45 protein-coding genes and 1 pseudogene are annotated in these 45078 nt (G+C 69.8%); 25 read left to right on the plus strand and 21 right to left on the minus strand.

What is annotated here, in order from left to right:
* Nucleotides 1–490 (plus strand): MarR family transcriptional regulator (locus tag ACFO0C_RS17100; protein ID WP_378067623.1); only part of this gene is annotated, 490 nt, incomplete at its 5' end.
* Nucleotides 491–613: 123 nt separating this feature from the next.
* Here ACFO0C_RS17100 and ACFO0C_RS17105 read toward each other — a convergent pair.
* The 3 genes from ACFO0C_RS17105 to ACFO0C_RS17115 all read right to left on the minus strand — a co-directional run bounded on the left by ACFO0C_RS17105 (nt 614) and on the right by ACFO0C_RS17115 (nt 2551).
* Nucleotides 614–1111: a 2'-5' RNA ligase family protein gene (locus ACFO0C_RS17105; RefSeq protein WP_378067624.1), complete on the minus strand. Its 498-nt coding sequence runs from the start codon at nt 1109–1111 to the stop codon at nt 614–616.
* Between the two features lie 5 nt (nt 1112–1116).
* Entirely contained in the window at nt 1117–1659 is a 543-nt protein-coding gene (locus ACFO0C_RS17110; RefSeq protein WP_378067625.1) for a histidine phosphatase family protein, read from the minus strand.
* Nucleotides 1660–1732: 73 nt separating this feature from the next.
* Complete coding sequence (locus ACFO0C_RS17115; protein ID WP_378067626.1) at nt 1733–2551, minus strand: hypothetical protein; 819 nt, start codon at nt 2549–2551, stop codon at nt 1733–1735.
* A 279-nt stretch (nt 2552–2830) separates the two neighbouring features.
* On the opposite strand from ACFO0C_RS17115, the gene ACFO0C_RS17120 reads away from it, so the two are divergent.
* From ACFO0C_RS17120 to ACFO0C_RS17155, 8 genes are all read left to right on the plus strand, one after another.
* Nucleotides 2831–4123 carry an ABC transporter substrate-binding protein gene (locus ACFO0C_RS17120; protein WP_378067627.1) on the plus strand — a complete coding sequence of 431 codons (1293 nt, stop codon included), beginning with the start codon at nt 2831–2833 and terminating at the stop codon, nt 4121–4123.
* Nucleotides 4120–5028: a carbohydrate ABC transporter permease gene (locus ACFO0C_RS17125; RefSeq protein WP_378067628.1), complete on the plus strand. Its 909-nt coding sequence runs from the start codon at nt 4120–4122 to the stop codon at nt 5026–5028. The genes ACFO0C_RS17120 and ACFO0C_RS17125 overlap by 4 nt, the downstream gene beginning before the upstream one ends.
* 3 nt (nt 5029–5031) lie before the next feature.
* Nucleotides 5032–5838 carry a carbohydrate ABC transporter permease gene (locus ACFO0C_RS17130; RefSeq protein WP_378067629.1) on the plus strand — a complete coding sequence of 269 codons (807 nt, stop codon included), beginning with the start codon at nt 5032–5034 and terminating at the stop codon, nt 5836–5838.
* 8 nt (nt 5839–5846) lie between these two features.
* Nucleotides 5847–7721 (plus strand): glycoside hydrolase family 127 protein, encoded by a 1875-nt coding sequence (locus ACFO0C_RS17135; protein WP_378067630.1) that lies wholly within the window; start codon nt 5847–5849, stop codon nt 7719–7721.
* A gap of 75 nt (nt 7722–7796) precedes the next feature.
* On the plus strand, nt 7797–10250 hold the full coding sequence (locus tag ACFO0C_RS17140) for a beta-L-arabinofuranosidase domain-containing protein (RefSeq protein ID WP_378067631.1): 2454 nt from the start codon (nt 7797–7799) through the stop codon (nt 10248–10250).
* Between the two features lie 15 nt (nt 10251–10265).
* Nucleotides 10266–10598: a hypothetical protein gene (locus tag ACFO0C_RS17145; protein WP_378067632.1), complete on the plus strand. Its 333-nt coding sequence runs from the start codon at nt 10266–10268 to the stop codon at nt 10596–10598.
* A 180-nt stretch (nt 10599–10778) separates the two neighbouring features.
* Nucleotides 10779–11318 carry a hypothetical protein gene (locus ACFO0C_RS17150; RefSeq protein ID WP_378067633.1) on the plus strand — a complete coding sequence of 180 codons (540 nt, stop codon included), beginning with the start codon at nt 10779–10781 and terminating at the stop codon, nt 11316–11318.
* An 8-nt stretch (nt 11319–11326) separates the two neighbouring features.
* On the plus strand, nt 11327–11719 hold the full coding sequence (locus ACFO0C_RS17155) for a hypothetical protein (RefSeq protein ID WP_378067634.1): 393 nt from the start codon (nt 11327–11329) through the stop codon (nt 11717–11719).
* A 28-nt stretch (nt 11720–11747) separates the two neighbouring features.
* Here the strand turns inward: ACFO0C_RS17155 and ACFO0C_RS17160 are convergent, their stop codons facing one another.
* The gene (locus ACFO0C_RS17160; protein WP_378067635.1) at nt 11748–12206 is read right to left on the minus strand and encodes a hypothetical protein; all 459 of its coding nucleotides are present in this window, start codon (nt 12204–12206) and stop codon (nt 11748–11750) included.
* Nucleotides 12207–12418: 212 nt separating this feature from the next.
* Here ACFO0C_RS17160 and ACFO0C_RS17165 point away from each other — a divergent pair, with 212 nt between their 5' ends.
* Together ACFO0C_RS17165 and ACFO0C_RS17170 are read left to right on the plus strand one after the other, a co-directional pair.
* A complete protein-coding gene (locus ACFO0C_RS17165; protein WP_378067636.1) occupies nt 12419–12856 on the plus strand; it encodes a hypothetical protein in 438 nt (145 codons plus the stop codon).
* Between the two features lie 76 nt (nt 12857–12932).
* Nucleotides 12933–13406: a hypothetical protein gene (locus ACFO0C_RS17170; protein WP_378067637.1), complete on the plus strand. Its 474-nt coding sequence runs from the start codon at nt 12933–12935 to the stop codon at nt 13404–13406.
* Between the two features lie 65 nt (nt 13407–13471).
* Here the strand turns inward: ACFO0C_RS17170 and ACFO0C_RS17175 are convergent, their stop codons facing one another.
* From ACFO0C_RS17175 to ACFO0C_RS17195, 5 genes are all read right to left on the minus strand, one after another.
* Nucleotides 13472–14233, minus strand: a complete 762-nt coding sequence (locus ACFO0C_RS17175; RefSeq protein WP_378067638.1) for a 3-hydroxyacyl-CoA dehydrogenase — start codon at nt 14231–14233, stop codon at nt 13472–13474.
* An 89-nt stretch (nt 14234–14322) separates the two neighbouring features.
* Nucleotides 14323–14925 carry a TetR/AcrR family transcriptional regulator gene (locus ACFO0C_RS17180; protein WP_378067639.1) on the minus strand — a complete coding sequence of 201 codons (603 nt, stop codon included), beginning with the start codon at nt 14923–14925 and terminating at the stop codon, nt 14323–14325.
* A gap of 31 nt (nt 14926–14956) precedes the next feature.
* Complete coding sequence (locus tag ACFO0C_RS17185; protein WP_378067640.1) at nt 14957–15790, minus strand: carbohydrate ABC transporter permease; 834 nt, start codon at nt 15788–15790, stop codon at nt 14957–14959.
* A gap of 2 nt (nt 15791–15792) precedes the next feature.
* Complete coding sequence (locus ACFO0C_RS17190) at nt 15793–16761, minus strand: carbohydrate ABC transporter permease (protein ID WP_378067674.1); 969 nt, start codon at nt 16759–16761, stop codon at nt 15793–15795.
* Nucleotides 16762–16775: 14 nt separating this feature from the next.
* Nucleotides 16776–18038: an ABC transporter substrate-binding protein gene (locus ACFO0C_RS17195; protein WP_378067641.1), complete on the minus strand. Its 1263-nt coding sequence runs from the start codon at nt 18036–18038 to the stop codon at nt 16776–16778.
* A 221-nt stretch (nt 18039–18259) separates the two neighbouring features.
* Here ACFO0C_RS17195 and ACFO0C_RS17200 point away from each other — a divergent pair, with 221 nt between their 5' ends.
* Nucleotides 18260–19807, plus strand: coding sequence for a class I SAM-dependent methyltransferase (locus tag ACFO0C_RS17200; RefSeq protein WP_378067642.1), 1548 nt, complete (start codon nt 18260–18262; stop codon nt 19805–19807).
* Here the strand turns inward: ACFO0C_RS17200 and ACFO0C_RS17205 are convergent.
* Nucleotides 19804–20187, minus strand: a complete 384-nt coding sequence (locus ACFO0C_RS17205; RefSeq protein WP_378067643.1) for an ankyrin repeat domain-containing protein — start codon at nt 20185–20187, stop codon at nt 19804–19806. The genes ACFO0C_RS17200 and ACFO0C_RS17205 overlap by 4 nt on opposite strands.
* Before the next feature lie 99 nt (nt 20188–20286).
* On the opposite strand from ACFO0C_RS17205, the gene ACFO0C_RS17210 reads away from it, so the two are divergent.
* Together ACFO0C_RS17210 and ACFO0C_RS17215 are read left to right on the plus strand one after the other, a co-directional pair.
* Nucleotides 20287–20610 (plus strand): YciI family protein, encoded by a 324-nt coding sequence (locus ACFO0C_RS17210; RefSeq protein ID WP_378067644.1) that lies wholly within the window; start codon nt 20287–20289, stop codon nt 20608–20610.
* Entirely contained in the window at nt 20607–21836 is a 1230-nt protein-coding gene (locus ACFO0C_RS17215; RefSeq protein WP_378067645.1) for an RNA polymerase sigma factor, read from the plus strand. The genes ACFO0C_RS17210 and ACFO0C_RS17215 overlap by 4 nt, the downstream gene beginning before the upstream one ends.
* Nucleotides 21837–21842: 6 nt before the next feature.
* Here the strand turns inward: ACFO0C_RS17215 and ACFO0C_RS17220 are convergent, their stop codons facing one another.
* On the minus strand, nt 21843–24119 hold the full coding sequence (locus tag ACFO0C_RS17220) for an RNA polymerase sigma factor (protein ID WP_378067646.1): 2277 nt from the start codon (nt 24117–24119) through the stop codon (nt 21843–21845).
* A gap of 224 nt (nt 24120–24343) precedes the next feature.
* Between ACFO0C_RS17220 and ACFO0C_RS17225 the strand changes: the two genes are divergently transcribed.
* The gene (locus ACFO0C_RS17225) at nt 24344–25771 is read left to right on the plus strand and encodes a hypothetical protein (RefSeq protein ID WP_378067647.1); all 1428 of its coding nucleotides are present in this window, start codon (nt 24344–24346) and stop codon (nt 25769–25771) included.
* An 86-nt stretch (nt 25772–25857) separates the two neighbouring features.
* On the opposite strand, the gene ACFO0C_RS17230 is transcribed toward ACFO0C_RS17225, so the two are convergent.
* Entirely contained in the window at nt 25858–26766 is a 909-nt protein-coding gene (locus ACFO0C_RS17230; protein WP_378067648.1) for a hypothetical protein, read from the minus strand.
* A gap of 34 nt (nt 26767–26800) precedes the next feature.
* Complete coding sequence (locus tag ACFO0C_RS17235) at nt 26801–27904, minus strand: barstar family protein (RefSeq protein ID WP_378067649.1); 1104 nt, start codon at nt 27902–27904, stop codon at nt 26801–26803.
* Nucleotides 27905–27980: 76 nt separating this feature from the next.
* Between ACFO0C_RS17235 and ACFO0C_RS17240 the strand changes: the two genes are divergently transcribed.
* Together ACFO0C_RS17240 and ACFO0C_RS17245 are read left to right on the plus strand one after the other, a co-directional pair.
* Complete coding sequence (locus tag ACFO0C_RS17240; RefSeq protein WP_378067650.1) at nt 27981–28793, plus strand: hypothetical protein; 813 nt, start codon at nt 27981–27983, stop codon at nt 28791–28793.
* Between the two features lie 99 nt (nt 28794–28892).
* Nucleotides 28893–29084: pseudogene (locus tag ACFO0C_RS17245) on the plus strand (WGR domain-containing protein); the annotation flags it as partial.
* Between the two features lie 223 nt (nt 29085–29307).
* Here ACFO0C_RS17245 and ACFO0C_RS17250 read toward each other — a convergent pair.
* From ACFO0C_RS17250 to ACFO0C_RS17265, 4 genes are all read right to left on the minus strand, one after another.
* The gene (locus tag ACFO0C_RS17250; RefSeq protein WP_378067676.1) at nt 29308–29607 is read right to left on the minus strand and encodes a hypothetical protein; all 300 of its coding nucleotides are present in this window, start codon (nt 29605–29607) and stop codon (nt 29308–29310) included.
* A gap of 179 nt (nt 29608–29786) precedes the next feature.
* A complete protein-coding gene (locus ACFO0C_RS17255; RefSeq protein ID WP_378067651.1) occupies nt 29787–30959 on the minus strand; it encodes a UDP-N-acetylglucosamine--N-acetylmuramyl-(pentapeptide) pyrophosphoryl-undecaprenol N-acetylglucosamine transferase in 1173 nt (390 codons plus the stop codon).
* A 44-nt stretch (nt 30960–31003) separates the two neighbouring features.
* A complete protein-coding gene (locus tag ACFO0C_RS17260; RefSeq protein WP_378067652.1) occupies nt 31004–31807 on the minus strand; it encodes an IclR family transcriptional regulator domain-containing protein in 804 nt (267 codons plus the stop codon).
* A gap of 13 nt (nt 31808–31820) precedes the next feature.
* Complete coding sequence (locus ACFO0C_RS17265) at nt 31821–33245, minus strand: amidohydrolase family protein (RefSeq protein WP_378067653.1); 1425 nt, start codon at nt 33243–33245, stop codon at nt 31821–31823.
* A gap of 176 nt (nt 33246–33421) precedes the next feature.
* Between ACFO0C_RS17265 and ACFO0C_RS17270 the strand changes: the two genes are divergently transcribed.
* The 5 genes from ACFO0C_RS17270 to ACFO0C_RS17290 are packed head-to-tail and all read left to right on the plus strand — an operon-like array spanning nt 33422 to nt 37434.
* Nucleotides 33422–34558 carry a CaiB/BaiF CoA transferase family protein gene (locus ACFO0C_RS17270; protein ID WP_378067654.1) on the plus strand — a complete coding sequence of 379 codons (1137 nt, stop codon included), beginning with the start codon at nt 33422–33424 and terminating at the stop codon, nt 34556–34558.
* Nucleotides 34543–35310: a citryl-CoA lyase gene (locus ACFO0C_RS17275; RefSeq protein ID WP_378067655.1), complete on the plus strand. Its 768-nt coding sequence runs from the start codon at nt 34543–34545 to the stop codon at nt 35308–35310. The genes ACFO0C_RS17270 and ACFO0C_RS17275 overlap by 16 nt, the downstream gene beginning before the upstream one ends.
* A gap of 11 nt (nt 35311–35321) precedes the next feature.
* On the plus strand, nt 35322–36185 hold the full coding sequence (locus tag ACFO0C_RS17280; RefSeq protein ID WP_378067656.1) for a DODA-type extradiol aromatic ring-opening family dioxygenase: 864 nt from the start codon (nt 35322–35324) through the stop codon (nt 36183–36185).
* On the plus strand, nt 36182–36544 hold the full coding sequence (locus ACFO0C_RS17285; protein ID WP_378067657.1) for a hypothetical protein: 363 nt from the start codon (nt 36182–36184) through the stop codon (nt 36542–36544). Before ACFO0C_RS17280 ends, ACFO0C_RS17285 begins: the two co-directional genes overlap by 4 nt.
* Nucleotides 36541–37434 carry a quinone oxidoreductase family protein gene (locus ACFO0C_RS17290; RefSeq protein WP_378067658.1) on the plus strand — a complete coding sequence of 298 codons (894 nt, stop codon included), beginning with the start codon at nt 36541–36543 and terminating at the stop codon, nt 37432–37434. Before ACFO0C_RS17285 ends, ACFO0C_RS17290 begins: the two co-directional genes overlap by 4 nt.
* Before the next feature lie 24 nt (nt 37435–37458).
* Here ACFO0C_RS17290 and ACFO0C_RS17295 read toward each other — a convergent pair whose 3' ends face one another.
* The gene (locus ACFO0C_RS17295; protein WP_378067675.1) at nt 37459–38538 is read right to left on the minus strand and encodes a hypothetical protein; all 1080 of its coding nucleotides are present in this window, start codon (nt 38536–38538) and stop codon (nt 37459–37461) included.
* A 172-nt stretch (nt 38539–38710) separates the two neighbouring features.
* Between ACFO0C_RS17295 and ACFO0C_RS17300 the strand changes: the two genes are divergently transcribed.
* The 3 genes from ACFO0C_RS17300 (at nt 38711) to ACFO0C_RS17310 (ending at nt 42465) form a co-directional block, all read left to right on the plus strand.
* On the plus strand, nt 38711–40108 hold the full coding sequence (locus ACFO0C_RS17300) for a family 43 glycosylhydrolase (RefSeq protein WP_378067659.1): 1398 nt from the start codon (nt 38711–38713) through the stop codon (nt 40106–40108).
* 102 nt (nt 40109–40210) lie between these two features.
* Nucleotides 40211–40702, plus strand: coding sequence for a hypothetical protein (locus ACFO0C_RS17305; protein WP_378067660.1), 492 nt, complete (start codon nt 40211–40213; stop codon nt 40700–40702).
* Between the two features lie 44 nt (nt 40703–40746).
* Nucleotides 40747–42465 carry a hypothetical protein gene (locus tag ACFO0C_RS17310; RefSeq protein WP_378067661.1) on the plus strand — a complete coding sequence of 573 codons (1719 nt, stop codon included), beginning with the start codon at nt 40747–40749 and terminating at the stop codon, nt 42463–42465.
* Here ACFO0C_RS17310 and ACFO0C_RS17315 read toward each other — a convergent pair.
* The 3 genes from ACFO0C_RS17315 to ACFO0C_RS17325 all read right to left on the minus strand — a co-directional run.
* Nucleotides 42459–44048: a methyl-accepting chemotaxis protein gene (locus ACFO0C_RS17315; RefSeq protein ID WP_378067662.1), complete on the minus strand. Its 1590-nt coding sequence runs from the start codon at nt 44046–44048 to the stop codon at nt 42459–42461. The two genes, ACFO0C_RS17310 and ACFO0C_RS17315, sit on opposite strands and share 7 nt — an antisense overlap.
* Before the next feature lie 156 nt (nt 44049–44204).
* Nucleotides 44205–44669: a group II truncated hemoglobin gene (locus ACFO0C_RS17320; protein ID WP_378067663.1), complete on the minus strand. Its 465-nt coding sequence runs from the start codon at nt 44667–44669 to the stop codon at nt 44205–44207.
* A 131-nt stretch (nt 44670–44800) separates the two neighbouring features.
* Nucleotides 44801–45078, minus strand: a 278-nt coding sequence (locus tag ACFO0C_RS17325; protein ID WP_378067664.1) for a non-reducing end alpha-L-arabinofuranosidase family hydrolase, incomplete at its 5' end; no start/stop codon positions are given.

The following is a 45078-nucleotide window of genomic DNA, read 5'->3' on the forward strand; positions in this document are numbered from 1 at the left end:
CCGGCCGCCGGGCCGGGACAGCGAGGCGGTCGAGGAGTATGAGGAGACGCTGACGACCGTGCTCATAGCCTCGGGTGTCTCCCGGATGAGCGCCCGCGTGCTGACCTGCCTGTTCGTCACCGACTCGGGCAGCCTCACAGCGGCCGAGCTGGCCCGGCGCATGCAGGTCAGCCCCGCCTCGGTGTCGAAGGCGATCGCGTTCCTGGAGAGTCAGAGCCTGGTCCGGCGGGAGCGCGACGAGCGCCGCCGCGACCGTTACATCGTCGACGACGAGCTCTTCTACCAGGCGACCATCGCCAGCGCCCGGGCCAACGACCAGCTCGTCGCCGTCGCCCGCCAGGGTGCGGCGGTGCTGGGCGCCGACTCGCTCGCCGCGGCCCGTCTGGAAAACGTGGCCCGCTTCCTGGATTTCATCAGCGAGAGCATCACCCGCGCCGCCGACCAGGCCCGCGCCGTCCTACGGTCCGGCCCGGACGTGTCAGGACGTTGAGCAGACCCGCCAGTCGTCCCCGATCTTCCACCACATGAACACGACGACGGCGAATATGAAGGGCGGCGGATTGGTGTCATCGCGGGAGGCCGCGGCCAGATCCTAAGAGGACCGGGCCAGGCGTCACAGCACCTCGACCAGGCGGCCCGACGCGGCCACCGCGTGAATCGGGAGGGTGAAGCCGGAGACGACGTCGATGACCACCGCCCGATCGGTCACCCCGGTCGCGAGGGTGCAGTGCGGCACCAGCGCGTCGGGCCGGTAGTACGGCCAGACACCCTCGACGATCGGCTCGATGGCCTCGTGGACCTGCCGGTGCAGGGCCAGCAGCCGCTGCGAGGGGACGACGCCGAGAAAGGCGACCGACTCGTCGGTGAGGAAGAAGCCGAGGTTCGCCAGCGGGAGGGACAGCCCGGCGACGTCGGCGAGCATCGGCCGGAGCACGTCGGAGACCGTTGAGGCATCACCGTGCTCGAAGACGGACAGCGACACATGGGGGTGGCGGCCCGATCCGGGCCGGCTGCCGAGCGAGCCGACGCCGTGCGCGTCGAGCGCCGCCCAGATATGCCTGACCAGCCGGTCGGAGTGTTCGTCGAGGAAGAGCTCGATGGCGAAGGGCATGGCGGTCAGACTTTCACGGTCCCGGTGGAGAGGTCGACGTCGATCAGATCGGGCAGGCGCAGGCGCGCCCAGAAGTACCCGGGCCGCAGCGGGAACCTGCTGGCCAGCCACAGGGTCACCGCGAGCCCGTGTGTTCCGATGACCAAGGTTTGACCTGCCGGGAAGGCAAGACCGGCATGGTGTGCGACACCCGCGTCAAACCGTGCGACAGCGTCCGCGTGACGTTCCCACCCGTCCATGGGCGCGCCTTGGACGTAGGCCTGGGCAGTCGCGCGGTAGACGTCCGGATCGGACCATTCATGCGGACGGCGTACCTCCGCGAAGGAGGAATCGGCCCGGACTGGCGACGCTGTGGTGACCTGCCGGAGGGTTTCCTGAGCCTTGGGCTCGGTGCTCGCCACCAGGTATGCGTTCGCGGGGATCCGCGGGGCCAGCCGCCGGGCCGCGGTGAGGCCCTCGGCGCCGAGATGCCAGTGCTCGGCCGGAACGTCGGGTTCGATGTGTGGCATGGCGTGCCGGACGAGGAGCAGGCGTGTTCCCGGAATCATGGATCAATGGTGACGCCCGGCCGGCGGGGAAGCCGGCCGGGACGGGTTCACCTACTTGTGGGGGACGGCGCGATCAGTAGCCGTAGCGGCTCTTGAGATGCCGCCACCAGTCGCGGAACATCCAGGCGTCGAACTCGGTGATCGACGCGCTGCTGCCCGCTCTCATGATGAAGTTGCTGACGCCGGACGGGGTCCAGTCGTAGAAGTCGTCGAGACCCCACGTGTGGCCGATCTCGTGCAGCAGGATCGTCATGTCGGCGGTGTTGATGTTGTTCATGAAGTACTCGCGGCCCATCCGCTGGCCCCAGTCGCCGCCCGCGCCGCCGCCGAAACCGTCGGTCAGCCACAGTGACTGGTCGTAGTGGCGGGCGTAGCCGCCGGGGCAGCTGGGGTACTGCCCGTTCTGGTGGAAGAACCGCCCGCACGGGGTGGAGCACTGTGGGGCGTTCTCGCGGATGTCGTTGACGTAGATGTCGACGGAGGTGTCCGTCCACTGGAGCTGTGAGCGGTTGCGGACGGCCCAGCCGACGACCTTGACCGGCACGTCGCCGTACGGCCACGCGTTGTGCCCGACGAGTTCGTCCATCCATTTCTTGTGCTGCCGGGCCAGGGCGGCGTGGATCTGGTCGCGCTGGGCGGCCGTCACCGACGCCGACGAGTCCCAGCGGACGCAGTAGTTGATGTACCCACGGTTGGCCATGATCTGGTCCCAGCCGTAGTTGCGGAACCCGTACAGGTTGCCGTTGTTGTAGGTCTGCTCCTGGTGCTGCCAGACCTGGTTGAGCGGGGTGACCAGGTTGGACGGCGGACTCCAGGTGGCCGGTGCGGCGAGGGCCGCCGAGGCCGGGGTCAGGAAGATCGCCAGCAGCACGGCGATCAATCTCCTTCGCATGGATCCCTCCTTCGAGACATAGCATCGAATCGTTTCGATGTTCGGGCCACGGTGCCTTACGAAACCGTTTTCGGCAAGATGTCCTACGCGTTACCAAATAGATCCATGTGAGCGGCCGCCACGCCGCGGACCCCTTGACAGGGCGTTTGCTGGAGTATTACGTTCCTGAAAACCTTTTCGGTCCGGCATGGACAGCAGATCTCCCAGCTGGGCTGCGTCTTCTAGGGCAGCCGCTGAAACCTTCCGAAACTTTCTGAAAGCGATTCATGGAGGTATTCCGTGCGAAGAATCCTGGTGTGGACCGCGCTGGCGGCCCTCATGGCCGGGCCACTGGTCGCCTGCTCGTCCTCCGGCAGTCGGAGCGAGGCCCAGGCGCCGACCGGTGCGGGTGTCGACGGTGTGGACGACGGGTCCGAGCTGACCCTGTGGACCCGGGCGCCGCTCGAGCTCCAGGCCAAGGCCCTGGTCGACGCCTACAACAAGTCGCACAAGAACCAGGTGAAGCTGACCATCGTCCCGAACGACGACTACGTGGCGAAGGTCGGCGCCGCGGCCGGCAGCGGTGACCTGCCGGACCTGTTCGCCGCCGACATCGTCTACGTGCCGAACTGGACCGAGGCGGGCCTGTTCTCCGACCTCACCGAGAGCATCGCCAAGCTGCCCTACGCGGACGAGATCAACCAGGGGCACCTGGCCGCCGGCACGCACGAGGGCAAGAAGTACGTGCTCCCGTTCGTCCTGGACCTGTCGGTGATCTTCTGGAACAAGGCGCTCTACAAGGAGGCCGGTCTCGACCCGGAGAAGGGTCCGACCACACTCGACGAGTTCAAGCAGCAGGCCCTGGCCGTGCAGAACCTGAAGAAGGCGGACACCTACGGCACCTACTTCGGCGGCAACTGCGGTGGCTGCAACGTCTTCACCTGGTTCCCGATGGTGTGGGCCAGCGGCGAGGACGTGATGGACTCCGACGGCAAGAAGTCGCTGCTCAACGGCACCGCTTCGCAGAAGGTCTACAGCACCTGGCGTGACCTGCAGACGGCCGGCGCCATCGCACCCGGCTCGAAGGACGAGACCGGCGCCACCTGGGTCGCCGCGTTCCAGGAGGGCAAGATCGGCGTGATGCCGTACCCGGCGACGCTGCTGCCCACCGCGTCCAAGACGGTCGACGTCGGCGTGACCGGCATCCCGGGCGTCACCGGCGGCCAGTCGACGTTCGTCGGCGGCGACGGCATCGGCATCTCCAAGGACGCCGAGAAGACCCAGCAGGCGTGGAACTTCATGGCCTGGTTGATGTCCGACAAGGCACAGGTCGACGTGCTCGCCGCCGGCAACAGCACGGTCGCCCGCACCGACCTGGCCGACAACCAGTACTCGGCCAAGGACCCGCGGGTCGCCACCATCAACAAGGTCGCCGGCCTGCCGACGAGCAAGACCCCGGTCGCGGTCAACTTCCAGCAGGCGTTCAACGCGCCGGGCAGCCCGTGGGTCACCCTTCTCCGCAACCAGGTGTACGGCGACGCGTCCACCCTGGACAAGGACAACGAGGCCGTCACCCAGGTGCTCGGCCAGTGAGCGTGGCCTCACGGATCAGCATCACCGAGCGGTCCGGCCTGGTCTCCAGGCCGGCCGCCGCCCGGAAGAGGAAGTTGACCGGCTGGGCGTACGCCGCACCCACCGCGCTGTTCGTGCTGATCTTCTTCGTCACGCCGATCCTGCTCGTCGGCCGGATGTCGGTGTCCGACTGGGGCCTGTTCGCCGGCGACCGCGGCCTGAACGCGCCGGCGAACTTCACCGACGTCGTCGAGTACCGCCTGTTCTGGCCGGCGGTCTGGTTCACCGTCAAGTACACCCTGGTCACGACGGTGATCCTGTTGGGCCTGGCCCTGCTGATGGCCCTGATCGTCCAGGAGTCCAGCCGCTGGACCGGGTTCCTGCGCACCTCGTTCCTGGTCCCGAGCGCGCTCGGCCTGGCGTCGGCGTCGCTGCTGTTCTACGCCCTCTACTCACCGCAGAGCAGCCCTTTCGGTTTCCTCGGGGTGTCCTTCCTGGGCACCCCGACGGCGGCGCTGTGGTCGACGGTCGCGCTGATCGTGTGGCGGTTCGCCGGTTTCTACATGCTGCTGCTCCTGGTCGGGTTGCAGGGCATCCCGGCCGACGTGTACGAGGCGGCCCGGCTGGACGGTGCCGGCCGCTGGCAGACGTTCCGGTACGTCACCCTGCCGCTGCTGCGGTCGTCGATCGCGCTGTGCACGATCCTCTGCGTCACCGGGTCGATGCTCGCGTTCGACCAGTTCTACCTGCTCACCAAGGGTGGGCCGGACAACAGCACCCTGACCGTCGTCCAGCTGATCTACAACTTCGCGTTCTTCGGCGGCAACGACCTGGGCCGCGCCGCCGCGCTGTCGATCATGCTGCTGGCCGCCCTGCTCATCGCCAACGTCCTGCAGTTCCGGGGACTGCGCGGGAAGGAAGGGTGACGCGTGTTCCGTACCCCTCAGAAGGTTTTGACCGGCGGTCTCGCCCTGTTGTTCCTGTTCCCGCTGCTCTGGGCGAGCGTCGCCTCGGTGAGCCCGCAGGCCGGTTCGGCCCAGATCGACGGCTGGGGTTTCGGCAACTACCGGACTCTCGCCGCCTACCAGGCGGGTGTCGGCCAGTATCTGCTGAACTCGACGGCGGTGTCGCTGATGACGGTGGCGTTCACGCTGGTCGTGTCGCTGCTCGGCGGCTACGCGTTCGCCCGGTTCCGGTTCCCCGGCCGTGACGTGCTGTTCCTGGTCACGCTGGCGATCCTGATGGTGCCCTACGCGACCCTGCTCATCCCGCTGTACGTGCTGCTCAACCAGCTCGGCCTGCAGGACTCGCTGCTCGGCCTGGCGCTGGTGCTCACCATGTTCCAGCTGCCGTTCGCGACGTTCATGATGCGGATCTCGTTCGAGTCGGTGCCGACGGACCTGTCCGAGTCGGCGCAGGTCGACGGCTGCGGCAGCCTGCGCACCCTGCTGTACGTGCTGGTCCCGGCGGTCAAGCCGGGCCTGATCACGGTCGGCCTGTTCGCCTTCCTGGCCGCCTGGAACGACTTCATCACCCCGCTCGTACTGATCAGCGACTCGGCGAAGATGCCGCTCCCGCTGGCCGTGGCGAACATGCGCCAGCAGGTGATGGGGATCGTCGACTACGGCGCGACCGAGGCCGGCGTGGTGGTGCTCGCGCTGCCCTGCGTCGTCCTGTTCCTCGCACTCCAACGGCACTACGTCCGCGGTTTCATGTCCGGCGCACTCAAGGGCTGATGATTCACATGACGATCGACGAAACACTGGCCACCGCTGTGTCCGGAACACCGGTGGCACCCACTCGTGGCCGGCTGCGGCCGCTCGGCGTGGGCGAGGTGACGCTGCGGCCCGGCTTCTGGAAACAGCGCCAGGACACCAACTCGGCCCGCACCTTGAGCCACATCGAGCACTGGCTGGAGAAGGCCGGCTGGCTCGCCAACTTCGACTTCCAGGAGCGGCGGGGGCGGGAGTTCGCCGACACCGAGGTCTACAAGTACCTGGAGGCGCTGGCCTGGGAGTACGGCCGGACCCGCGACCCGGACATCGACAACCGCTACCGGACGATCGTGCGTCGGGTCGTCGCGGCCCAGGAACCGGACGGCTATCTCAACACCAAGTACGGCCGTCCCGGCCAGCCACCCCGCTACAGCGACCTGGAATGGGGCCACGAGCTCTACTCGTTCGGCTACCTGATCCAGGCCGCGGTGGCCCGGGCCCGCACCTACGGCCCGGACGAGCTGCTCGACGCGGCGATCCGGGCCGCCGACCACGTGTGCGCCGAGTTCGGTCCGGAGGGCCGCAACGGGATCTGCGGCCACGCCGAGATCGAGCTCGCGCTGGTCGAGCTGTACCGGCTGACCGGGGTCCGCCGGTACCTCGACCAGGCCCGTCTGTTCGTGGAGCGGCACGGTCACGGGACGCTCGCCGACATCGAGTTCGGCCGGTCCTACTTCCAGGACGACATGCCGGTCCGCGACGCCGACGTGTTCCGCGGGCACGCCGTCCGGGCCACCTATCTGGCGGCCGGCGCGGTGGACGTGGCGGTCGAGACCGGTGACGGTGCGCTGCTCGACGCGGTGACCCGGCAGTGGCGCAACACCGTCGCCCGGCGTACCTACCTCACCGGCGGCATGGGTTCCCGGCACCAGGACGAGGCGTTCGGTGAGGATTTCGTGCTCCCGCCGGACCGGGCCTACAGCGAGACGTGCGCCGGTGTCGGGTCGGTGCTGCTGTCGTGGCGGCTGCTGCTGGCGCACGGCGACCCGCGGTACGCCGACCTGATCGAGCGGACCCTGTTCAACGTCATCGCCACCTCGCCCGGCGACGGCGGCGACCGCTTCTTCTACACCAACACGCTGCACCAGCGGACCCTCGGCGCCGAGCCGCCGGCCGACGTGCAGGTGCCGCGGGCCGCCTCCAACCTGCGCGCGCCGTGGTTCGACGTGTCGTGCTGCCCGACGAACCTGGCCCGCACCTTCGCGAGCCTCGCCGCCTACGTCGCGACCGTCGACGACGACGGGGTGCAGATCCACCAGTACGCCTCGGCCACCATCCGGACCGGCGCCCACCACCTGGAGATCGACACCGCCTACCCGGCCGACGGCCTGGTCACGATCCGGATCGTCGCCGGGCCGGACACCCCGTGGACGCTCAGTCTGCGCGTTCCGGCCTGGGCGTCGGGGGCCACTCTGGACGGTCTGCCGATCAGCCGCGGTCTCGTCCAGGTCCGCCGCCGTTTCACGGCGGGAGAGGTCCTGCGGTTGCGGCTTCCGGTTCAGCCGCGGCTGGTCACGGCAGACGACCGGATCGATGCGGTACGGGGTACCGCCGCCGTGGAACGCGGACCGGTCGTCTACTGCCTGGAGTCGGTCGACGTGCCACCGCACGTGGCGTTCGACGCGTTGCGCCTCGACCCGGCCGCCGTACCGGTGGATGCCGACGGCACCGTCGTGGTGAGTCTGCGGCCGGCCGCGAGCGAGGACCACGACTGGCCGTACCGCCCCGCGGCCCCGGCGGGCGACGCCGCATCGCTGCGGGTGCCCCTCCACCCCTATCACCGGTGGGCGCGCCGCGGCCCGTCCACCATGCGCGTCTGGATCCCCCTGACCCCCGAGAGGTGAGTCCGCCAGATGTCCGACACCCCGATCAGCCGGCGACTCTTGCTACAGGGGAGTGCCGCCGCCACGGTGGCGACCATGATCTCCGCTCAGCCGGCCGACGCCGCCCCGAAGAAGTGCGCCACCGTCAACGGCCTGCCCGTACCTCGCTCCTGGCGGGCCGTCCCGTTCTCGCTGAACCAGGTCGACCTGGGCCCCAGCATCTTCACCGAGAAACGTGACCGGATCCTGGCCTACGCCCGCGCCTACCCGGCCGACCGGATCCTGTCCAACTTCCGGGCCGCCGCCGGGCTGGACACGCTCGGCGCGCAACCGCCGGGCGGCTGGGACGACGCGACCGGCAACCTGCGCGGCCATTACAGCGGCCACTTCCTGTCGATGCTGGCGCAGGCGTGGGCCGGCACCGGTGAGGCGGTCTTCAAGGAGAAACTCGACCAGATCGTCACCGGGCTGAAGCAGTGCCAGGACGCGTGGACCGGCCAGGTCGGTCTGCCCGGCACCCCGCCACCGCCCGCGACCTGGGCCGGCGGTGGGCTGGAGCTGTCCGGCGACGGCCATTACGTGGGCCTGCCGGATGCCACGATCGACGGCCTGACCAGCGCGACGATCGTGATCCGGTTGCGGATCGACGAGCTGCGCACCTGGTCGCGGGCATTCGACTTCGGCGTCGGCACGGCCGTCAACATGTTCCTGACCGTCCACGACGGCACCGGCCCACGCTTCGCGATCACCACCTCGGGCAGCGGCGGCGAGCAGCGCATCCCGGTCGCCACGCCGCTGCCGGTCGGCGAGTGGGTGACCCTCGCCGTCACGCTGGACGGGCAGGTCGGCACGCTGTATGTCGACGGTGTCGCGGCCGGCACCAACCCGGCGATGACGCTGACCCCGGCCGCTCTCGGTGCCCCGAAGAACAACTGGATCGGGCGCTCCCAGTACGGCGACGCCGGCCTGAAAGGGGTCGTCGACGAGTTCCACCTGTTCGACCGTGCGCTGACCGCCGAGGAACTGGCCACCGCGACGGGGAACCTGGCCTGGTACCGGTTCGACGAGACGGCCGGGACCACTGTCGGCGACTCGTCCGGCCGGGGCTGGGACGCCGCCGTCGTCACCGGTGCGGGCGGCCCGCCCGGCCCGAGTCACGCCGGGTTCCTGGCCGCCTACCCCGAGACCCAGTTCATCCAGCTCGAACAGTATGTGACCTACCCGGCGATCTGGGCGCCATACTACACCTGCCACAAGATCATGCGCGGGCTCCTGGACGCGCACACCCTGACCGGTAACGCGACAGCTCTGGACGTGGCCAGGGGTATGGGGGAGTGGGTGCACTCCCGGCTCAGCAAGCTCACGCGTGAGCAGCTGGACCGGATGTGGTCGCTCTACATCGCCGGGGAGTACGGCGGCATGAACGAGGTGATGGCCGACCTGGCCGCTCTCACCGGTGACCGGACGTTCCTCACCACCGCCGCCTACTTCGACAACACGAGACTGCTCGCCGACTGCGCGGCCGGCACCGACACCCTCGACGGTAAACACGCCAACCAGCACATCCCGCAGTTCCTCGGCTACCTGCGGATGTTCGAGCAGGGCGCGAGCGGTGACTACCGGGCGGCCGCCGCGAACTTCTACGACATGGTGGTCCCGCACCGCACCTACGTGCACGGCGGAACGGGTCAGGGCGAGGTGTTCCGCAAGCGGGACGTGATCGCGGGCAGCATCGTGACCGACACCAACGCGGAGACGTGCGCGGCGTACAACATGCTCAAGGTGGCGCGGAACCTGTTCGCCCTGACCCCGGACGCACGGTTCTTCGACCACTACGAGCGGACCCTGGTCAACCAGATCCTCGGATCGCGGCGCGACGCCGACAGCACCACCGATCCGCTGGTCACCTACATGCTTCCGGTCGGTCCCGGCGTGCGGCGCGGCTACGGCAACATCGGCACCTGCTGCGGCGGCACCGGCCTGGAGAACCACACCAAGTACCAGGACGCTGTCTGGTTCCGATCACCCGACAACGGCACCCTGCACGTCAACCTCTACATCGCCTCCACGCTGCGCTGGGCCGAACGGGGCGTCACGGTCGCCCTGGCCGGCGACTATCCCAGGTCACCCACCTCGACCCTGACGATCACCGGACGGGCGCGGTTCGATCTGCGGCTGCGGGTCCCGGCGTGGGCGCGGCAGGACTTCACCATCAAGATCAACGGCAAAGCTCAGAGGGTACGGGTGACCGAGAACGGTTACGTCAGCCTCCACCGGGACTGGCGTACCGGCGACCGGGTCGAGGTCACCTTCCCGTTCCGCCTGCACGTCGAGCAGACCGTCGACGACCCGTCACTGCAGGCGCTGCTCTACGGCCCGCTCACCCTGGTCGCCAAGTCCACCGCGACCGGTCACCTGCCGATCGCCGTGGATCCCACCACCGCGGCGCCCGGGCCCCGCCCCCTCACCTTCACCCTCGGCGACGTCCTGTTCGAGCCGCTCCTGCTCGGCGACAACGCCAGCTATCACACCTATTTCCGCCGTACCTGAGAGGTGTCTCCGTTCATGCCGACACCCCGCTCCATAACCGGTTTCACCGCCGCTCTCCTCCTGCTCACGACACTCGCCCCGGTCGCCGCGCACGCGGCCCCGAACACGAACACCCCCTACCCCGTGTTCAAGGGCGACGCGAATCCGGTTCCCGACGACCGCACCGGCTACCACACCCGTAACCAGCTCCAGGCGATCTTCGAGGCCGACGTCGCCGCCCGAGCCGGTAGCGCACCGGGCCAGGACTTCTGGATCGACCGCATGCTCGCGCGGACCGGCAACCAGCCGGGCGGCTCCAACGGCGACGCCAACCAGCACCTGTTCAGCCGGGCCGGGTCGCGTTCATGAAGACCCACCAGCCCGGTGTCCTCGGGTTCGGTGGGAAACTCGCCTACATCGAGTCGCTGGCCACGAGCGGCTACACGATCACGGCCGCGATCGGCGGGACCGAGACGGCGCTCACCGAGGACCCGGCCCAGCGCAGGCAGACACCCAGCTACTGGCTACAACCGGTGGTGGGTGCAGAACGTGCCCTATCTGGACAGCCCGGAGGACAACATCGACAAGACGTTGTTCTACCGGTGGTGGCTGATGCGCTACAACTTCCTCGACGCCGACCTGCCCGGCAACGACTACCAGTTCCCGACCTCGATGGAGGGAGTGCTGGGCTACAACAACGCGATCGTCCTGACCGTCGGCATGTTCGTCGACGACCTCAAGTACTTCCGCGATCCGTCCTGGTCCTACGGGCCGTGGCTGTCCGCCGGCGAGGTCGCCAAGAGCGGCAAGTACGTGGACAACCCGGGTGACCCGGCGAACTGGTCGAACAGCTACACCCAGTACATCTCCGAGGCGGCGTGGCGGTCCTACCAGCTGCACGGCGGGCCGGCGTCGGTCGCCCGCAACCTCGCGGTCACCCCCGGTGACCATCCGGCGGGGATCGCCGCGTCCGTCGCAGGCACCCAGGGCACGGTGCAGATCGAGAGCCGGGTCGGCTTCCGGTTGCTGCTGCGCGCGTCCGGCACCCTCCGGCCGGCGGTCACCGCCGACCGGATCACCATGCGGTAGGACCGGACGTGGAACCCGTTCCAGCCCAGGTCACCTACACGGCGGCGAACACCGGGAACGTACGCCTCGACGTTCCCGGCACCGCGGCGGTCTCCTCCCTGGCCGGCACGCGCGAGGCCCTGCTCGCCGCCGGCGAACTGCTCCCGGGCGGCACCCGTGACGAGTCGGCACGCATCGACGGCGTGTGGGGCCTGGGCCGGCTCGTCACGACGGTGACCCTGACACCGCCCAGCGCCCCACTGGTGACCGCCTCGATCACCGCGTGGGTGATGCCGTGGCCCCAGTTGCTCGTCGCCGCGGCCGCCGTCCTGCCGGTACTGGCCTGGCGCCTGCGCCGCCGGCACCTCCGGTCGATGCTGGCCAGGGCCCGCGAGGAGGGCCGCCGGTCGGCGAGCCGTTGACACAGTGGATCGCGCTGAGACTCCGTCGTCAGTCGTAGATGTCGATGTTCGCCACGGGCTTCCTGCCCCTCGGTGAGCCGGTCGCCGTGCAGGTCAACGTACTCGGCGCGTCACACGTGAACTCGTTGTCCGTCCGCGTGTCCGGATCATTCCAATAGACGGTCACGGAGCCCTCACTCGTCAAGTACGTGACGGTTCCCCCGGTGCCGCCCTCCTCGTCGGTCGATGCCGTTTCCATTCGGCCCACACCGTCGGCGGAAATCTCCTCCGGCGGGCTTGAAGTCCATTCTCCGTAGGTGACTTGGGAATGGATGAGCGTCATCAGGAGATCGGTGTGGTTCTTGATGATGACCTTGGTGGTGAACTCGCCTGGTTCGGCCGGTCCGGCGAAAGAAACACCAGGTAGACCGGTTACGAGTGTCGCGGTCGCAAGCACGGTGGCCCCTGCGGCGCGCATCTTCGAGGATTGGGATCGGATTGTTTTCATGTGACAAACTCCCGCTACGGGCGTCATGAATATCGGCGCGACAACTGTCGCCTTGGCCGGGCCGTTGTCGAGTATTGCTTATGCGGGTCGGGCGGCCTGCTGGAACTGAAGAACCGGAAAGTTCTGATCTTATTGCTCCGGCGGGGATCCGTTTCGCCGGAACGTGGGGTGCGATGTCCGTCGATCGGACGCGGCGCATTAGCCTCGCTGTCATGGTGGCTGAGGCGGCGGGGCGGTTCCGGCGGACCCCGATCGAACGGTCCGACCAGCGTGTGTCCTGGGAACGCACTGATCAGGCCTTCTTCGCCGCGGGAGCGTGTCACATCCTCGCCGCGGTCTGCCGGGAGACCTACCCGGACCGGGCGATCGGGCTGACGGCGATGTTCATGGCCGGCGAGGAACATCCTTCCCACGTCTACGCGACGTGGGAGGGGTGGGCGTTCGACTTCTCCGGATGGAGTTCCGAACCCGAACTGCTGACGGTCAATGCCGACTTCGAGGGCCGTCCGATCCGGAGCGCCGAGATCGCCGGAGAGCTGACGGACTTCTGCGAGCGGCATCACCATCGTCTGCCGCACCAGTACTGGCGGGATCCGCTGCCACGAGCCCGCGACTACCTGGCTCGGTTCGCGCCACCGTGGACCGGCTGATCGTGCCGGCTCCCGCCAGCCCCGTCAGCGGTAAACGGGATGCGGGTTCCGGGTGGCTCTGTGATGCTGACTCGCCATGAGCGTCGAGCGCCGGCCGGAGCGGTTCCGGGATCCTCTCGTGGGGCTGTATTCGCTGGCGGAGCAGGACATCGACGTCGTGTGCCCGCGCTGTTCCGCGCGGGCGGTGATCAGCGCCCAGCCGCACGACGGTCTGACCGTGCTCTCCTGGCCGCGCCGCCTCGTCTGTCCGACCTGCACGCATTCCGCGTGGTGGGAGTCGAAGGGGAACTATTCGAGCTGGGGCGGGCCGATTGATCCGTTCTTCCGGCTTCCCCTGTGGCTCCGCGCGAGCTGCCGCAACGGGCGCACGCTGTGGGCGTTCAACGAGGCGCACCTGACGCTGCTGGAGGACTTCGTCACCGCCCGGCTGCGGGAGCGGACCCCGGATGGGTACCACCAGACGCTGGTCGAGCGCCTTCCCGCCTGGTTGAAGTCGGCGAAGAACCGCGACGAGGTGCGCCGCGTCATCAGCCGCATGCGGGCGGCCTAGACAGTCACTGTCCGGAAATGCCCGCCGCCAACGTTGGCGTGGCCTGCCACGGCGGCGGAGGCCCGTCAGCGCGGCGCCATCCGGATGGCACCGTCGAGGCGGATGGTCTCGCCGTTGAGCATCGGGTTGCGGACGACGGCCAGGGCCAGGTCGGCGAACTCGGACGGCTTGCCGAGACGGGCCGGGTGCGGGACCTGGGCGCCGAGTGACGCCTTGGCGTCCTCGGGCAGGCCGGCCAGCATCGGGGTCTCGAACAGGCCGGGGGCGATCGTGACGACCCGGATCAGTGACTGGGCGAACTCACGGGCGATCGGCAGGGTCATCGCGGCCACGCCGCCTTTGGAGGCCGAGTACGCCGCCTGGCCGATCTGCCCGTCGAAGGCCGCGACCGACGCCGTGTTGACGATGACGCCACGCTCGCCGTCGACCGGCTCGGCGCGGGCGATGCGCTCGGCGGCCAGGCGGATCACGTTGAACGTGCCGATCAGGTTGACCTCGATGGTGCGCCGGTAGAGATCGAGGGGGAACGGGCCGGACTTGCCGACGACCCGGGCGGCGGTGCCGACTCCGGCGCAGTTGACCGCGACCCGCAACTGCCCCAGCGCGTCGGCGGCGTCGAGGGCGGCGGTCACCGACTCCTCGCTCGTCACGTCGGCGGGGGCGAAGACGGCGCCGCCGATGCTCTCGGCGATCGCCTTGCCGTCGGATGAGGGCAGGTCGACGATGACGACCTTGGCGTCCTCGGCGGCGAGCGCCCGCACGGTGGCGAGGCCGAGGCCGGACGCGCCACCGGTGACGAGCGCGACGTCGTTGTTGGTCAGTCTCACGGCGGGATCCCTTCGCAGTCCGGCCGCGCGGAGCAGGCCGGTCGGGTCGAGTCTCGCCGTCGGCACGAAAACAGTCAAGCCTGTCTGTTTCACGCGAGCAGGGCGTGCCGGGCGATCTCCTTCCAGTGCTCCAGCATCGGCTCGGTCCGCGGATCCCTCGTGTCGAAGGCGTAGCTGAGTGCCGTACCCCGCATGCTCGTGAAAAGCACCGGACGGACCGGGAGGTAGAGGGGGCGGCCGACCAGATCGGGCCCGAAGAGCTGGTCCATCCGCTCGCGGATGGCCCGGCCGAGCCGCCGCTCGGCCGGCCCGATCGCCTCGGCCAGCGCCGGCTCGGTCCGGGCGGCGACCCACAGCTCGGTCGCCGCCCAGAAACTCGGCTCCTGGAAACTGGCCCACAGGCAGTCGACGACCACGGCGATCCGCTCACCGGGCCCGGACGCCTCGGCGATCCGCGAGGTGAGCGGGCCCGGCACCGGCGCCTCCAGCCGCGCGGCGAAGATGTGGTGCGCCGCCGCGACGAGCAACTCCTCCTTGGACGGGAACTGGTGCAGCATCCGGCCCCGCGACATGCCCGCCTCGGCCTGGATCGACATCGTGCTGGTCCGGGCGTAGCCGTCGCGCAGCAGGCAGGTGACGGCGGCGTCGAGGATCCGCGAGCGGGACTCAAGGCTCCGGGCCGAGGTGGTCATGGTGGCGAGAATACCGGTCAGAGGTGACTGTTCAGCCCTTGACCGCCCCCGTCAGGCCACCGACGATCCGGCGTTCGAACAGGCTGAAGAACACCAGCGCCGGAATCATCGACAGCGAGGTGAACGCGAGCACCTTCGCGGTGTCCACCGAGTACTGCGAGGCGAACGCCTGCACCCCCAGCGGCAGCGTGAACGCTTCCTGGTCGTTCAGGATGAACAACGGCAGCAGGTAGCTGTTCCAGCTGTTGACGAACGCCAGGATGCCGACGGTGATCAGGCCCGGCACCGACAGCGGCAGCACCATCCGCCAGAAGAAGCCGAGCCGGCCGAGGCGGTCGATGGCGGCTGCCTCCTCGAGCTCCCTCGGGATCGCCTGGAGGAACGGCACCAGGATGATGACCGTCGTCGGCAGGCTGAAGGCGATCTGCGGCAGGATGATGCCGGGCAGGGTGTTCACCAGTCCCAAGTTCTTGATCAGGACGTACAGCGGGGTGATCGCGACTGTGGGCGGGAACATCAGCCCGGCCGCGAACAGCGCGTACATCGCACCCCGCCCCCGGAAGTGGTAACGGGCCAGTACATAGCTGGCCATCACCCCCAGCGTGACGACACCGGCCGTGGTGATCACCGCGACGATCGTCGAGTTGGTGACCTGGAGCCAGAAGGTGTCACCGGTCAGGACGTCGGCGTAGTTGCCGAACTGCCACGGGTCCGGCAGGCCGGCGGGATCGGTGGTGATCTGCGAGTTGGTCCGGAAGCCCCCGATGATGATGTAGACGACCGGGCCGAGCATGACACCGATGAGAGCGAGCGCGACGGCGTAGACGACCGGATTGCCGCTCCGCGTCTGGGTGGCCGTGGCCATGTCTACCGTCCTCCGGTGAGCGCGCCCTGGGTGTCCCGGCGCAGTACGAGACGCTGGTACACGAGCGCGATGATCATCGAGATGATGAAGAGCACGACCGCCACCGCGTTGCCGTACCCGTAGTTGCCGGCGTTGCGGCCCTCGGAGACCATGTACGTCGCCATGGTCGACGTGCCGGCGGTCGAGGCGACGTACTGGCCCCAGATGATGTAGACCAGATCGAACAGCTGCAGCGCGCCGATGACCGACAGGAAGCCCCAGATCCGGATGGTCGGCCCGAGCAGCGGAAGGGTGATCCGCCACTGGGTCTGCCAGTACGAGGCGCCGTCCATCGCGGCGGCCTCGGACAGTTCCTCCGGGATGTTCTGCATGCCGGCCAGGAACAGGATCACCGCGAACCCGACGTACTTCCAGGTCAGGATGAGCATGAGCGTCCAGATGGCGATGGCCGGATCGGCCAGCCAGTCCTGGGCCAGCCCGTCCAGGCCGATCGACCGCAGGATGCCGTTGACCGCGCCCTCGGACTGCAGCAGCAGGGCCCACGCCGTACCGACGATCACCTCGGAGATCACGTACGGGACGAAGATCAGCACGCGGACGATCGACTGGCCCCGCATCTTCTGGTTGAGGAGCAGGGCCAGGCCGAGCGCGATCGGGCCCTGGAGGACGAGCGACAGCACCACGATCTGGGCGTTGTGCCACAGCGCCTCGTGGAACAGCTTGTCCTGCAGGATGGTGACGTAATTGTCGAGCCCCACGAAATTGGTCGGTGGACCGAATCCCTTCCACCGGTAGAAACCGTAGTAGGCGGCCAGCAGGACCGGGGTGATCACGAAGCCGACGAACATCAGGATGGCCGGGCCGGACAGCGCCACGATCTCGAGGCGCTGAGCCCAGCCGATGCCGCGCCGGCGGGGCCGGGCCGGAGGCGGCGCCGCGACGCCACCCCCGTCCCGGACTCGGGTGCTCAGGGAGACCAAGCCACTCAGCCCTTCTTGGCTGCGTCGTTGACGGCCTGGAGAATCCCGGCGACGTCGCCCTTACCGGCGAGCAGGTTCACCACACCGACGTTGAGGGCGTTGCCGACGTTCTGCCCGTAGATCGTGTCGAGCCACTGCGACACGTACGGCGCCTTGTTGTAGGCGTCGAGAACCGCCTTCAGGTAGTCCTCGGTGACCGCGCCCTGCGCCTCCTTGCTGACCGGCAGCGCGTTGAACGCCTTGTAGTAGCCCTCCTGCACGTCCTTGGTCAGGATGTAGTTGAGGAAGTCGGCGCACTCCTTCGGCGCCTGCGCCGAGCAGGAGTAACCGTCCGCGCCACCCATGATCGCGGCCGGGTCTCCCTGGCCGCCCGGCACCGCGGGGAACGGGAAGTAGCCCAGGTCGGGCAGCGGCTTGGCGTCCTTGGTCAGCGACGCGATGACACCCGGGTCCCAGGCGCCCATCAGCTCCATGCTCGCCTTGTAGTTGGCCACCAGACCGGCCGAGCTGCCCGCGCCCTGCTGCGCCGACGTGGTCAGGAATCCCTCGTTGAACGGTTTGGTGTCGGCGAACGCCTTGAGGTCCTCACCGGCCTTGGTCCAGCACGCGTCGGTGAACGTCTTGTCCTTGGCGGCGGCGTCGAGCGCGGCCGGGCTGCACGCGCGCAGGGCGAAGAAGTAGTACCAGTGGGCGGCCGGCCAGGCGTCCTTGGCGCCGAGGGCGATCGGCGTGCCGTTGGCCTTGAGCTTGCCGACCGCGGTGTTGAGCTCCTCCAGCGTGGCCGGGGGAGTGGTGACACCGGCCTTCGCGAAGACGTCCTTCGAGTACCAGAGACCCCCGGGCAGGATCGACACGGGTACGGAGTACGCCTTCCCGTCGACTTGCCCGGTCTTGAGGGCCGCCTCCCCGACGGCCTGTTTCGTCGCGTCGGTGATGTCGGCGGTGATGTCCTTGAGCTGGCCGGCCTCGACCATCGCGGCCATCTTGCCGCCACCGCGCTGGAGGAAGATGTCCGGCGCGGAACCGGAGTTCAGCGCGGTCTGGAGCTTGCCGTCGAGGTCCTCGTTCTGCACCTGCTGAATCTTGATCTTGACGTTCGGGTGGGCCGTCTGGAAATCGGCGACCGTCTTCTCCCAGAACGCCTTACCGGGCCCGGTCGTCGCGTTGTGCCACAGCTGCATCTCGACGTTGCCGCCATCGTTGCCGGTGGAGCTGTCGTCGGTGCAGGCGGTCAGTCCCAGGGCGCTGAGCGCCACCGCGACGGCCATCGCAAGGGTCCTTCTGGGTGCCACGAAACCCCACCTCATCACTATCGAAAGTTTCGGAGTGTTTCCGGAAGATGTCGCTCAAAATATGGAGCGGCAAACGTGGATGTCAAGACGTCACCCGACGCGGAAGTAGCGGGACAGGAATAACTCACGGCTACCGATAATTATCGGAAGTTACGATCAGTGCCGCACTTCCACCGCGCGGCGCCCGGCAGACCGGTATGCTCCGAGATCGTCCGAGCCATGGGGTGATCCACATCGACTTCGTGCTGTTTCCCGGCCGCCACCACCTGCTGACCACGTTCCAGGCCGAGTACCTTCACCGGCTCGCCGCCGGCAGCGGGGCCACCATCGTGTGGGCGGTGACGTCGGCCAACCACGAGAACACCCGCCGCAACCCCGTCCCGTACCACCGTCGGGAAGCCGCCATCGAGCGGTTCAGCCTGGTCAGCGGCCTGCGGTCACTGGTCGTGCCGGTCTTCGACACCGCGCCCACGGACGCGTTCGCCGAGGTCACGCTCAAGAGCATCGCGGTGGCCACCGGCATCGACCTCACCCCGGCCGGCACCGTCGTCGCCTGTTCGACGCCGGAGGTGGCGAAACTCTACGAGCGGATCGGCTTCCCGATCGCGCTGGTCGAGGCGGACCCCGAGTTGCGTACGGCACCGGAGCGCCCGTGGGACGTCCTGCTCCGGCTGGCCGCCGGCGACGACACGTGGCGCAAACTCGCCCACCCCGCGACCATCGACGTCTACGAGCGGTACCGGCTCGCCGACACGGTCCGTACCGTCGTCAACGACCCGCTCGTCGGCGACGAGGGCGGACTCACCGCGACCCGCGACTACCGGACGTACGTCGAAGCTTTCGCCGACGCCGCCGAGCGCAAGTGGACCGCCGTCCGCCGGCACGTCCGGCCCGGCCGGATCGTCGACATCGGCTGCGGCGCGGGAGCGGTCCTGGAACTCGCCGACCGCGAACCCGGCCTGCACGAGAGCGACCTGATCGGCGTCGAGGTGGCCCGCCACCTGTACTCCGAGTGCGTCCACAAGAAGGCACAGGGCGTGTTCCGCAACGCCAACGTGTACTTCTACCACCGCAACGTCCTCGGTGGCGCGATCTTCGCGGACCGCTCGGTGGACACCACGCTCACCTTCGCGCTCACCCACGAGATCTGGTCGTACGGCCGGCAGCGCGAGTCGCTGCTCCAGTTCGCCGGCCGCATCTTCGACCACACCGCACCCGGCGGCGTGTGGATCAACAGCGACGTCTGCGGGCCCGAGGACCGCCGCCGGACGGTGCTGCTGCGGCTGGCCACCGACGACGGCGACAACCCCGCCGAACCGCGGCGTGATCTCGACACTCTCGACTCGCAGCGGATCAGGCGGTACGTCGCGGGCCTGTCCACCCGGGCCCGGCTGGACCAGTTCGCGGCCGATTTCGCGTTCCCGTTCACCTTCGAGGCCGTCGGCGACGACACCGTCCGGCTGGAGCTCGGCGCCGCCATGGACTTCCTGACCCGCAAGGACTACGTCGACAACTGGCTGTCCGAGACCCGCGAGCAGTTCTGCGGCCTGTCCTTCGCCGAGTGGTCCGACCTGCTCACCGAGGTCGGTTTCACCCTCGACCCGGCGTCCACCCCGATCCGCAACGACTGGATCATCGACAACCGGATCGCCCCGGTCGCCTCCCTGACCGACGTCGACGGCACCCCGCTCGACTGGCCCGGCACCCACCTGCTCGTGGTGGCCCGCCGGCCCCACAACAGCTAGCGCAGGAGGGCGGCCATCTCCGGGAGCCGGAAGTAGTCGGCGGTGGCCAGCGCGGACGGGGTGCCGCCGTCCGGGTCGGCGCCGGCCGCCAGCAGCGTCATCACGGTCACCGGGTTCTGCCGGAACACCGCCGCCGACAGGGCGGTCTGGCCCCGGTCGTTCACCCGGTTCGGGTCGGCGCCGTTCGTGAGCAGGGCGTCGACGGTGTCCGGGTGGTCGTGGTACGCGGCCAGGATCAGCAGGGTGTCGCCCCGGTCGTTCGTCAGGTTCGCCGGCAGACCGGCGGTGACGTTGGCGATCAGCTCGGGCGTGTGGCCGAACCGGGCCAGGTCGAACATGCGATGGGCGTACGCGATCGTCTCTTCATCCAACGGGGTCACGGGGTAACCGGTACCCGCAACGTCGGGCCGGAAATCCCGCCGGCGGTGTCGGATCGAGGTCGCGGCGTTCGTAGCAGAGGTGACAGACGGGAGATGGGTATGCGATACCTGGTTTCGGTCATCGACGACAAGAGCAATTCCGGCACGGAGAGTGAGATGGTCGCGATCGACGCCTTCAACGAACGGGTGCGGGCCGACGGGCACTGGGTGTTCGCCGGAGGCCTCGCCCACCCGGGGACGGCCACGGTCATCGACGGGCGGGGCGCCGAACCGGTCTTCACCGACGGACCGTTCGTCGAGACGAAGGAGTTCCTCGCCGGGTTCTGGGTGTTCGAGGCGCCCGACCTCGACGTGGCACTGCGACTGGCCGCCGACGGGTCGAGGGCCTGCAACCGGCGGGTCGAGGTGCGGCCCTTCCTGTGAGCGATGTCCACGAGGCGGTCACCCGGGCCCACCGCGCCGAATGGGCCCGCATCGTCGCGGGTCTGACCAGGCGATTCGGTGACCTCGACGTGGCCGAGGAGGCTGCGGCCGAGGCGTTCGCCACCGCTGTCGAACGATGGCCGGTCGACGGTGTGCCGCCCGGGCCGGGCGCCTGGCTGACCACCACGGCGAACCGCAAGGCCATCGACCGGATCCGGCGGGAGAGCAAACGCGACGACAAACAGAGGGAGGCCCAGATCTCGTACGACGAGGACCGCCCCGAACCCGTCGGCGCCATCGACGACGAACGACTGCGACTGATCTTCACCTGCTGCCACCCGGCGCTCGCCATGGAGGCGCGGGTCGCGTTGACGCTGCGGATGGTCGGTGGATTGAGCATGCCGGAGATCGCGCGGGCCTTCCTGGTGCAGGAGGCCACCATGGGTCAGCGCATCACCCGGGCCAAAGCCAAGATCAAGGCGGCGCGGATCCCGTACCGGGTGCCGTCGGCCGAGGACCTCCCGGGCCGGCTGGGCGGGGTGCTGGCCGTGCTGTTCCTGGTCTTCAACGAGGGCTATCTCGCTTCCGGACCCGACACCGATCCGGTGCGGACGGAGCTGACCGCCGAAGCCGTCCGGCTGACCCGGCTGATCCGTGGCCTGCTGCCGGACGACGGTGAGGTGGCCGGACTCCTCGCGTTGATGCTGCTCACCGAATCACGCCGGGCAGCCCGTGTGTCGGCGAGCGGTGAGCTGGTGTCGCTGAGCGAGCAGGATCGCGGGGCGTGGGACACCGGGCTCATCGCCGAGGGACACCGGCTCGTGCGGGACCGGATCGCCTCCGGGGTGGCGCCCGGGCGATATCAGATCCTCGCCGCGATCAACGCCGTGCACACGTCGGCGCGGGACGTCCGGGACACCGACTGGTCACAGATCGTGGCGCTCTACGATCAGCTCGTCCGGATCGATCCGTCACCGATCGTCGCGCTGAACCGGGCCGTCGCGGTGGCCGAACTCGACGGTCCCGAGGTGGCGCTGGTCGCCGTCGACCGGCTCGACGAGCGGCTCGATGGCTATCACGCCTTCCACGCGACACGTGCCGACCTGCTGCGCCGAATGGGCCGTAGCGGACAGGCGCGGGAAGCCTACGATCGGGCGATCGCGCTGGCGGGCAACACCGCCGAGACCGCGTATCTCACGCGCCGGCGTGACCAGTTGCGGTCATAGCATTCCCTAGCCTTTCATGACCACCATGGTGATCGTCTTCGTCGTCGGGGACGCCTTGCCGCGGCTGCGGTAGTCGGGGGCCTTGTCGACGAACGGCCAGGCCAGCGAGCCATCGGCGAGGGGGACCAGGTCGCCGCCGACCTGGACGCCGAGTTTGCGGGCCTTCCCGGCCGGTGCGCCGGCGGCGGTGAGAACCTGGCCGTAGGTGCCGGTGTAGCGGCCGTCGCAGACACCCGCGCTGCATCCGGTGACGTCGACCTGATCCCAGACGGCGAACGCGTTCTTCCCATAGCGGCCGATCCGCACGTTCACGTGATCATAAGCGGACGTGTTGGTGAGGTAGCGGATCGCGCGCGTCGATGGGTCGGTCGTCAGGGTCACGGCCGCCGAGTCCTTGTCGTCGAGAGCGGTCACGGCGACGTTGTGGTTCTTCCAGCGGGCGGTGACCAGATATCCGTAGTCGTCGGCCGGGTCGGGGGAGGCCTTGGACCAGCCGCGCGACTGCCAGGCGAGCAGATACCGTCCGTCACTGAAACGAACGAGGTTGCTGTAACTGCCCCCGTCGCCGCCGAACGGTTCGGCGCAGTATCCGGCGACGCATTCGGCGTGGTCGAGGCGGTCTGCGCCGGGCCGGGGGAAGCCGATGCCGGTGTTGAGGAACAGGCCGTCCTTCCAGTCGTTGGCGCACACCGACGCGAACGGCGGCCTCTTCTCGGCGGCCAGCGCGATGCCGGTGTTGTGGCTGCAACCCCAGGTCCAGCCGCCCGCCACGGACTGCCCGGCGGCACTACGGTAGGTGAGACGGTCGCCGAAGTGCCCCGACTCGTCACGGACGGCGAAGTAGGCGCCGTAGACCGTCCCGTTCCACGCCAGGTCCCCGACCAGCATCGGCGTCGACGTACTGGCGTCGGTCAGCAGCGACGACCACGCCTGCTTCCCCTCGCGGTAACGGATCAGATAGGCGGCGCTGTCACCGAACGTGTTGCCGTTCGGGTCGGCGCGCCGGGTCAGCAGGGCGAAACCGTCGTCGTGGGCGATCAGGCCGCTCGCTTCCCGGCCGGGCACCACGACGTCGTCACCGCTCCGTCCGAAATCCTTGCCGAGCGGCGTGACGTGCACGTTCTTGCCGTCAGCGGCCAGCCACGCGAGCCATGCGGTGCCGTTCGGCGCGACCGCGAACGGCGTACGCCGGCTGTGCTGCTTCCCGCTGTATCCACCGATCCGATAGGCGAACGGGACCGGCAGACTGATCGTCGTCGTGGTGATCGCGCCCTTGGCGACGGTCGCGGAGGGTGACGGCGTCGGTGTCGGGCTGGGTGCCGCCGCGGCGGATGTCGGCGCGGCCACGACTGCCGGCGGCGTCTCCTGTGGGTCGCGGTCGACGAACACCAGCAGCGCCACCGCCAGCGTGACGACCGCGGAACCAGCCGCGACCAGCTTCCCGGCCTTACCCACCGTGACCGTCTTACCCATCGCGCCCGTCTTGCTCAGCGCGGTGATCCGGGACTTCAGGTCGATCGGGACGGCGATCAGGGCGGCGCTCGCCAGTAACCGCTCGGTGGGGATCAACGCCTTCGCGGCTCCACCGCAGACGTCGCATTCCCTCAGGTGGCGGGCGATGCGTTTGCGCCACAGGGCGCCGGGCACGTCGTCCCAGCCGGCGAGCGCCTCGGTCAGGTCCGGGCAGCGGGCGGGGGCGGCTAGAGCGACCACGATGGTACGGGCGACCTCGAGCTGTTCGCGCATCCGCTGAATCCGGACGCCGGCGTGCGCCACCGAAAGTTCCATGGACTCGGCGACCTCCGCGCGCGTGAGCGCACCGGCCGCCTCCAGCCACCACAGGGCGAGCGTCTCGCGGTGATCGTCGTCCAGCCAGAGGGTGGCCTCGGCGGTCTGGCGACGCTGCGCGGACACGTCGAGTCGCAGCGCCGTCACCGCCGCGAAGTCCGTCCCCGGGTCCGGCTCGTGCAGTTCCTCGTCGAACGGTGCCGTCCGGCTCATCGCCGTGTGCCGCGACCGGTGACGCTCCGTGACCTGGTGGCGGGCGATCGCCATGAGCCACGGCCGGAATCGGGACGGCTCACGCAGTGCCGGCAGATCCCGGACCGCGCGCAGCATCGTCTCCTGGACCACGTCGTCGACATCCGCGTGGCGGCCCAGCATGCGGCCGACGAAGTTGTAGACCAGCGGCAGGTGGTCGGTGACGAGCGCGTTGATCGCCTTCCGGTCACCGGAGCGGGCGGCGACGACGACGTCGGTCTGGATCTGATCAGTGATGGTCATGGCGTGGGCAGGGTACCGCCATCCGCGCTCCCGGCGGCGTTGACGAATGTCTCCCCGAAATCCTGTTACGAGGAGCCTTCCCGTTCCGCCGGGCCCGCTGCCCGGCCGCCGCCCTCGGCCGCTCCTGCCTCGTCGCCGCGAATTCTTTTCGGGAAACCTGTTATGCCGTCGGTGGCCGGCCCGCCATACCCGTCGTCAGGACGTCCGGATCTCAGGAGAACACGATGAAACGATTCGCGGGACGGTGGCGGGCATCCAGGACGATGCTCGCGGCGGCTGTTGCGGTGGTCAGCCTGGCCGCCTGCTCGGCGACGTCCGGGGACGCAGCCGACGACCCGGTGCCCGGTCAGCAGGTCGCGGCCGGGTCGTCGGTGCCCGCCGCCCCCGGAGCCTCCGCCGGTTCCGCGGGGTCCGCGCCCGCCGGGGCGTCCGGGCAGCCGAGCGCCCCCGCGCCCAGCACGACGGCATCCGCCTCCGCGGCGGCGGCCACCACCGCGGGTGGCTGTGCGCGCAAGGTCTCCGCCTCCCCGGTGGTCAAGGTGACGCAGGTGTCGCTGCCGTCGAAGGTGGTCGGTTACGGCGGTGAGGGTGACACCGAGAACCTGCCGATGGCGATCGCCGCCCGTCCCGACGGCGGGTCGTGGCTGGCCTGGCTCGGGACCAACGGCAAGGTGTATCTCGGCAAACTGGGGTGCGACGACAAGCTGGTCGGTACCCCCACCAGCTTCACGGGTATCGACCTGCAGGACGTGCAGGCCGACGCCAAGGGTGGAGTCATCCTCCTGACCCGTAAAGGCGACTGCGGCGGTGGTTCGCTGTGCGGCGGGGCCTCCAGCCCGTGCAACACGATGCACATGGTCCGGTTCGACCTGAACGGCAAGCTGGTCTGGGAACGGCAGGTCACGAACCTGACCGGTAGCCGGACGGGGTATGACGACGGTGCCCGGTTCATCTGGTGGTACCAGCACCACGGCCGGCTGGCGACCAACGGGTCGGACTGGGCGGCGTACTTCGGTGTGGCGATCACGGTGAAGAACGGCAACTGTGTCGACATCCACGAGGGTGACCGGATGCAGGTGGTGAGCTCCAGCGGGAAGCTGCTCTCCGGGCACAAGGACGCGTTCGAGGTCGGGTGCAGTCACGCGTGGACGTCCCGGGTGGTGTGGGATCCGCGGACGAAACGGTTCGTGGCGGTGTGCGCGACCGACAACGCGTGCCGGATCGCCCAGCCGAACCCGTACCGCACGGTCGCGGCCGGAACGTGTGACGGCACGCTGTTCGGCGGCGACCTGGTGCTGGCCAAGTCGAAGGGCTACTGGACGGCGTGGAGCCAGGGCGGCAAGGTGCGGCTGGAGAAGTTCACCACCGGCAAGTCGACGTCGACGATCAGCACCGGCGCCGGGTCGCAGCATCCGCATCTGGCGTCCTACGGGTCCGGCCGGATGCTGCTGTCGTGGCAGTCGGGTTCGCAGATCGCGGCGCAGGTGTACGACGCGGGCACCGGCAAGGCGGTCGGAAGTAAACTGACCATCGCCGTGAAGGATCACTCCTACCAGGCATTCAAGGCCTACGCCGACGGTAGCGTCGCCTACCCCGCGGCGGGCACGTCGACCTCGGCCATCAAGATCGCCCGGGTCCTGCCCCAGTCCTGACCGTCCCGGCCGGCCGCGCGACGTGAGCGCGCGGCCGGCCTTCGGGCGGCGACGGCCGGGCCGGTGGAAACACCCCGGCTGATGTCTCAATCGAGTGCGTCAGCCAATTCCAGGTATGTCGGAGCGAGACGTCGCAGCGTCCCGGCGGCGGCCTTGCCGTCACCGTTGACCAGGTCGTATTGCAGGCTGCCGACCAGCCGCGCCTGAACGGTCGCGATCGCCGCCGCCCGGCCGTGACCGATACCGGTCAGCGCGGTCGCCGCGTCGGTGAGGCGCCGCGCACCGACCCGTACCGCGAAATGGATCAGATGGTCCCGGGCCGCCGCTTCCAGCCCGTGGTCGATCTGATCGGCCAGCCTGTGCAGGCCGTCCGCACCACCGAGCGTGCCGTCCGGCACCGGCAGGTCACGGCCACGCAGCCAGGCGACCGCGCCGGGCACAGCCGCGCGCAGCGCATCCTCGCTGGTCACAGCCTCAACCCGGACAAAACCACTTCGCATGGTGTACGCCCGGCCCCGATACCCGATCGTGTCGGCCCGCCAGGCCGTCAGAAAATCTTGAACAGGCAGAGTCGCGTACGCGAACCCGTGCGGATCGTGGAACCGGACCACATCACCGTCGACCTCCAGCACGACCACGAAGTGATCCGACCGGATCGGCCCCGTCATCCCCGGGATGTGCCGCAGCAACCCGAACTCCACGGGCCCCACCAGAACCGGCCCGCCCACCGCCCGCAGCCGCCCGAGCGCCTCCTCGTGATCCTCGGCCCCGTCCCGCCGACAGGTCCACCCCAGCAGGCGGACCGCCTGGTCAAGCCCTTGATCGGGATCCCAGCCGAACGGATCGAACAGCGGCAGCCGCCCACCGAGCAGCTCGAACCCGAACGGCGACCCGGTGAGCACCTCGACGACCGACGGCGGCGGCGCGTGCTCCCCGAGCATCATGGCCAGCGAGTTGGCATAGCAGTAGGGCCCGGACCCGATGTATGGATGCATGCCGCCGAGGTTCGGCCCTCACACGGTGTGAGGGTCAATCCCGCAGGACGACGGTGACACCGAACCGTTCGAGCAGCTGGACCACCTCGTCGAAGTAGGGGAGCAATCCCTCCGGATCCTCGACGACGTCGGCCAGCGCATGCCGTGCGACTCCGGCGTCGTGCCAGATCAGGGTGAACGGGGGCACCACCCCGAACCCGCCGTTCAAGCAGTCCCGGAAGGCCTGCCACTCCCGGCCGAAGTAGCGCCCGGGCCCGAGGAGAGCCTCGGCGATCGCGCAGTGCAGGCCGGGTTTGTCGGTGACGAACCGGCCGTCGACGTGATGCTCGCCCCCGGTGCGATCCGGTTCCGCCGGCAGCCGCCAGGCCCGGGTGGTGAGCTCCATCCAATCCTTGCGGCCCTCGGTGTCGTACGCCGCCCATCCATTCACCTCGGCTGGCGGCCCCTGATACCAGAGGTCCCAGATCGGGCGGGCCCGCACCGGCGGCCGGTCGCCACCCCCGTGGTGGACGGTGATGTCCACGAGCCCGTCGCCGAGAACGGACGGCCGGGTCACCGTGACCTCGTTGCCCACGTGGTGGCTCGCCATGACGGTGCCGTGCCGATCGAGCACGAGGACCTCGACCTGATCGAGGTCGGAGATCGGCGGCAGCGGCTCAGCGAATTCACAACCAATGAGCTCCATCGGTACGGCCACCGGCTCCGGCCGCGACCGGAACAGCCCGTCGACCGTCTCGCACCGACTCCCCTCCGAGTCCAGCCCGATGAAGAATTCGAACCGGGGATCGGCAGGCAACCGCCCGCCTTCGGGGACGACCCCGGCACCGAGAACGATGTCGTACCGCGCCGGGTCGCCCGGATCGGCCCGGCCGGCGATGACGACGGCATCGTCCAGAGTCCACCACTGCACCGGCTCGTCACCGTCTGACACCTCGACACACGCGCTGCCGAGCCCCCGGCCCGCCGACTCCGGCGCGATGATCGCTTCCAGCAACCGCCCGACCGGTCGGCACCCCCGCAGGACCAGCACCTCGCGTGGCAGTGGTGCCCGATCGACGAACAACCCCTCGGCACCCACGCACCGCGCCCAGAGGCGCTCCACGTCGTCCGCGTCCTTCCGAACCAGGTGATACCCCACCGGCAGATCCCGCACCGAGCCCCCCGAATCGTCGCGCCCACGATACCGAGACCCGTCCTCGGGCGTTGGTGCCGGTGTGGAACGAGAGCTGGCGAGGAAACCGGTGGCCGCCGCCGGTGTCGTGATCCTGGGGTGTGCGGTGGCCGCTCTCCTGGCGGCGCTGTGGTCGTCGGCGCTTGTCGTGCGGGGAACCGAATTGTTCGGGTGGAACACGATCCCAGCTCTCTGGCCGCTGCTCTCCGGGGTGCTCGTGGCGTCGGTGATTCTGCTGATCAGTCCGCGGTACGCGCGTGCGGCCGGGGTGGTGACGCTGCTCTGCGCGGTGCAACTGGTGGGTGGCGGGTTCGTGGCGTCGCGGGACTGGCTCAACACCTGGGGTGCGAGCGGCTTCGACACGCAGGCGCTGGCCCTCGTGTTGCCGCTGACGATGATGCTGGTCATCGCGATGACCGTCGCCGGCTCGGTTGCCGTCGCGCTGCTCTGGCATCCGACGATGCGGTGGCGGCCGGAACGGCTCAGGTGGCTCGTCGCGGGGGTGCTGATAGCCGTCCTGCTGCCGGCCGTACTGATCCCACTCGCCGGGACCGAACTGACGATCATCGGTCAGGTCGCCCTGACCTGGTCACTGCCGTGGGGCTTCGGGATCGCCGTCGGCGGCTGGCTGGAGAAGCCCCTACGGAAGATCGCCGCGGCGACCGTGGCGGCCAGCGTGATCCTGACCCCGGCCATACTGGTCACCTGGGCCGTGTCCTGGGCGACGCTGCACCTGGTGGACACCGTCGGCCGGGACGCTCTGATGATCGGCGCGGTGGCGGTGCTGTCGGCCTGGGCGGCTGTCGCCAACCTGCTGCGGCACCGCGACCGCCGCAGGCAACGCCTCCTCAGCTGACCCGAGGCCACTCGGTGATGGCGTTGCTGCCGTACTCTGCCGCGACCCGCCGGGGTTCGGCCACTTTGATACGGTCGCCGCAGGCGGAGGGGCTGACGAATGCGGCGATTCGAGCGTCTGAACAGTGGTGCTCGGGAAGTCTGGCAGATCCGGCAAGCAGGCATCCGCTGCTTCATCAGTTGGGGCCGCGAGGGCACCCGCCGGGGTGGGGCGACGACGGTCACGCTCAACGATGAGAGCCATGCTCGCGCGCACTACGAGCGGAAGATCAAGGCGCAGGTGCGCAAGGGATTCCACGAGGTGGAGCCGTTGCCGGACCCGGACGCGCTGGTGGCACCGACGCTACGGAATGGCGTCGACTGGCCGGACTGTCGACCGGTTCGCGCTTTCGATGGAGTGCTCTGTCAGGCGATGGTCTTCAAGGCATCGCCGGGCCGGGGTTTCTGTGGGCTGACCCACGCTGCGGCCCGGGTCCGGCTCCACCTGCGGGGATTTCAGAGGCGGGCGGGCACGGTCACTCGACGAACGATCGCCGTTCGTCCGGCGCGACGCACGCGCGGTCAGGCGAGCGGAGCCGGGGCGGGGCCAGGGGGAGCCGGACGTGCTGGCCCCGCAACCACTCGTCGACGGTGTGCCGGCGATCGGTGAGCACGGCCCATCTGACCAACGACGCGTCCCGGCCCTGCAGCAGCCGCTCGGTGAACTCCTCGAGCGTCTCGGCGGGACCCTGCCGCAACGTCTCGACCAGCCGGACGACCGCACGCGGGATCCCGGCGCGGAAGAGGTCGAGGGCGGTGACCCGGCGCGTCGGCACCGCATGAAGCCAGGCCGCCTGCACCGCCACGCCACCGCAACCGGTGGCCGCGACGTGCCGGGCGACCCGGTCCAGATGGTCGGTGAAGAGCCCGTCACCGTCGACGATCTGACCCCGGTGTGCCCGGGTCGCGATCCGGCGTGCCTTGGCCAGTCCCGTCAGGACATTGCACTACGCCGTCACAAGCCGGCGGCCGCCGCGGTGAGGATCTCGGTCACCACCTGGTCGGCGGCGGCCGGCTTGCCGTGGGTGGCGGCGTTGCGGGCCAGTGCGGCCCGCCGCTGCGGGTCGGCGAGCAGCGCCGACAACGTGGTGAAGAGGTGCTCCGGCGTGGCCTCGGCGCCGTCGAGCATGACCGCCGCGTCCTGCCGGGACAGGTGACGGGCGGTGATGCGCTGCTCGTCACCGGCCGCGTGCGGATAGGGGACCAGGACACACGCCTTGCCGAGGGCGGTCAGCTCGGCGACCGTACCGGCGCCGCTGCGGGCGACCACGACGGCGGCCGCCGCAAGCAGGTCGGGCAGCTCGTCGTGGATGAAGTCGAGGACGTGGTAGCGGTGCGCCAGGTGCGGCGGCAGACCCGCGGCGACCTGCTGCATCTCAGTCAGGCTCAGGCTGCCGCACTGGTGCACGATCTGGCAGTGCGGCAGCAGGCCGGGCAGAGCGCCGGTGAGCATCCGGTTGATCTGCTGGGCGCCGGCCGCGCCACCGGTCACCAGCACGAGGGGTACGGCCGGGTCGAGCCCGAACGCGGCCAGCCCCTTCGCCGCGTCACCGGCCAGCACGGCCGGCCGGATCGGGTTGCCGGTGACGACCGCGCGGCTGCGGGCCTTGGCCGGCAGATGTTCGAGGCTGGCCTCGTGGCTGAGCAGGATGCGGGTGGCGACCCGGGCCAGGATGCGGTTGGCCAGCCCCAGACTGAGCGTCTGCTCGTGCATCAGATAGGGCACCCGGAACAGGGCGGCGGCCAGCCCGATCGGCACCGACACGAAACCGCCGGTGCTGAGGACGACGGCCGGCCGGGTCCGTGCCACGGTGTAGGCGGCCTGCGCGATGCCGAGCGGGATGCGGAACGCGTCGACGAGGTTGCGGCCCAGATCGCGGGGGCTGACCGAGCGGCGGAGCTTGCCGGTGGTGACCGCCTTGAACGGGATGTCGTTACGCACCGCGATCTTGGCTTCCAGGCCCTCGGCGACACCGACCCACAGCAGCTCGGGGGCCGCGCCGGTCTGGGCGAGCCGGTCCTGCAGAGCGTTCACCGTGGTCAGGGCGGGGTAGGTGTGGCCGCCGGTGCCGCCACCGGTGACGATCATGCGCAGTCCGCGCAGACGCTGGGTGCCGTAGACGGACATGTGCAGCAACTCCGAAAGTACCGATACCGACAGGACGCCGCAGTCTACGCCGTCACCGACGGGATGGAAGCCGTCAGTGCCCAGTCGTGCCCGATGTCGGCCGCCGTCCGCAGCAGTTTCGGCAGATGCTCGTCGAGCAGCGTCTCCACCGACGTCTCGGCCGCGTGAACCGTCACATTGACGGCCGCGATCACCGTGCCGTGGCCGTCGCGGACGCCGGTGGCCACCGATCGGATGCCGGGCGCCAGATCCTGGTCGGCCAGCGCCCAGCCCTTGGCGCGGACCTCCCGCAACGAGGCCTCCAGCTCGGCCTCGGCGGGCTGCCAGCGCGCGGCGATCCCGGACCGCGACGCCTCGGCGAGGACGCCCGGCACGGCCGCCGGCGGCAGGGCCGCCAGCAGGACCTTGCCCATCGATGTGGCGGCCGCGGGGAAGCGGGTGCCGATGTTCACCGCCAAAGTCACGATCTTCGGTACGGCCACCCGCGCCACATACACGATGTCGGACCCGTCGAGCTGCGCCATCGACGTCGACTCGTTGGTCTGCGCGACCAGTTTCTCCATGTGCGGCCGGGCCACGTCCCACATGCTCAGCGAGTTGACGTAGGCCATCCCGAGGTCGAGCACCCTGGGGGTGAGCGCGTAGCCACGGCCGGCTCCCCGCACGTACCCCAGGGTTTCGAGGGTGATCAGGATCCTCCGGACCGTCGGGCGGGCCAGACCGGTCACGCCGGCGATCTCGCTGAGTGTCATCGACGGGACGCCGGGCCGGAAGGTGCGCAGGACGTCGAGGCCGCGGGCGAGCGCCTCGATGAAGTCGGGACCCGTGCCCCTTCCGGTGTCAGTCATTCCCGGAATGCTTTCATTCCGGTGAACCGGCGGTGTAGTCGGTGTACTGGTACGGGTTGTCGAAGAGCTCGGCCTGCGGCAGGTCCGGGTTCTGGCCGTTGCGCCACGCCTCCTCGCCGAGGGTCTCGCGCAGGTGGTCGACGGTGGCGCCGACCTCGGCGCGGGCGGCCGCGAGGTCCATGCCGACCAGCTTGCCGTCGCGTTTGACGACCCGGCCACCGACCACGACGGTGTGCACGTCGCCGCGCTGGGCCTGGAACGCGACGTGGCCGTAGGGGTGCAGGATCGGGAACATCGCCGGTGACGCTTCGTTCTTGATCAGCACGATGTCGGCCTGCCGGCCGGGGGTGAGCGCGCCGAGTTTCGAGTCGAGGCCGAGGGCCTTGGCGCCGCCGCGGGTGGCCCAGTCGACGACCTGTTCGGCCCGCAGGTGGTGGTGGGTGACGGTCTCCTGCTTGGCGTGGGCTTCGAGGTGCTCGCGGGAGCGGTCGGCGCTGAGGGTGGTGCGCATGGCGCTGAACAGGTCGCCACTCCACCAGACGCTGGTGTCCATCGACAGTGACACCGGTACGCCGTAGCGGCGCAGTGCCCAGGTGGGCGGGTAGCCCTGGCCGGCGCTCTGCTCGCTCTCGGTGGACACGCTGACCGATCCGCCGGTGGCGGCGATCCGGTGGTAGGAGTCGGCGCCGAGGGTGGCCGCGTGGACGTACACGGTGCCGGGGGTCATGAAGCCGTTCTCGTACATCAGGCGGATGCCGTCGTCGTTGGTCGCGCCCCACACGCCGGCGTGGGTGGTGACCGGAACGCCGAGCTCACGGGCCACCTCGAAGGCGGCCTTCTCGGGGAACGACGGGTCGCCGGTGACGTCGAAGGCCAGCTGGAAGCCTTCGAGCCGGCCGCCGTCGATGCGGCGGCGGTGGAAGTCGCGGAAGCCGTCGGAGGCCGACCACTCCCACGGGCCCTGCTGGATGTTGCCGTAGGCGAGGACGAATCGTCCCGGCACGGCTTCGAGGGCGTCGACCGCGGCGTCGGCGTGCTGCGGGGTCTGCAGGCCGTGTGACCAGTCGACGGTGGTGGTGACGCCGGCGTCGAGGGCCTCGATGGCGCCGAGCAGGTTGCCGGCGTGGATGTCCTCGGGCCGGAAGTGTCTCCCGGACTCCAGGTAGTACCAGACGAAGTACTGGGTGAGGGTCCAGTCGGCGCCGTAGCCGCGCATGGCGGTCTGCCACATGTGGCGGTGCGTGTCGACCATGCCGGGCATGACGATGCCGCCGGAGGCGTCGATCTCCTCGGCGTCGTCGGGGGCGGGCAGGTGGTGGCCGATGGCGGCGATCCGGCCGTCGATGGCGAGCACATCGGCGCCGGGCAGCACCGTGTGGGTGTCGTCCATGGTCAGGACCAGTCCGTTACGGAAGATCACCGGTCGTGCGACGCTCATCTGCGCTCCTTTCGGACTGCTGTCCGCATGGCGGTCAGCGTGGTCAGGCCAGCGTGTTCCGGGTCACTTGCGATGTCAAGGTTTTGTTTCGACGCGATGACCACGTCGTTGACAGGACGCTCGGTAGCGAGGACTCTGTTCGAGCGGACAAGTGTCCGTAGAACGGGCGGTAACTGATGTCTCAGCAACCCAAGGGCCCGCTGGACGGCCTGCTCGTCGCCGACTTCTCCCGGATCCTGGCCGGGCCGTACGCGACGATGCTCCTGGCCGACCTCGGCGCCGAGGTGATCAAGGTGGAGGGGCCGGGCGGCGACGACACCCGCACCTGGATGCCACCGGTCCGCGACGGCGTCTCCACCTACTACCTGGGCATCAACCGCAACAAGCGGTCCATCGCGCTGGACCTCAAGGACCCCGGCGACCGGGCCGCCGCCCAGGAACTGGCCCGCCGTGCGGACGTGCTGATCGAGAACATGCGGCCCGGCGGCCTGGCCCGGTTCGGTCTCGACTACGACACCGTCGCCGCGGCCAACGAGCGGATCGTCTACGCCAGCATCAGCGGGTTCGGGCCCGGGGCCGGCGCGTCGATGCCCGGTTACGACCTGATGGTGCAGGCGATCTCCGGGCTGATGAGCCTCACCGGGGATCCGGACGGCTCGCCCTACCGCGCCGGCATCTCGGTCTTCGACGTGATGGCCGGTCTGCACGCGAGCATCGGCATCCTCGCGGCGCTGCACCGCCGGGCTGATACCGGGCAGGGCCAGCACGTCGAGGTCAACCTGCTCAGCTCGGCGCTGTCCGGCCTGGTCAACCACTCCAGCGGGTACGTCGCCGGCGGCACCGTGCCCTACCGGATGGGCAACGCGCACCCGAGCCTCTTTCCCTACGAGCCGCTGCCCGTGAAGGACGGCGAGCTGATCGTCATCGCCGGCAACGACGGGCAGTTCCGCAAGCTGTGCCAGGTCCTCGGACTCGACGGCCTGCCGGAGGATCCACGATTCGGTCGCAACCAGGACCGTACGGCCAATCGGGAAGAATTGCGGCCGATCCTCGTCGAACGCCTCCTGACGAGGACCCGCGACGAGTGGTTCCGCGACCTGATGGCCGCCGGCGTGCCGTGCGCGCCGATCAACACCATCGACGGCGGCGTCGCCCTGGCCGAGGAGCTCGGCCTGAATCCGGTGGTCACCGTCGGCGGTGTGCCCGGCGTCCGCAACCCCATCACGTTTTCCCAGACCCCCGCGCGGTACGAGCTACCGCCGCCCGGACTGGACGAGCACGGCGAGGAGATCCGTCGATGGCTGACGAACTGAGGTTCCCCACCGGACTCGGGACCTCCGACGCCGACAGCATCTCGCTGCTCGGGCAGGATCTCGCGGCCGACCTGATGGGGAGGGTCGGGTTCGGGGAGCTCGCGTTCTGGCTGGTCGCCGGGCGGCGGCCGAGCGCCGGGGAGGTGCGGCTGTTCGAGGCGGTGCTCGTCGCGCTCGCCGATCACGGGTTCACCCCGACCGCCATCGCGGCGCGTCTCACGTACCTCTCCGCGCCCGATTCCCTGCAGGGCGCCCTCGCGGCCGGACTGCTCGGTGGTGGCTCGCGATTCCTCGGCGTGACCGAGGACTGCGGGAAGTTCCTGGCCGCGACGCTCGCCGCCGCATCGGGGGACGACTTCGACACGATCGCGCTGGAGGCCGTGCGCAGCGCCAAGGCGGAGAAACGGTTCGTGCCGGGGCTCGGGCATCCGGTGCACAAGGAAGGCGACCCGCGCACGCCGGTCCTCATCCGGATCGCCACCGAGGAAGGGCTCTACGGGCCTCACCTGCGGCTCTTCGAAGCCATCGGACGCGTACACCCGCAGGTCCTGAACCGGACGCTGCCGCTCAACGGCGCGGGAGTGTGCGGTGCCGCGCTCGCCGATCTGGGGTTGCCCGTCGAGATGTTGCGCGGATTCGCGCTGCTGGCCCGCGCCGCGGGTCTTCTCGGGCAGATCGCTGAGGAGCGGCGGCGCCCGATCGCCAACCAGATTTACCTGACCGTCGACCGTAATGCCGTCTACGAGGCATAGGGAGGATCTTCATGGCCAGCATCGTCGCGGTCATCGCCTCGACGCATCACCCCTTCTACTACCGGGCCAGCACCTCGACCGGGGAGGACCGGCCGCCGTTCGCCGACGAGTGGACCCGCAAGATCCTCGCCTTCCGGGAGACGCTGACCCGCGCCAACCCGGACGTCCTGGTCATGGTCGGCTCTGATCATTTTCACCAGTTGTGGCTGGACAACATGCCGCAGTTCCTGGTCGGAAAAGCACCCGTGTACGACGCGAACTGGTACAACGAGGAACGCGAGTTCGGCCTGCCGCGGATGACGCTCCAGGGGCAGGAGGACCTGTCGTCGCACATCCTGCGGGCCGGGCTGGACGAGGGATTCGACCTCGCGTTCAGCAACGAGCTGCGCATCGACCACAGCATCACCTGCCCGATCATCACGCTGCGGCCCGAGGCGGACCTGCCGATCGTGCCGATCTACACGAACATCTTCGCGCCGCCGCTGCCCCGGCCGACCCGGTTCGTGCAACTCGGCCAGGCGCTCCGGACCATGATCGAGCAGTGGCCGTCGCACCTGCGGGTCGCGGTGATCGGAACCGGTCATCTGTCGCTCGAACTCGGTGGGCCGCGGCAGTTCGGGCCGCACGGGCCGGACCCGGCGTTCGACGAGAAGGCGGTCGGCTGGATCGCCAACGGTGACCTCGACGGGTGCCTGCGGGAGGTGACCCTGGACAGCCTGCACGCGCCGGGGAACGCCACCCACGGCTTCATGGACTTCATGCTGATGATGGGTGTCGCCGGAGCCGGTGTGAAAGCCGACTACGTCGACACGTTCGACCTGTTCCACACGATGGAGGCCTACTTCACCTGGTACCCCGGGGGTGCGCCGGCATGAGCAAGTACCTGCTGAACAAGTTCCTCTTCACCGTCGACCGTGACCCGGAACTCGTCGAACGCTACCGGGCGGACCCGCGTGAGCTGGTCACCTGGTGGGAGTCGACGATGGCGAACTCGCTGCTCAACTGCCACGGTGACGAGGCCAGCACGTGGCTGGCGTTCACGGCGGAGGAGCGGGAGGCGCTGATCGGGCACGACCACGTGAAGCTCTTCGAGATGGGCGCCCACCCGTTCCTGACGTTGACGCTGTTCATCGCCCTGTTCGAACGGGACAACACCGAACCCCTCGAATACCAGAAGGCGTACGGGGCGGCGCTGGCCGGGTTCTCGCTGCCGTACCCGGACATCGCGACATGATCTCCGCCGCCGTTCTGCGGGAATGCGGGCGGCCGCCCGTCCTCGAACAACGGCCCGCCCCGCTTCCCGCCGACGGGTCCGTGCTGGTCGACGTCGTGGCCGCGCCGATCACGCCGCTCGACCTGCTGTGTGCGTCGGGGACCAGCTACTTCGGAGCGCCGGCGACACCCTACGTACCCGGTGTGCAGGGGGTCGGCCATCTCGGCGACGGTACGCCCGTGTGGTTCGCCACCTCGGCCGGGATGCGGCCGGGCGACGGGAGCATGGCCTCGGTCGTGGCGGTCGCCTCCGGTGACGTCGTCCCGCTGCCCCCGGACGCTCCGCCGGTGCTGGTCGCGGCTCTCGGGCTGTCGGCGGTGGCCGCGCTCGGCGCCCTGGAGGCCGGGGGCGGACCCGCGGGCAGGGACGTGATGGTGCTCGGAGCCGGAGGCGTGGTCGGGCAGGCGACGATTCAGCTGGCACTGCTCGGCGGGGCACGACGGGTGATCGCCGTGGCCCGGTCCGAGGCGGCGTTGCGGCGTGCCGAGAGTCTCGGCGCGACGGCGGTGACGAGCACGGACCGCGCGGACCTCGTCGTCGATCCGGTGTTCGGTGAGCCTGCCGCGGCCGCGCTGCGTGTCCTGCGGCCGGGCGGGACCCTGGTCAACCTCGGCTCGTCTGCCGGGCCGACAGCGCCGATCGACTCGGCGACGCTGCGCGGCGGCTCGTTGCGGATCGTCGGGTACACCAACAACGCCCTGTCGCCGGCACAGCGGGCCACCATGATCGGCGAGGTTGCCGCCCACGCCGCCGCCGGTCGGCTCACCGTCACCTACGAGACGCTGCCGCTGGCCGAGGTGGCCGACGCCTGGGCCGCGGCGAGCACCGCCCGGAAGGTGCTGACCTGCTGAGATCAGGGCCGGCGAACCTGCCTTTCAGAGGGCGTCGATGCGGCGTTGTTCGGCGGCGGCCAGTTCGGCGTAGTGGGCGGCGCGGGCCGGGTCGCCCACGTTGGTGGCCGCGGCGGTGGCGGCTTGCAGGATCACCAGGGGCAGGTCGGGGAAGTCCGGGGCGTTCCGCTCCGCCTCGACGAAGGCGTCCGCCGACACCGGGGGACCGGCGGCCGCGGCCAGGGCGAAGAGTTCCTCGATGTAGTTGCGGCCGAGGCCCACCTCGGTCCAGTCGTCGACGTCGCGCAGCGCGTGCCGGCACTCGATCAGGGCCGTCCAGGCCGCCAGGTGGTCGCCCGACTGCCGTTCCAAGGCGGCCAGGTCCTGCCAGGCCGACGCGCGGTCCCAGGCGGACTCGGCGAAGGCCAGGCGTTCCCGCTGGACGGCGGCCGCCTCGGCGAACGCACCCAGGCCGGTGAGCCGGTAACGGAGCTCGGACAGGGTGTCGCGGTCCCTCGGCCGATCTGCTGCCCACTCGTCCAGCAGGCTGCGGGCCAGCCGCAGATCACCGGTCATCTCGGCGCGGTCGACCCAGGTCAGCGGGTCCTCGTCGGACGGGTCCGCGGGGAAGAACGACCGTTTGCCGGCGGCCCAATCAGGGAGGTCGTCGTCTGACACCGTGGACAGTTCCAGAACCTCATCCCGGAAAGGGTGAGTGCTGGACCGTACCAGATCGAGGGTTTTGTCGGTGCCGGCGGCAAAGAGGTACTCGCGGTCGTAGCCGCACCACGTGTCGAAGTTCGCGCGTTTGATCGTGAATTGCAGCCATACATCCTCGGGCTGCCGGTATTCGGCGAGGAGGAAACCGGCCAGCTCGGTGGTCTCGGTCAAGCCTTGGAAGGGCGCCTTGCGACGGCAGACGGCTTCCTGCTCGGCCAGCCACCGGACCAGCGCGAGATCCTCCGGCCGCCGGTCGTACTGCAGCGCCCACAGCACCGTCGCGCGGCGGGTCGCGTTGCGGTCGCAGTCGTAGCCGTCGGCACCCGTCGTCTGCTCGTAACGCAACTCCCGCCACGCCTCCGGCGACTCCCGCATCCGTCCCAGCTCGTGCCGTGCGTTCTCCATCACCCGCCCAAGATCCCACCCCGGGCCGCGCCCTGTCACACCGGTTGTCGGTCTTGTTATCGATCACAGCATGGCCGGCGAACGCCTGTGATCGAACATGTTCGAATCGTTGACTCCGATTCTGTGATCGTTAACGTCCTCGGTGTCGGCTCCCAGCCCAGGAGGAACGCCTATGTCCACCCGCTCCGTGCTCACCGCCTCCCTACTGATGACGGGATTCGTCGTGGTGCTCTCGGGAACCCCCGCGCAGGCCGCCACGCTGGCCACCGGCGCCCGGTCGCTGGAGTCGGTCAACTACCCCGGCCGGTACGTGCGCCATCTCGACAGCCTCGGCCGGATCGACCCGGTCACCACGAGCAGCACCGCGCAGGTCAAGCTCGATGCCACCTTCGCCGTGGTCAACGGGCTGGCCTCGCCGTCGTGCTACTCGTTCCAGGCGAAGAACGGGCAGTTCCTGCGGCACCGCGACTACCGCCTGCGGCTGGACACCAACACCGGCGACGCGACGTTCCGCGGGGACGCCACCTTCTGCGCCGTCGACGGATCGGTCAGCGGATCCGTCGCGCTCGTCTCGTACAACTATCCGGACCGGCGGGTCCGGCACCGCGACTTCGCGCTCTACCTCGACACCTACCAGGACACCGCGGCATTCCGGGCGGACAGTTCGTTCCGCCTCGCCACGCCGTGGGCGCCGAGGACGGCGGCGAACCCGGTGCTGCCCGGCCTGTTCGCCGACCCGCAGATCGTCAACTTCAACGGGCGCTACTACCTCTATCCGACCACCGACGGGTACGCCGGCTGGGGCGGCACCTACTACAAGGCGTTCTCCTCCACCGACCTGGTGAACTGGACGGACCACGGTGTGATCCTCGACCACGGTCCGGACGTGTCGTGGGCCGACAACTCGGCGTGGGCGCCCGGTGTCGCCACCCGCAACGGCAAGTACTACCTGTACTTCTCCGGTGGTCTGGCCAGCGGCAACACGGCCAAGCAGCTCGGTGTGGCGGTGGCCGACTCGCCGACCGGACCGTTCAAGGACGCGCTGGGCCGGCCGCTGGTGACGAGTGGCCAGTTCTCCGGCGGGCAGGCCATCGACCCGGCGGTGTTCACCGACACCGACGGGCAGTCCTACCTGTACTGGGGGCAGGGCGTGTGCCGGGCGGTGCGGCTCAACACCGACATGACATCGTTCGACACCACCCAGGTACGCACGATCACGCCGACCGGCTACAACGAGGCGCCGTTCGTGATCAAACGCAACGGCGTCTACTACCTGATGTGGTCGGAGAACGACACGCGCAGTGAGGACTACCGGGTCGCCTACGCCACCGGCACCTCGCCCCTGGGCCCGTGGACGAACCGTGGCGTGATCCTGCAGAAGCGCCTCGACCTGGGCATCAAGGGCACCGGTCACCACTCGGTGGTCCAGGTCCCCGGCACCGACACCTGGTACATCGCCTACCACCGGTTCGCCGTCCCGGCCGGTGACGGCACCAACCGGGAGACCGCCATCGACCGTCTCGAATTCAACACCGACGGCACGATCCGCCCCGTCACCCCGACGTTGTGACCCTCCGGGCGACCACCTTCATCGGCTGGACCGGCCGCACGGCCGGTCCAGCCGGGCGGAAACCGGGTCGACCTCCGCGCGCCCGTACGTGATCATTGGCCGATGCCGGTCGAATCGGAAGCGCGCAAGCTGACGGATCTCGCTGCCCTCTGGAGCATCGGCGAGGCCGGTGCCGGTGAGGTCGTCGACGCGGCCTGCGCGGCGCTGGTCGGCGGGCTCGACAGCCCGGGCCTGCGGATGCTCGCCGCCCGCACCCGGGCCGAGGCCGACGACGACGTGCCCGCCCTGCTTCCGGTGGCGCTCGCCGAGCTGGGACTGCCGTTCCACCCGTTCGGCGCCGACAGCGGCCGGGAGGCGGTCGCGCGGGCACTGGCCGGGCGCTCGCTGGCGGGTGAGCTGACGCCACGCGAGCTGGCGCGCCGGGTCCATCAGCTCTTCGGCCACGGGTTGCCGCTGGTCGAGCGCCTCGCGGACCTCGACGACCAGTACGACGTCATCGAGTACGGCGACCGGACGCCGGCGCAGATCGACGCCGACGTCGTCGCGGAGGCGCGGCGCATATGCGGTTCGCCTCCGGCACCCGTCGTCGGTTAGGGTCGGCGCATGACTCAGCGGAAAGGCGCCGTGCGCCTCAGCAAGTGACCGGCCCGCGGCCCACCGGATGGGCATGGCTGGAGCGCGGTCTGACGACGGGGGACGTTCTCGTTCCCGGCAGTGACGCGCATGATCATCTCTATCACTTCGTCGACGCCGATCGCGACGGGCCGGCGACCCGCCGGCTGTTGACCTACACCGGCGACGCACGTCCGGCGGTGCGGCGGACACTCTTCGCACTGCTCGACTCCCTCGGCTTCCGGCACCGGGACTGGCCGCTGCTGGCCGACGCCGCGGAATCGGCCCTGACCGACCCGGATCCGTGGGTGCGGCAGACCGCGGCGAGTCTTCTGGGCAGGACCGCCGCACCCGGCCGGGTCCTTGCCGCACTGGACGCCGCGACGGACCCGGACACCCGGATCGCCCTCGCCGATGCGCTGAACCGCCATGTTCCCGCGCGGCTGCGCTCCGACCCCGTCCCCGCGGTCCGGGTGCTGGCCACTCTCGCGGCCTACCCGAGCGACGACCCGGGCGCCTGGCCGGCCCTCGATGCCGAGGTCCGTGCCGACCTCGACGCTTGCGCCGGTGTCCTGGACGCCGGTGGGCGGATCACGGCGGGGGAGCGCTGGGCCTGGGCGATGGTCAGCCTCGACCGGGAGGAGGACTGTCACGCCTGGGCGCAACGGCTCGCCGATCCCGCGGAGAATCCGACGATCAATGCCGAGGGGGTACGGCTGGCCCGGCGCGCGATGCGGATCTGGCGAGCCGCGCCGGCCCGTCTGACGCCGGTGCTCGTCGGACTGCTCGACCGGGACGACGCCCGCCGGACGCTGACCGCCTCACGGACCGCGACCCGGCTTGCCGCCGACGACCTGGTGCCCCTGCTCGACGACCCGGCCGTCGCCACCGCCCTCGGCAGTGTCGGCGACCGGCGGGCCGTACCGCGGCTGGTCGATCTGATGCTCGCCGGCAGTGACGAGCCCCGCCTCGGTGAGGCGTTGCGCGCTCTCGCCCGCGCGGGGGCCGACCCGGAGGCGCCGGTCGCCGCGGCCCGGCAGATCCTGTCCGGTCGTGCGGGCTCCGGGTCGCCGACCCTGGCGTTGCGGGTACTGTCCGCGTTCGGCCCGGCCGCCGCCCCGGCTCTGCCGGAGCTGGTCGCGCGCATCGAGGGCGCCGAGAACGATACGCCCGACCACGAGATCCTCGTCCTCGGCCGGATCGGCCGGGCAGCCGAGGCAGCGGTCCCGTCGATCCGTGGCTTCACCAGCCAGTGTGCGACGTCCGCCCTGCTCCGGATCACCGGGGACCGTTCGGTGGCCGAGGATCATCTCGCCGGGCGGCCGGAGGAGTTGCGACACGGGCGGCTCGCGGCGGAGCTGCTGACCTGGCTGGCCGGGCACGGCGGCCTCACGGTCCGCCAGCACCGCCAGGCCCGGAGCCTGTTCCGGGTCCGGGGTTTCGGACAGGCCGAAGTGGCTGGAGCGATATGGCTCCACGAGGGACCGGCCGCGGCCGCACAACTGGTGGCGGAACTGCCGCAATACCTGACCTGCGGTGTACGCGGACCCGCCGCGCTGCGTGCCCTGATCATGATGGGTGCCCACGCCCGGCCGGTGCTCGGGGACCTGGACCGGTTCGCGACGGGCCGGCGCCGATCCGTCTACTACTCGGGCAGCGACGAGGACGTCGAGATGCGAGTCGACGAGACGATGGTCGGCGAGGTGATCGCGGCGCGCGAGCGGATCGCCGGAGCCGGTCAGTAGCGGAAGCTGCCGACCAGCACGTTCAGCTCGCTGGACATGCGGGCCAGCTCGTCGGTGGCCTGGCGGGTGTCACCGACGCCCTGGCTGGTGTTCTGGGCGGCGGTGGCGACCAGGGTGATGTTCTGGGCGATCTCACCGGTGCCGGCCGCGGCCTCGGCGACGCTGCGGTTCATCTCGGCGGTCGTCGCGGTCTGTTCCTCCACCGCCGACGCGATGGTGGTCTGGAAGTCGCTGATCCGGGCGATGACCTGGGAGACCTCCTCGATCGCGAGGACCGCGCCGGTGGTGTCGGCCTGGATCGTCTCGATGCGGCGGGAGATGTCCTCGGTGGCCCGGGCGGTCTCCTGGGCGAGGTCCTTGACCTCGGAGGCGACGACGGCGAACCCCTTGCCGGCGTCGCCGGCCCGGGCCGCCTCGATGGTGGCGTTCAGGGCCAGCAGGTTGGTCTGCTCCGCGATCATCGTGATCACCTTGATGACGTTGCCGATCTCCGCCGACGACTCACCGAGTTTGCTCATCGTCGCCGACGTGGTGGTGGTGATGTCGACGGCCTCGGACGCGACGCGGGCGGCCTCGGCGGCGTTCTGCGAGATCTCGCGGATCGACGCGCCCATCTCCTCGCTGCCGGCCGAGACCGTCTCGACACTGCGGGAGACCTCCTCGGCCGCCGCCGACACGGTCATCGCCTGCGTCGACGCCTGCTCGGCGGAACCGGCGATCTGCAGGGCGGTGCTGGACATCTGCTCCGCGGCACTGGCCAGCGCCGTCGCCGACCCGTCGATGGTCTGCACGGTACGGCGCAGGTTCTCCACCGCGCGGTCGAGGGCCTGCGCCATCTGGCCGGGTTCGTCAGCCGAGGTCACGCCACTGGTACGGGTCAGGTCGCCCTCGGCCAGCGCCTCGCAGACGACCTTGACCCTGGTGAGCGACCGCACGATCCGGCGGGCCACCATGACGCCGAGGGTCAGTGCCAGGACCGCCCCCACGATGATCATGATGATGGAGGCGCGTCGCCCGTTGTCGTAGCCGGCGTGGGCCGCGTCGCCGTTGCGTGCGGCGTCGGCGGTCTCCGAGGCGTCCAGCTCGACCAGGTAGCCGTCGACCGACTCCATGATCGGGGTGACCTTCTCGTCGCGGATCCTGGCCCAGCCGGCGAAGTCGTTGCGTCCGCCGGCCGGCAGCAGCTCGTTCTTGGCGACGGTCGCATACGAGTCCCAGGCGGCCTGGACGGCGTCGATCGTCGTCGGCGACGCCGCGGGATTGCTCGCCCGGTAGGCGGCCATCGCCTCGGTGAACTCCTCGCCCCGCGTGTCGAACTCGCTCGCGTAGGCGTTCATCTCCGCCGGGGTCTGCGCGATCGCCTGGTTCGCGGCCGACAGCCGGGCCCGGTAGAAGGCGGTCTTGAGCTCGCCGACCGCCTTGATGCTGGCCACGTTGCTGCTCACGATCAATTCGGCCGCCTGGCTGCTGTTGCGTAGCTCCATCAGCCCGAACACACCCACGACGACCGCCACGACCACGGCCGCGACCACCGCCGTGACGATCTTGATGCTGACGCTCAGGTCATCGAATGATGCCGCCACGACCAGGGCCCCTCACGCACGTGGAGTACAGAGCTCGAACCCTCACTATCGCGCCCCGCGCCGGAACGTGAGGGGCGTTCGCGCAATCCGTGGGCCGGGGGCGCCGAGCGGACTGCTCGCCCCCGGCCCGGTCGCCGACCACCCGGCGTTGCTCGATCAGCCCTGATAGGGCGGCGCGACACCCCAGCCCCAGTGCGGCACCGGAGCCTCACGCGGCGGAGTCGCCCCGGGCTGCGAGTTGGAGAGCGCCAGCCGGGTGCCCCACTCGATGTAGCCCATGAAAGCGGCCCGGAACTCCGGATCGTCGGGCAGCCCGACGTCGTCGGCGGCGTCGACGAGCAGATCGACCCAGCGGCGCCGCTGCCTCTCGGTGATCGACTTGCCGAGGTGTTGGCCCAGCATCGCCGGATAGCCACCGCGCTCGGCGGTGTAGCGGGCCGGGCCACCGAACACCTCGCCCAGCCACATCGCGACATGCGCGGGATGACCCGGATCCATGTGCGCGAACAGCGGCCCGACCACCTCGTCGGCGGTGACCAGTTGATAGAAGCGTTCGGTGAGCCGCTCCAGCGCCTCGGCGCCGCCGGCCCACTCGTACATCGTGGGTACTTCGGCCGTCATGCCGTCCACCTTAGACGATGCAACGCTGTAAGCATGTAATCACCGCGCCGTCTCCGGCCGATCCTGACCGGCTGACACCGAGAACGGTGGCTGGTGGGTCAGGATTCGGCCGGAGCGGCTCCCCGTGCGGATCAGCGCTGGAGAGTCAGCACGGCCGGGCGGTACGGCAGAAGTCCGTAGTCGCCGCCCGAGCTCGGGGATCGTCCCTGGTAGAGCATCCGCAGGTTGCACGGGTCGATGGTCATGGTCTGATCCGCACTGCTGCGGATCAACTCGCCGTGGCTGATGTCGTTGGTCCAGGTGACACCGGTGTTGGCCTTGCCGGCGAAGGGGTTGCTCTCGGTGGCGGCCTGGGGGGTCCAGGTGCCGCCGAGGCTGGAGGCGGTGAAGGAGCGGAAGTAGCGGCCGT

Origin of the sequence: Actinoplanes subglobosus (assembly GCF_042650585.1) — a bacterium.
Taxonomy (GTDB): domain Bacteria; phylum Actinomycetota; class Actinomycetes; order Mycobacteriales; family Micromonosporaceae; genus Actinoplanes; species Actinoplanes subglobosus.

Excerpts from the sequence above, each read along its gene's own strand:
- ACFO0C_RS17105 (WP_378067624.1), bottom strand. The coding sequence starts at position 1,111 with ATGCCCTTCGCCATCGAGCTCTTCCTCGACGAACACTCCGACCGGCTG.
- ACFO0C_RS17110 (WP_378067625.1), bottom strand. The coding sequence starts at position 1,659 with ATGATTCCGGGAACACGCCTGCTCCTCGTCCGGCACGCCATGCCACAC.
- ACFO0C_RS17115 (WP_378067626.1), bottom strand. The coding sequence starts at position 2,551 with ATGCGAAGGAGATTGATCGCCGTGCTGCTGGCGATCTTCCTGACCCCG.
- ACFO0C_RS17135 (WP_378067630.1), top strand. The coding sequence starts at position 5,847 with ATGACGATCGACGAAACACTGGCCACCGCTGTGTCCGGAACACCGGTG.
- ACFO0C_RS17140 (WP_378067631.1), top strand. The coding sequence starts at position 7,797 with ATGATCTCCGCTCAGCCGGCCGACGCCGCCCCGAAGAAGTGCGCCACC.
- ACFO0C_RS17145 (WP_378067632.1), top strand. The coding sequence starts at position 10,266 with ATGCCGACACCCCGCTCCATAACCGGTTTCACCGCCGCTCTCCTCCTG.
- ACFO0C_RS17160 (WP_378067635.1), bottom strand. The coding sequence starts at position 12,206 with ATGAAAACAATCCGATCCCAATCCTCGAAGATGCGCGCCGCAGGGGCC.
- ACFO0C_RS17165 (WP_378067636.1), top strand. The coding sequence starts at position 12,419 with ATGGTGGCTGAGGCGGCGGGGCGGTTCCGGCGGACCCCGATCGAACGG.
- ACFO0C_RS17170 (WP_378067637.1), top strand. The coding sequence starts at position 12,933 with ATGAGCGTCGAGCGCCGGCCGGAGCGGTTCCGGGATCCTCTCGTGGGG.
- ACFO0C_RS17180 (WP_378067639.1), bottom strand. The coding sequence starts at position 14,925 with ATGACCACCTCGGCCCGGAGCCTTGAGTCCCGCTCGCGGATCCTCGAC.
- ACFO0C_RS17185 (WP_378067640.1), bottom strand. The coding sequence starts at position 15,790 with ATGGCCACGGCCACCCAGACGCGGAGCGGCAATCCGGTCGTCTACGCC.
- ACFO0C_RS17195 (WP_378067641.1), bottom strand. The coding sequence starts at position 18,038 with ATGGCCGTCGCGGTGGCGCTCAGCGCCCTGGGACTGACCGCCTGCACC.
- ACFO0C_RS17200 (WP_378067642.1), top strand. The coding sequence starts at position 18,260 with ATGCTCCGAGATCGTCCGAGCCATGGGGTGATCCACATCGACTTCGTG.
- ACFO0C_RS17210 (WP_378067644.1), top strand. The coding sequence starts at position 20,287 with ATGCGATACCTGGTTTCGGTCATCGACGACAAGAGCAATTCCGGCACG.
- ACFO0C_RS17220 (WP_378067646.1), bottom strand. The coding sequence starts at position 24,119 with ATGACCATCACTGATCAGATCCAGACCGACGTCGTCGTCGCCGCCCGC.
- ACFO0C_RS17225 (WP_378067647.1), top strand. The coding sequence starts at position 24,344 with ATGAAACGATTCGCGGGACGGTGGCGGGCATCCAGGACGATGCTCGCG.
- ACFO0C_RS17230 (WP_378067648.1), bottom strand. The coding sequence starts at position 26,766 with ATGCATCCATACATCGGGTCCGGGCCCTACTGCTATGCCAACTCGCTG.
- ACFO0C_RS17255 (WP_378067651.1), bottom strand. The coding sequence starts at position 30,959 with ATGTCCGTCTACGGCACCCAGCGTCTGCGCGGACTGCGCATGATCGTC.
- ACFO0C_RS17260 (WP_378067652.1), bottom strand. The coding sequence starts at position 31,807 with ATGACTGACACCGGAAGGGGCACGGGTCCCGACTTCATCGAGGCGCTC.
- ACFO0C_RS17265 (WP_378067653.1), bottom strand. The coding sequence starts at position 33,245 with ATGAGCGTCGCACGACCGGTGATCTTCCGTAACGGACTGGTCCTGACC.
- ACFO0C_RS17270 (WP_378067654.1), top strand. The coding sequence starts at position 33,422 with ATGTCTCAGCAACCCAAGGGCCCGCTGGACGGCCTGCTCGTCGCCGAC.
- ACFO0C_RS17275 (WP_378067655.1), top strand. The coding sequence starts at position 34,543 with ATGGCTGACGAACTGAGGTTCCCCACCGGACTCGGGACCTCCGACGCC.
- ACFO0C_RS17280 (WP_378067656.1), top strand. The coding sequence starts at position 35,322 with ATGGCCAGCATCGTCGCGGTCATCGCCTCGACGCATCACCCCTTCTAC.
- ACFO0C_RS17285 (WP_378067657.1), top strand. The coding sequence starts at position 36,182 with ATGAGCAAGTACCTGCTGAACAAGTTCCTCTTCACCGTCGACCGTGAC.
- ACFO0C_RS17290 (WP_378067658.1), top strand. The coding sequence starts at position 36,541 with ATGATCTCCGCCGCCGTTCTGCGGGAATGCGGGCGGCCGCCCGTCCTC.
- ACFO0C_RS17295 (WP_378067675.1), bottom strand. The coding sequence starts at position 38,538 with ATGGAGAACGCACGGCACGAGCTGGGACGGATGCGGGAGTCGCCGGAG.
- ACFO0C_RS17300 (WP_378067659.1), top strand. The coding sequence starts at position 38,711 with ATGTCCACCCGCTCCGTGCTCACCGCCTCCCTACTGATGACGGGATTC.
- ACFO0C_RS17305 (WP_378067660.1), top strand. The coding sequence starts at position 40,211 with ATGCCGGTCGAATCGGAAGCGCGCAAGCTGACGGATCTCGCTGCCCTC.
- ACFO0C_RS17320 (WP_378067663.1), bottom strand. The coding sequence starts at position 44,669 with ATGACGGCCGAAGTACCCACGATGTACGAGTGGGCCGGCGGCGCCGAG.